The organism is Actinotalea solisilvae (assembly GCF_016464425.1).
In the GTDB taxonomy this organism is placed as follows: domain Bacteria; phylum Actinomycetota; class Actinomycetes; order Actinomycetales; family Cellulomonadaceae; genus Actinotalea; species Actinotalea solisilvae.
In genome coordinates this window covers 1-55,589 of record NZ_JADDKQ010000028.1, presented here as the reverse complement: position 1 = coordinate 55,589, position 55,589 = coordinate 1, and the positions used below count along the sequence as shown (strand labels likewise).

At 75.2% G+C, this 55,589-nt stretch carries 55 protein-coding genes, 1 other RNA gene and 1 pseudogene (1 of these 57 running past the window's edge); 21 read left to right on the top strand and 36 right to left on the bottom strand.

The genetic code is table 11. From position 1 onward, the window contains the following. Both JIG38_RS18630 and JIG38_RS18625 read right to left on the bottom strand, forming a co-directional pair. Positions 1-468, bottom strand: the 5' portion of a protein-coding gene (locus tag JIG38_RS18630) for a putative protein N(5)-glutamine methyltransferase (protein WP_307844524.1). It extends 330 nt beyond the left edge of the window; 468 of the gene's 798 nt are visible here — the first part of the coding sequence; its start codon is at positions 466-468; the stop codon falls past the left edge of the window. Positions 469-638: 170 nt separating this feature from the next. Continuing rightward, entirely contained in the window at positions 639-1,451 is an 813-nt protein-coding gene (locus JIG38_RS18625) for an SRPBCC family protein (protein WP_199422164.1), read from the bottom strand. A gap of 221 nt (positions 1,452-1,672) precedes the next feature. Here JIG38_RS18625 and JIG38_RS18620 point away from each other — a divergent pair, with 221 nt between their 5' ends. From JIG38_RS18620 to JIG38_RS18610, 3 genes are all read left to right on the top strand, one after another. Continuing rightward, entirely contained in the window at positions 1,673-2,923 is a 1,251-nt protein-coding gene (locus JIG38_RS18620; RefSeq protein WP_199422162.1) for an MFS transporter, read from the top strand. Continuing rightward, entirely contained in the window at positions 2,920-3,870 is a 951-nt protein-coding gene (locus JIG38_RS18615; protein WP_199422159.1) for an LLM class flavin-dependent oxidoreductase, read from the top strand. The genes JIG38_RS18620 and JIG38_RS18615 overlap by 4 nt, the downstream gene beginning before the upstream one ends. Positions 3,871-3,975: 105 nt before the next feature. Beyond that, positions 3,976-4,677, top strand: coding sequence for a head GIN domain-containing protein (locus tag JIG38_RS18610; RefSeq protein ID WP_199422157.1), 702 nt, complete (start codon positions 3,976-3,978; stop codon positions 4,675-4,677). 29 nt (positions 4,678-4,706) lie between these two features. Here the strand turns inward: JIG38_RS18610 and JIG38_RS21180 are convergent, their stop codons facing one another. Genes JIG38_RS21180 through JIG38_RS18595 form a run of 3 tightly spaced genes read right to left on the bottom strand, consistent with a single transcriptional unit; the run spans position 4,707 to position 7,721 of the window. Next, positions 4,707-6,239 (bottom strand): SpoIIE family protein phosphatase, encoded by a 1,533-nt coding sequence (locus tag JIG38_RS21180; RefSeq protein ID WP_199422155.1) that lies wholly within the window; start codon positions 6,237-6,239, stop codon positions 4,707-4,709. Next, entirely contained in the window at positions 6,236-7,072 is an 837-nt protein-coding gene (locus JIG38_RS18600) for an alpha/beta fold hydrolase (RefSeq protein ID WP_307844522.1), read from the bottom strand. Before JIG38_RS18600 ends, JIG38_RS21180 begins: the two co-directional genes overlap by 4 nt. Before the next feature lie 10 nt (positions 7,073-7,082). Next, positions 7,083-7,721, bottom strand: coding sequence for a TetR/AcrR family transcriptional regulator (locus JIG38_RS18595; RefSeq protein ID WP_199422151.1), 639 nt, complete (start codon positions 7,719-7,721; stop codon positions 7,083-7,085). A 91-nt stretch (positions 7,722-7,812) separates the two neighbouring features. Here JIG38_RS18595 and JIG38_RS18590 point away from each other — a divergent pair, with 91 nt between their 5' ends. Both JIG38_RS18590 and JIG38_RS18585 read left to right on the top strand, forming a co-directional pair. Further along, a complete protein-coding gene (locus JIG38_RS18590) occupies positions 7,813-9,429 on the top strand; it encodes an MDR family MFS transporter (RefSeq protein ID WP_372419733.1) in 1,617 nt (538 codons plus the stop codon). A gap of 43 nt (positions 9,430-9,472) precedes the next feature. Beyond that, complete coding sequence (locus JIG38_RS18585; protein ID WP_307844520.1) at positions 9,473-11,074, top strand: NYN domain-containing protein; 1,602 nt, start codon at positions 9,473-9,475, stop codon at positions 11,072-11,074. Between the two features lie 60 nt (positions 11,075-11,134). On the opposite strand, the gene JIG38_RS18580 is transcribed toward JIG38_RS18585, so the two are convergent. Continuing rightward, on the bottom strand, positions 11,135-12,142 hold the full coding sequence (locus tag JIG38_RS18580) for an NAD(P)/FAD-dependent oxidoreductase (protein ID WP_233404342.1): 1,008 nt from the start codon (positions 12,140-12,142) through the stop codon (positions 11,135-11,137). 64 nt (positions 12,143-12,206) lie between these two features. On the opposite strand from JIG38_RS18580, the gene JIG38_RS18575 reads away from it, so the two are divergent. Genes JIG38_RS18575 through JIG38_RS18565 form a run of 3 tightly spaced genes read left to right on the top strand, consistent with a single transcriptional unit; the run spans position 12,207 to position 14,463 of the window. Beyond that, a complete protein-coding gene (locus tag JIG38_RS18575; protein ID WP_199422149.1) occupies positions 12,207-12,872 on the top strand; it encodes a helix-turn-helix domain-containing protein in 666 nt (221 codons plus the stop codon). Between the two features lie 59 nt (positions 12,873-12,931). Then, positions 12,932-13,774: an SMP-30/gluconolactonase/LRE family protein gene (locus tag JIG38_RS18570; protein ID WP_199422147.1), complete on the top strand. Its 843-nt coding sequence runs from the start codon at positions 12,932-12,934 to the stop codon at positions 13,772-13,774. Beyond that, a complete protein-coding gene (locus JIG38_RS18565; RefSeq protein WP_199422145.1) occupies positions 13,771-14,463 on the top strand; it encodes a DUF998 domain-containing protein in 693 nt (230 codons plus the stop codon). The genes JIG38_RS18570 and JIG38_RS18565 overlap by 4 nt, the downstream gene beginning before the upstream one ends. On the opposite strand, the gene JIG38_RS18560 is transcribed toward JIG38_RS18565, so the two are convergent. From JIG38_RS18560 to JIG38_RS18500, 13 genes are all read right to left on the bottom strand, one after another. Then, a complete protein-coding gene (locus tag JIG38_RS18560; protein WP_199422143.1) occupies positions 14,435-15,766 on the bottom strand; it encodes a wax ester/triacylglycerol synthase domain-containing protein in 1,332 nt (443 codons plus the stop codon). The genes JIG38_RS18565 and JIG38_RS18560 overlap by 29 nt on opposite strands. 51 nt (positions 15,767-15,817) lie before the next feature. Further along, on the bottom strand, positions 15,818-16,504 hold the full coding sequence (locus JIG38_RS18555; protein ID WP_199422141.1) for a trimeric intracellular cation channel family protein: 687 nt from the start codon (positions 16,502-16,504) through the stop codon (positions 15,818-15,820). A 53-nt stretch (positions 16,505-16,557) separates the two neighbouring features. Next, on the bottom strand, positions 16,558-17,775 hold the full coding sequence (locus JIG38_RS18550) for a M20 metallopeptidase family protein (protein ID WP_199422139.1): 1,218 nt from the start codon (positions 17,773-17,775) through the stop codon (positions 16,558-16,560). Between the two features lie 26 nt (positions 17,776-17,801). Then, entirely contained in the window at positions 17,802-19,037 is a 1,236-nt protein-coding gene (locus tag JIG38_RS18545; protein WP_199422137.1) for an NAD(P)/FAD-dependent oxidoreductase, read from the bottom strand. Between the two features lie 46 nt (positions 19,038-19,083). Beyond that, on the bottom strand, positions 19,084-20,379 hold the full coding sequence (locus JIG38_RS18540) for an MFS transporter (RefSeq protein ID WP_199422135.1): 1,296 nt from the start codon (positions 20,377-20,379) through the stop codon (positions 19,084-19,086). A 9-nt stretch (positions 20,380-20,388) separates the two neighbouring features. Further along, entirely contained in the window at positions 20,389-20,775 is a 387-nt protein-coding gene (locus tag JIG38_RS18535; RefSeq protein WP_199422133.1) for a bleomycin resistance protein, read from the bottom strand. A 57-nt stretch (positions 20,776-20,832) separates the two neighbouring features. Continuing rightward, the gene (locus tag JIG38_RS18530; RefSeq protein ID WP_307844517.1) at positions 20,833-21,609 is read right to left on the bottom strand and encodes a class I SAM-dependent methyltransferase; all 777 of its coding nucleotides are present in this window, start codon (positions 21,607-21,609) and stop codon (positions 20,833-20,835) included. Positions 21,610-21,701: 92 nt separating this feature from the next. After that, the gene (locus JIG38_RS18525) at positions 21,702-22,187 is read right to left on the bottom strand and encodes a GNAT family N-acetyltransferase (protein ID WP_199422131.1); all 486 of its coding nucleotides are present in this window, start codon (positions 22,185-22,187) and stop codon (positions 21,702-21,704) included. Positions 22,188-22,260: 73 nt separating this feature from the next. Next, on the bottom strand, positions 22,261-23,025 hold the full coding sequence (locus JIG38_RS18520; protein WP_199422130.1) for a DUF6796 family protein: 765 nt from the start codon (positions 23,023-23,025) through the stop codon (positions 22,261-22,263). Positions 23,026-23,072: 47 nt separating this feature from the next. Beyond that, positions 23,073-23,405 carry a DUF1905 domain-containing protein gene (locus JIG38_RS18515; RefSeq protein WP_307844516.1) on the bottom strand — a complete coding sequence of 111 codons (333 nt, stop codon included), beginning with the start codon at positions 23,403-23,405 and terminating at the stop codon, positions 23,073-23,075. Then, complete coding sequence (rlmC, locus tag JIG38_RS18510) at positions 23,402-24,553, bottom strand: 23S rRNA (uracil(747)-C(5))-methyltransferase RlmC (RefSeq protein WP_199422128.1); 1,152 nt, start codon at positions 24,551-24,553, stop codon at positions 23,402-23,404. Before rlmC ends, JIG38_RS18515 begins: the two co-directional genes overlap by 4 nt. A gap of 8 nt (positions 24,554-24,561) precedes the next feature. After that, positions 24,562-25,641, bottom strand: coding sequence for a glycosyltransferase family 4 protein (locus tag JIG38_RS18505; protein ID WP_199422126.1), 1,080 nt, complete (start codon positions 25,639-25,641; stop codon positions 24,562-24,564). 124 nt (positions 25,642-25,765) lie between these two features. Continuing rightward, positions 25,766-26,731 (bottom strand): S1C family serine protease, encoded by a 966-nt coding sequence (locus tag JIG38_RS18500; protein WP_199422124.1) that lies wholly within the window; start codon positions 26,729-26,731, stop codon positions 25,766-25,768. Between the two features lie 131 nt (positions 26,732-26,862). Between JIG38_RS18500 and JIG38_RS18495 the strand changes: the two genes are divergently transcribed. Further along, a complete protein-coding gene (locus tag JIG38_RS18495) occupies positions 26,863-27,633 on the top strand; it encodes a PIG-L deacetylase family protein (protein WP_199422122.1) in 771 nt (256 codons plus the stop codon). Positions 27,634-27,639: 6 nt separating this feature from the next. Here JIG38_RS18495 and JIG38_RS18490 read toward each other — a convergent pair whose 3' ends face one another. Genes JIG38_RS18490 through JIG38_RS18480 form a run of 3 tightly spaced genes read right to left on the bottom strand, consistent with a single transcriptional unit; the run spans position 27,640 to position 29,417 of the window. Continuing rightward, positions 27,640-28,290 carry an MBL fold metallo-hydrolase gene (locus JIG38_RS18490; protein ID WP_199422120.1) on the bottom strand — a complete coding sequence of 217 codons (651 nt, stop codon included), beginning with the start codon at positions 28,288-28,290 and terminating at the stop codon, positions 27,640-27,642. Positions 28,291-28,300: 10 nt separating this feature from the next. Beyond that, a complete protein-coding gene (locus JIG38_RS18485; protein ID WP_199422119.1) occupies positions 28,301-28,918 on the bottom strand; it encodes a GNAT family N-acetyltransferase in 618 nt (205 codons plus the stop codon). Between the two features lie 4 nt (positions 28,919-28,922). Continuing rightward, a complete protein-coding gene (locus tag JIG38_RS18480) occupies positions 28,923-29,417 on the bottom strand; it encodes an SRPBCC domain-containing protein (RefSeq protein WP_307844515.1) in 495 nt (164 codons plus the stop codon). A gap of 115 nt (positions 29,418-29,532) precedes the next feature. Between JIG38_RS18480 and JIG38_RS18475 the strand changes: the two genes are divergently transcribed. Continuing rightward, positions 29,533-30,675, top strand: coding sequence for a winged helix DNA-binding domain-containing protein (locus JIG38_RS18475; protein ID WP_307844514.1), 1,143 nt, complete (start codon positions 29,533-29,535; stop codon positions 30,673-30,675). A 45-nt stretch (positions 30,676-30,720) separates the two neighbouring features. Further along, positions 30,721-31,404 carry a 4a-hydroxytetrahydrobiopterin dehydratase gene (locus JIG38_RS18470; protein ID WP_199422116.1) on the top strand — a complete coding sequence of 228 codons (684 nt, stop codon included), beginning with the start codon at positions 30,721-30,723 and terminating at the stop codon, positions 31,402-31,404. A 16-nt stretch (positions 31,405-31,420) separates the two neighbouring features. Here JIG38_RS18470 and JIG38_RS18465 read toward each other — a convergent pair whose 3' ends face one another. Next, positions 31,421-32,023, bottom strand: coding sequence for a DUF1684 domain-containing protein (locus tag JIG38_RS18465; protein ID WP_199422114.1), 603 nt, complete (start codon positions 32,021-32,023; stop codon positions 31,421-31,423). 60 nt (positions 32,024-32,083) lie between these two features. Here JIG38_RS18465 and dinB point away from each other — a divergent pair, with 60 nt between their 5' ends. The 4 genes from dinB to JIG38_RS18445 all read left to right on the top strand — a co-directional run bounded on the left by dinB (position 32,084) and on the right by JIG38_RS18445 (position 36,500). Next, the gene (dinB, locus tag JIG38_RS18460; RefSeq protein ID WP_307844513.1) at positions 32,084-33,301 is read left to right on the top strand and encodes a DNA polymerase IV; all 1,218 of its coding nucleotides are present in this window, start codon (positions 32,084-32,086) and stop codon (positions 33,299-33,301) included. Positions 33,302-33,378: 77 nt separating this feature from the next. Further along, positions 33,379-35,439 carry a putative bifunctional diguanylate cyclase/phosphodiesterase gene (locus JIG38_RS18455; RefSeq protein ID WP_199422110.1) on the top strand — a complete coding sequence of 687 codons (2,061 nt, stop codon included), beginning with the start codon at positions 33,379-33,381 and terminating at the stop codon, positions 35,437-35,439. Positions 35,440-35,528: 89 nt separating this feature from the next. Next, positions 35,529-35,876: an ArsR/SmtB family transcription factor gene (locus JIG38_RS18450; RefSeq protein ID WP_199422108.1), complete on the top strand. Its 348-nt coding sequence runs from the start codon at positions 35,529-35,531 to the stop codon at positions 35,874-35,876. Positions 35,877-35,879: 3 nt separating this feature from the next. After that, positions 35,880-36,500 carry an SRPBCC domain-containing protein gene (locus tag JIG38_RS18445; RefSeq protein WP_199422106.1) on the top strand — a complete coding sequence of 207 codons (621 nt, stop codon included), beginning with the start codon at positions 35,880-35,882 and terminating at the stop codon, positions 36,498-36,500. A gap of 106 nt (positions 36,501-36,606) precedes the next feature. Here JIG38_RS18445 and JIG38_RS18440 read toward each other — a convergent pair whose 3' ends face one another. The 3 genes from JIG38_RS18440 to JIG38_RS18430 form a co-directional block, all read right to left on the bottom strand. Continuing rightward, positions 36,607-36,939, bottom strand: a complete 333-nt coding sequence (locus tag JIG38_RS18440) for a TfoX/Sxy family protein (protein WP_199422104.1) — start codon at positions 36,937-36,939, stop codon at positions 36,607-36,609. Between the two features lie 53 nt (positions 36,940-36,992). Next, positions 36,993-37,505: an FBP domain-containing protein gene (locus tag JIG38_RS18435; protein WP_199422230.1), complete on the bottom strand. Its 513-nt coding sequence runs from the start codon at positions 37,503-37,505 to the stop codon at positions 36,993-36,995. A 406-nt stretch (positions 37,506-37,911) separates the two neighbouring features. Then, a complete protein-coding gene (locus tag JIG38_RS18430; RefSeq protein WP_199424024.1) occupies positions 37,912-39,501 on the bottom strand; it encodes a M28 family metallopeptidase in 1,590 nt (529 codons plus the stop codon). Between the two features lie 218 nt (positions 39,502-39,719). On the opposite strand from JIG38_RS18430, the gene JIG38_RS18425 reads away from it, so the two are divergent. Beyond that, positions 39,720-40,025, top strand: coding sequence for a hypothetical protein (locus tag JIG38_RS18425; RefSeq protein WP_199424023.1), 306 nt, complete (start codon positions 39,720-39,722; stop codon positions 40,023-40,025). Positions 40,026-40,130: 105 nt separating this feature from the next. Here JIG38_RS18425 and JIG38_RS18420 read toward each other — a convergent pair whose 3' ends face one another. The 3 genes from JIG38_RS18420 to JIG38_RS18410 all read right to left on the bottom strand — a co-directional run bounded on the left by JIG38_RS18420 (position 40,131) and on the right by JIG38_RS18410 (position 42,219). Then, positions 40,131-40,748, bottom strand: coding sequence for a maleylpyruvate isomerase N-terminal domain-containing protein (locus tag JIG38_RS18420; RefSeq protein ID WP_199424022.1), 618 nt, complete (start codon positions 40,746-40,748; stop codon positions 40,131-40,133). Between the two features lie 98 nt (positions 40,749-40,846). Next, positions 40,847-41,497 carry a methyltransferase domain-containing protein gene (locus JIG38_RS18415; protein WP_199424021.1) on the bottom strand — a complete coding sequence of 217 codons (651 nt, stop codon included), beginning with the start codon at positions 41,495-41,497 and terminating at the stop codon, positions 40,847-40,849. Positions 41,498-41,556: 59 nt separating this feature from the next. After that, positions 41,557-42,219, bottom strand: coding sequence for a Type 1 glutamine amidotransferase-like domain-containing protein (locus JIG38_RS18410; protein ID WP_199424020.1), 663 nt, complete (start codon positions 42,217-42,219; stop codon positions 41,557-41,559). 514 nt (positions 42,220-42,733) lie between these two features. On the opposite strand from JIG38_RS18410, the gene JIG38_RS18405 reads away from it, so the two are divergent. Then, positions 42,734-43,054: a hypothetical protein gene (locus JIG38_RS18405; protein ID WP_199424019.1), complete on the top strand. Its 321-nt coding sequence runs from the start codon at positions 42,734-42,736 to the stop codon at positions 43,052-43,054. A gap of 240 nt (positions 43,055-43,294) precedes the next feature. Here JIG38_RS18405 and ssrA read toward each other — a convergent pair. The 7 genes from ssrA to prfB form a co-directional block, all read right to left on the bottom strand. Beyond that, positions 43,295-43,662: a transfer-messenger RNA gene (ssrA, locus tag JIG38_RS18400) on the bottom strand. A 177-nt stretch (positions 43,663-43,839) separates the two neighbouring features. Next, positions 43,840-44,772 (bottom strand): GGDEF domain-containing protein, encoded by a 933-nt coding sequence (locus JIG38_RS21175; protein WP_199424018.1) that lies wholly within the window; start codon positions 44,770-44,772, stop codon positions 43,840-43,842. A 152-nt stretch (positions 44,773-44,924) separates the two neighbouring features. Further along, positions 44,925-45,395 (bottom strand): SsrA-binding protein SmpB, encoded by a 471-nt coding sequence (gene smpB / locus JIG38_RS18390; RefSeq protein ID WP_199424017.1) that lies wholly within the window; start codon positions 45,393-45,395, stop codon positions 44,925-44,927. Positions 45,396-45,457: 62 nt separating this feature from the next. Next, positions 45,458-46,801 carry a M23 family metallopeptidase gene (locus JIG38_RS18385; protein WP_199424016.1) on the bottom strand — a complete coding sequence of 448 codons (1,344 nt, stop codon included), beginning with the start codon at positions 46,799-46,801 and terminating at the stop codon, positions 45,458-45,460. Between the two features lie 5 nt (positions 46,802-46,806). Continuing rightward, entirely contained in the window at positions 46,807-47,721 is a 915-nt protein-coding gene (gene ftsX, locus JIG38_RS18380) for a permease-like cell division protein FtsX (protein ID WP_199424015.1), read from the bottom strand. 6 nt (positions 47,722-47,727) lie between these two features. Then, positions 47,728-48,417 (bottom strand): cell division ATP-binding protein FtsE, encoded by a 690-nt coding sequence (gene ftsE / locus JIG38_RS18375; protein ID WP_199424014.1) that lies wholly within the window; start codon positions 48,415-48,417, stop codon positions 47,728-47,730. Positions 48,418-48,697: 280 nt separating this feature from the next. Next, positions 48,698-49,810: a peptide chain release factor 2 gene (gene prfB, locus JIG38_RS18370; RefSeq protein ID WP_199424013.1), complete on the bottom strand. Its 1,113-nt coding sequence runs from the start codon at positions 49,808-49,810 to the stop codon at positions 48,698-48,700. A 139-nt stretch (positions 49,811-49,949) separates the two neighbouring features. Between prfB and JIG38_RS18365 the strand changes: the two genes are divergently transcribed. From JIG38_RS18365 to JIG38_RS18350, 4 genes and pseudogenes are all read left to right on the top strand, one after another. Then, positions 49,950-52,496: a glycoside hydrolase family 2 protein gene (locus JIG38_RS18365; RefSeq protein WP_199424012.1), complete on the top strand. Its 2,547-nt coding sequence runs from the start codon at positions 49,950-49,952 to the stop codon at positions 52,494-52,496. A gap of 190 nt (positions 52,497-52,686) precedes the next feature. Further along, positions 52,687-53,997 carry an ABC transporter substrate-binding protein gene (locus JIG38_RS18360; protein ID WP_199424011.1) on the top strand — a complete coding sequence of 437 codons (1,311 nt, stop codon included), beginning with the start codon at positions 52,687-52,689 and terminating at the stop codon, positions 53,995-53,997. 125 nt (positions 53,998-54,122) lie between these two features. After that, positions 54,123-55,166, top strand: coding sequence for a carbohydrate ABC transporter permease (locus JIG38_RS18355; RefSeq protein ID WP_199424003.1), 1,044 nt, complete (start codon positions 54,123-54,125; stop codon positions 55,164-55,166). Then, a pseudogene (locus tag JIG38_RS18350) lies at positions 55,163-55,589 on the top strand (hypothetical protein); the annotation flags it as partial. The gene JIG38_RS18355 and the pseudogene JIG38_RS18350, both read left to right, overlap by 4 nt.

Here is a 55,589-nt window from a genome sequence, read left to right as displayed (position 1 = left end):
CGCCTCCCAGAGGTCGCCCTGGTGGACGTGGTGCCCGGGGAGGTTGCGCCGTGCGCAGCGCACGGCGGCGTCCTCGAGGTCGGCGGCGTGGACCTCGACCGCGCGGCGCGCCGCGACGGCCGCGCCGAGCGCACCCGTGCCGCAGCAGAGGTCGACGACCAGCGGGGGGCCCGACCCGGGCCGCGCGGCCGTCGGCAGCAATCGGAGCGCCTCACGGACGAGGAGGGCGCTCCGGCGCCGCGGCACGAAGACCCCCGGCTCGACGGCGACGCGCAACCCGTCGAGCTCCGCCCAGCCCAGCACCTGCTCGAGCGGCTCGCCCGCGGCGCGGCGCGCGGTGAGGGCGGGCAGGTCGCCGCCCGCCGCGTCGGCCTCGAGCAGGAGGCGCGCCTCGTCCTCGGCGAAGACGCACCCGGCGGCGCGCAGGATGCGGACCACGTCGGCGGGAGCTGCATGCCGTGGTGCCACCGGGCCTCCAGGGGTGGGACCGGCGGGCGCCGGCGGCCCATCGTCGCGGGCGCGTGCGCGCGGGGTCCAGCCGGATCCCTGCTGTGGGCACGCCCGAGGGGGCGGCGCCTGCGCGCCGCCCCCTCGGGTCCTGCGTCCTGGCGCCGCGAGCGGCGGGCCAGGGTGTGTGCTCAGAGGCGGCCGGAGTCGCCCTGCACCGTGTCGTCGTCGGTCCGGCCGGCGACCGGGTCGGTGGCCAGCGGGTCGACCGGGTCGGTGACCAGCGGGTCCGTGTAGCCGAGCGGCTCCGTGTGGGCGGTCGTCGTCGGCGTGTTCGTGGGCGTCGTCGTGTACGTCACGGGCTCGACCGGGACGACGACGTCGACCGTCTCGTCCGGCGTGTCCGAGCCGCTGCGCGCCTTCGCGGCCGCGACAGCGGCACCCGCGGCGACGGCGGCACCGGCGGCCATGGCCTTGCCGGAGACGCCGGCCTTGCCGGAGTCGCCGTGCGACGTCGCGGACTCCACGCCGGGGGTCCCGACGGCAGCGCCCTCGTTGACCGAGCCGCGCCACGCGCCCGTCGCGTAGCCCTCGGACTCGATGAACGCCTTGAACCGCTCGAGGTCCTTCTCGGCCTGGTTCTCCACGATGTTCAGCTTGTCGCCGACCTTCTCCACCAGGCCCTCGGGCTCGTACTCGAGCGACAGGTGGACCGAGGTCTGGCCGCCGCCGACGTCGGAGAACGTCACCGCGCCGGCGTTCGTGGCGCCCTCGGTGGCCGCCCACGCGACCTTCTGGTCAGGCACCTGCTCCAGGATGCGCGCGTCCCACTGGCGCTTGACCCCGGCGATCTCGGCGACCCAGTGCAGCCGGTCGTCGGTGATCTGCTTGACCTCCTGGACGCCGCCCATGAACTGCGGGAACTCCTCGAACTGGGTCCACTGGTTGTACGCCACGCTGAGCGGCACGTTCACCAGGATGGACTTCTCGACCTTCGTCGTCATGGTCAGCTCCCGTCATCTGCTTGTCGGGGCGTGGGTCGCACGCCTCGTCGGGTGGTTCCCTCCCAGCATGCGTGACCGTTCCGTGACCCGCGCGTCGAGAGGCCCCGGTCACCCGATCGGGGTCGCCCGCCGCACAGCGCGGGAGTCGATCCGGCGGCGCGGGTGCGGCGGGTGGCGGGGCGCTAGCGTGCGAGGCGGTCGGACGGGGGGAGGGGGTGGCGATGACGACGTCGCGCCGCGCGTCGCCGCCCGGCGGGGACGGGCCGGTCGACGCGCCCGAGCGCGTCCCCACGCGCGCCTGGGTCGCCCTGGGGGGCCTCGCGACGTCGACCTTCCTCTACGTCACGACCGAGAACCTGCCGATCGGGCTGCTCCCGCTCGTCGCGGAGGACCTCGGCGTCAGCCGCGCGAGCGTGGGCCTGCTCGTGACCGCCTACGCGCTCGTCGTCGTCCTCGCGTCGGTGCCGCTCACGGGTCTGGTCCGACGCGCGCCGCGGCGCCTCGTCCTCACCGTGCTGCTCGGCGTCCTCGTCGCGTCCAGCGTCGTCTCGGCGCTCGTCGACGGCTACGCCGCGCTCCTCGCCGCGCGCGTCGTCACGGCGCTGAGCCAGGCGCTGTTCTGGTCGGTCGTGACGCCCGTCGCGGCGGGCCTCGTGCCGGCGCACGTGCGCGGCCGCGCGCTCTCGGTGCTGTACAGCGGCGCCTCGACGGGCGTCGTCCTCGGCGTGCCCGTGGGAACGTGGCTGGGTCAGCTGGCCGGGTGGCGCTCGGCGTTCGCCGCGACCGCCGTCGTCGGGCTCGTGGCGCTCGTCGTCGTCGCGGCGGCCCTGCCCGAGCGCCGGCCGGGCGAGGGGGCGGCCGACCGCGGCTCGGCGCCCGACCGCGGTCGCTACGGGGCGCTCGTCGTCGCGACCGCGGTGGGCGTGACGGGCGCGTTCGTCGCGCTCACGTACATCACGCCGTTCCTCCTCGACGTCACCGGGCTGCCGCCGCACGCGCTCGGGCCCGTCCTGCTCGTCCGGGGTCTCGCGGCCCTCGGCGGCGTGGTCGTCGTCGGGGTGCTCGTCGACCGCAACCCGTGGCTCGCGTTCGCGACCGCCGTCGCCGTGCAGGCCGCGGCCCTCGCGGTCCAGCACGTCGGCGGCGCGAGCCCGGTGGTGACGACGGTCTCGCTCGTGCTCTCGGGTGCGGCCCTCAGCGCGCTGGCGACGACGCTGGGGACGCGCGCGCTCGAGGTCGCGCCGGGGAGGTCGGACATGGCGGCGGCCGGGACGTCGACCGCCTTCAACGTCGGGATCATGGCCGGGGCGCTCGTCGGCAGCCGGTTCGTCGAGGACGCGGTCCGCGCGACGGCGCTCGTCGGCGCCCTCCTCAGCGTCGCGGCGCTCGCGGTCGTCCTGGCCGAGCCGCTCGTCTCGTCCCGGCGTCGCGCCCCGGCGCGGGCCACCCCTCCTGAGAGGACGACCCCATGACCGACTACGGCCAGGAGCTGCGCCTCGGTGCGTTCCTCACGCCGAGCGCGGCCGACCCGCGCCGCGTCGTCGCGCTCGCGCAGGCGTCGGAGCGCGCGGGGCTCGACCTCGTGGCGCTCCAGGACCACCCGTACCAGCCGGCGTTCCTCGACACGTGGACGCTGCTCAGCCACCTCGGCGCCCTGACATCGCGGGTCCGCCTCGCGCCCGACGTCGCCAACCTCCCGCTGCGCCCGCCCGCGGTGCTCGCGCGCAGCGTCGCCAGCCTCGACCTGCTCACGGGCGGGCGGGTCGAGCTCGGGCTCGGCGCCGGCGCGTTCTGGGACGCCGTCGTCGCGATGGGCGGCCGCCGGCTCACGCCGGGCGAGGCGGTGCGCGCGACGGAGGAGGCGATCGCCGTCGTGCGGGGGGTGTGGGACGTCGCGGACCGGCGGCCCCTGCGCGTCGAGGGGGAGGTGCACCGCGTCGTCGGCGCCAAGCGCGGTCCGGCGCCCGCGCACGACGTCGAGATCTGGCTCGGCGCCTACGGGCCGCGCATGCTCGCGCTGACGGGACGGCTCGGCGACGGCTGGGTCCCGTCGCTCGGCCGGACGCCCCTCGCGGACCTCGTGGCGGGGCACGCGGTGGTCGACGACGCGGCGCACGCGGCGGGGCGCGACCCCGCGGCGGTGCGGCGCCTGCTCAACGTGGGCGGCCGGTTCGAGGCGCGGTCGGGGGGCCTGCTCGTGGGCCCGCCCGCGCAGTGGGTCGAGCAGCTCGCCGCGCTGGCCCTCGAGCACGGGTTCAGCACCTTCGTGCTCATGGGCGACGACGAGCGCGCGATCGAGCTGCTCGGTCAGGAGGTCGCGCCCGCCCTGCGCGCGCTGGTCGCCGCCGAGCGCGGTCCCGCTGCCGGGACCCGCCCCGGCCCCCGCCCCGTGCGTGACCCCGGGACCGCCTCAGGGTGACGTCAGGGACGAGTGGGGGGAGAGCCCCATGTCGGCGCCCGCGGGCCGGTGGAACGCTGGTCGCAGGCCCGGAGAGCCCGGGCCGCACCCGCTGGCGAGGACGACATGGCACTCCGCACGATCATGGCTTTCGGCACCCTGGCCCTGCTCCTCGCGGGCTGCGGCGCGCTCGCGGACACCGGCCCGCGCACGACGCAGGAGCGCGACGTCGCGGACTTCACCGCCATCGCGCTCGAGACCTCGGGCGACGTCGTGGTCGAGCTCGGGGACACGCCCTCCCTGACGATCACCGCGGGCGAGCGCGTGCTCGACCGGCTGACGTCCGACGTGCGCGACGGCGTCCTGGTGCTCGGCGTGGACCGGCCGGGCTGGGGCAACCACGGCCGGGTCGACTACCACGTGGTCGTGACCGACCTCGAGGCCGTGCACGTGCGCGGCTCGGGCGACGTCGACGCGGAGGCGGCGACCTCCGACGGGCTCGAGGTCGTGGTCGAGGGCTCGGGCGACGTCGAGATCGGCGACGTGGACGTCGACGCGCTCCAGGTGCGCATCGAGGGCTCGGGCGACGTCGAGCTCGCCGGCCGGGCGGCCCGGCAGGCGGTCTCCGTCGCGGGCTCGGGCAACTACCGCGGCGGCGGTGTGACGAGCGACGACGCGACCGTCTCGATCGAGGGGTCCGGCGACGTCGTGGTCGACGTGACGGGGGCGCTCGACGCGACCGTCGCCGGGAGCGGCGTCGTGACCCACACGGGCGGCGCCGAGGTCGAGATGGACGTCCAGGGCTCGGGCGGCGTGCAGGAGGGCTGACCCTCACCGCACGGTCGCCCACGGGCGGCTCAGCGCGGCCGGGCCTCGAGCGCGTGGCCCGGCCGGCCGCCCCCGAACCAGGTGAGGGCGAGGAGGCAGACGTCGTCGAGCTCGCGTCCCGGCTGGGCGAGCGTGTCCGCGACGAGCCGGTTGACCGGTGCGGCGCCGAGGGCGCCGGCGGCGGTCGCGAGGTCGGCGAGGCTCTCGTCGAGCGGGCGGTCGCGGCGCTCGACGAGGCCGTCGGTGTAGAGCAGGAGGCGGTCGCCCGCGCCGAGCCGCGCGTGCCCCTCCGGCCGCCGCCCGCCGCGCTCGGGGACGCCCAGCGGCGTCGAGCGCCCGTGCCACAGGAAGGCCGCCGCGTCCGAGAGATGCAGCGGCGGGAGGTGGCCCGCGCACGCGTACGCGACGTCCCCCGAGGCGAGGTCGACCTCGGCGAACGCGAGCGTGGCCATGAACCCGACCCCCGTGCGCGCGACGAACCGGTCGAGCTGCACGAGCAGGTCCCCGGGCCCGGCGTCGTCGGCCACGGCTCGCACGGCGCTGCGGAGCTGGCCCATCGCGGCGGCGGCCTGGAGCCCGCGCCCGACGACGTCGCCCACGGTCACCGCGAGCACGTCGTCGCGCACGAGGAACACGTCGTACCAGTCCCCGCCGACCTCGAGCGCCTGGACGCCGGGCCGGTAGACGGTCGTCACGGCGTAGCGGTCGTCGTCGGGCACGTCGGTGCTCAGGAGCACGTGCTGGAGCTCGTGCGCGACGGACGCGCTCCGGTCCTGCATCGCGGCGCGCTCGAGCGCGACGGCGGCCTGCCGCCCGATCGCCAGGAGCAGGTCCGGGTCGGGCGGCCAGCCCGACTCGGGCTCGGCCGCGGGCGGGGAGAGCACGAGGGCGCCCGCCGAGCGGTTGGGCGCCGTGAGCGGCACGACGACGCTCCCGTCCGCGCGCACCACGACCTCGTCCCGCGGCGTCCGCCGGGACGGCCGTGCCGGGACCGTGCCCGCCGTGCGGTGCAGCACCGGCGCACCAGGGGTGTCCGCGAGCCACAGCGCGGCGCCGCCCGCGCCCAGGCCCTGGACGGTCGGCCCGAGCAGCGCCCGCGCCGCCGCCTCGACGCCCGCGGCGCGCGAGAGCGCCGCGGTCACCTCCTGGAGCAGCCCGAGCCTGCCCGCGGAGAGCTCGGCGGCGGAGCGGGCGGCGAGCAGCTCGCGCTCGTACCGCGACCGCTCGGCCGCCCCGCTCAGGGCGACCTCGACGACGTCGGCGTGCACGCGCGCCGACAGGAGCACGGGCATGCGGCCGGCCGGCCCGCGGAGCTCGACGGCGACCTCGTCGACACCGCCCTGCATCCGCAGGAGCGGGCCGAGGTGCGTCTCCCAGTAGATGCGTCCGCCCACCGTGAGGTGCCGGCTCAGCCGGTGCCCGACGACGTCCTGCTCCGGCTGGTCGAGCCAGCGCAGGAGCGTGCGGTTGACCTCGAGGACGACCCCGTCGAGGTCCAGGCGCAGCAGCGCGACCGGTGCGCGGTGCCACGCGTCCGTGAGGGCGAGGGGCGGGTCCGTCACCGCGCGGCCGGCGCCCGGGCGCCGACGCGCGGCTCGTCGACGCCGAGGTAGGCGGCCATCGCCGCGACCACCTGGTCGGGTGCGCTGAGGTTGGGGCAGTGCCCGACGGCGTCGAGCACCACGAGCTCGCTGCCGGCCAGGTGCTCGTGGACGTAGCGGCCGACCTCGGGGGGCGCGATGACGTCCTCCCGGGACTGCAGGACCAGGGCGGGCGTGCGGACGCGCGCGAGGTCCGCGCGGTTGTCCGAGAGGAAGGTCGTCCGCGCGAAGCGCCGGGCGATCGTGGGGTCGGTGCGGCAGAAGGAGTTCGTCAGCTCGTCGGCGAGCTCGGGACGCTCGCCGTTCCCCATGATCACCGGGGCGATGAACCGGGACCAGCCGAGGTAGTTGTCGTCCATGGTCTCGAGCAGCTCGGCGATCTCGTCCGCGGAGAAGCCACCGCGGTAACCGTCGTCGTCGACGTAGCGCGGGCTCGGGCCGACGAGCACGAGCCGGTCGACGAGCTCGGGGCGCTCCGCCGCGGCGAGCAGCCCGATCATCGCGCTCACCGAGTGGCCGACGAGGACGACCGGCCCGAGGTCGAGCGCCTCGAGGACCCGCACGACGTCGTCGGCGTAGCCCTCGAGGCGCGAGTACCGGGCAGGGTCGTAGGCCGCGAGGTCGGACGCGCCGGCGCCGACGTGGTCGAAGAGGACCACCTGGTGCGTCGCCTCGAACGCGGGGGCGACGTGGCGCCACATCGACTTGTCGCAGCCGAAGCCGTGCGCGAAGACGAGGGCGGGCGCACCGGGCGTGCCCGTCACGACGACGGCGTTCCGGGTCAGGACGTCCACGGCGACCACCCTATGCGTCGGTCGCCGTCCGTCCAGACCCTGCCCGCGTCGGCTCGGCCAGTCCCGCAGCCAGGTGGTCGAACGCCTCGTCGAGCGTCGTCGCGAGGGGACGCGCGAACCTCGTCGCGCCCGCGTGCCACAGCGCGGTGCGGACCGCGCTCGTCGCCGCGGCGACGACGACGGCGGGGTAGAGGTCGGCCGGTGCGGCGCCGATCCGCTCGGCGAGGGCGACGGTGAGCGCGCGGTCGAGCTCGGCCGAGGCGCCCGCGAGCGCCGCGCGCAGGTGCGGGTTCGCCTCGAGCACCTGCAGGCGCAGCGGCCAGACGGTCGGGTCGATCGTCGCGGCGGCGGCGTACTCCACGAGCACGGCGCGCAGGGCGGCGAGCGGGGGCTCGGCGGCCGGACGGGCCGCGAGGGCGGCGACGAGGGTCCCGGCGAGCTCGGGGTCGTTGCCCACGAGCGCGTCCTCCTTGCCCGCGAAGTAGTTGAAGAAGGTGCGGGGGGAGACGTCGGCCGCGGCGGCGATCTCGTCGGTCGTCACGCCGTCGAGACCCCGCTCGGCCACGAGGCGGAGCGCGGCGAGGCGCAGCGCGCGGCGGGTGGACCGCTTCTTGCGCTCGCGCAGGGTGTCGGTGGCCTCGGGCTCCATGGCCTCAGCGTACCTCGCGGAGGTGCGCAGTGTGCAAAAGTGCACCGTCTGCGAACTTGCACAGACTGCAAACGCGGCTTAGCCTCGTGCGGTGACACCGACCTCCCTCGCCGCCTCGTCGGCACCCGCTGCACCCCCCGCTGGGCCCTTGGGCGCGCCCGTCGCGACAGGCCTCGACCGCGACGCACGCCGCGTCTTCATCGGCCTCATGCTCGGCATGTTCGTGGCGTCCGTGAGTCAGACGATCGTCTCGCCGGCGATGCCGATCATCGTCGCCGAGCTCGGGGGCATGGAGCACTACAGCTGGCTCGCGACCGCGGCGATGCTCGTCTCCGCCGTCGTCGTGCCCGTCGTGGGCAAGCTGTCCGACCTCTACGGGCGCCGGTCGTTCTACCTGGCCGGCCTCGTGGTCTTCCTCAGCGGGTCGATGCTCGCAGGCCTGGCGCAGGACTTCTGGTGGCTGGTCGGGGCGCGCGCGCTCCAGGGCCTGGGGATGGGCGCGCTCATGACCCTGTCCCAGACGATCATCGGCGACATCATCCCGCCGCGGCAGCGCGGCAAGTACCAGGGCCTCATGGGCGCCGTCTTCGGCGTGACGTCCATCGCCGGGCCGCTGCTCGGCGGCTGGATCACCGACGCGTGGGGCTGGCGCTGGCTGTTCTTCGCCGCGCTGCCCGTGGGCGTCGTCGCGCTCGTCGTCATCGTGCGCTTCCTGCACCTGCCGCACGCCCAGCGCCGCGCGACGATCGACGTCGCCGGCATCCTCACGCTGTCGGGCGCGCTCGTCGCCATCCTGCTCGCGACGTCGTGGGGCGGCACCACCTACCCGTGGGGCTCGGTCCAGGTCGTCGGGCTCTTCGTGGCCGGGGCGGCCCTGCTCGCCGCGTTCGTGCCGATCGAGCTGCGCGCCGAGGAGCCCGTGCTGCCGCTGCGCCTGTTCCGCAGCTCGGTGTTCACGTTCGCCAACATCGCGTCCTTCTTCGTCGCGACGGGCATGTTCGGCGCCATCTTCTACATCCCGGTCTACGCGCAGGGCGTGCTCGGCGTGGACGCGACGAGCTCGGGGCTCATCATCATCCCGATGAGCGCCGCGATGATCGGCGTCGGCATCGTCGTCGGCCTGCTCATCACGCGCTGGGGACGGTACAAGCCCTTCGTCGTCGGTGGCACCGCCCTCATGGTCGTGGGCTTCGTGCTCCTCACGCGCGTGCACTACGGGTCGTCGTCGCTCCAGCTCACGCTCGCCATGGTCGTCGTGGGAGCCGGGCTCGGCGCCGCGATGCAGACGTACACGCTCGTGGTGCAGAACGCCGTCGAGCGCCGCGACCTCGGCGTCGCGACCGCAGCGAACCAGTTCTTCCGCAGCGCGGGCGGCACGGTCGGCATCGCGGTGCTCGGCACGATCATGAGCAGCCGCATCGCGACGGCCATCCCGGCGCACCTGCCGGCCGGGGCGGCGGAGGCCATGCCCGCGGACGGCATCGACGCGGGCGCGGTCCTCGACCCGTCGGCGCTGGCGCAGCTGCCCGACGCGATCGCCGTGGCGGTGCGCCAGGGTCTCGCCGACGCGCTGCACGACGTGTTCGTCGCCGCGCTGCCGCTGGCGGTCGTCGCCGTCGTCGCGTCGGCGCTCATCAAGGCGGTCCCGCTGCGCCAGACGCTGCACCGGGACGCACCGGCGGCCCCCGCGGACGCGGCCCGGGCCTGAGAGCATCCCGGCAGGCGGGCGCCGTCCGCGAGAGGATGCCGGGGTGACCACGGACATCGGGTACCCCGAGACCGCTCGACGCCTGCGCTGCGCGCTGTTCGTCGACTTCGACAACGTCTACCTCGGCCTGCGCCGGCTCGACCCGGCCGCGGCCGAGGAGTTCGCGGGCTCGCCGGGCCGGTGGCTGTCCGCGCTCGAGTCCGGCAGCGACGCCGACGGCGACTTCAGCCGCCGGTTCCTCATCCGGTCGTGCTACCTCAACCCGTCGGCGTTCTCGCAGTTCCGGCCCAACTTCACGCGCGCCGGGTTCAGCGTCGTCGACTGCCCGTCGCTGACCCAGCAGGGCAAGAGCAGCGCCGACATCAACCTCGTGCTCGACGCGGTCGACGCGCTCGCGGCGTCGACGCACTACGACGAGTTCGTCATCCTCTCGGCCGACGCCGACTTCACCCCGCTCGCGCTCCGCTGCCGCGCGGCCGACCGGCGCGTCACGATCATCACCGCCGGACCGGCCGCGAGCGCCTACCGTGCGGTCGCGGACACCGTCGTCACGGCCGACGAGCTGGCCGAGCTGGTCCGCGACCCGGACGCCGACGCCGCCGGGGACGAGATCGCCACCACCGCGCCCTCGAACGGCGGGCGCTCGCGTCGTGCGGCCACCACGGGCGGGGCGACGGCCGACCCGGCCGCGGCCCCGGCCGAGAAGGCGCCGTCGCGGCGTCGGCGCGGTGGTGCGACCGCAGCGGCGAAGAAGGCCGCAGCCGCGCCCGCAGCGGACGTGCTGCCGGACCCGCTGGCGGACGCCGCGTCGGACCCGACGTCGGAGGTGGCGTCGGACGCGGCGCCGGACGGCGCCGCCGGGGACGCCGGGTCGGGTGCAGGCATCGCGGACGACGCCACGCCCGCGGCACCCACGAAGGCGCCGCGCCGTCGAGCGTCGCGCGCGACCGGGGCAGGGTCCCGGGGCGCGGCCGAGGCCGTCGCGGAGCCGATCGCGGAGCGGGTCGCCGAGTCGCCCGCGCGCCGGGCGGTCCTGCGGCAGGTGCGGTCGGCGGACCGCCCCCTGCGGGGCGGCCTCGTCGCCCGCGCGGCGCAGAACGCCGAGCCCGGCATCGCCGCCGGCGGCTGGGAGGGCGCCGGGGCGTTCTTCCCGTGGATCGCGCGCGAGGTGCCCGAGGTGGCGGCGTCGCCCGAGCCCGCGCCCGGCTTCGTGTGGGACCCGGAGCGCTTCAGCGAGGCGGACCTGCCCGGCGCGTCCGTCGCGCTGCCGCCGCTCCAGCGGCAGGTCGTGGACGTGACCGACATCCCCAACCTGCCCACCGACCGCTACCGCGTGCTGCTCACGGCGCTCGCGGACGACCTCGCGGACCAGCCCTTCGACCGTCCGGAGACCGCGCGCCGGGTGCGGGACGCGTGCCAGGCGGCGGGCCAGCCGATCGGCCGCAGCTCGGTCAACACGGTCATCGCGGGCGTGCTCTACGCGGGCCTGGACCTCAGCGCGACGCCGACGGCCGCACAGATCGCCGAGACGTGGGCGGACAACGTCATCGGCCTGTGCCGCGGCGCCCGCATGGTGCTCAGCCCGGCCGACGTCGCCGCGATCCGCGCCTGGGTCGGCGGAGGACTGGTCGCACCGCGCACGTGACCGGCCGCCCGGGCGCGGGCCAGGCCGGCGTGCGCCCGGGCGGACCGGCGCCGCCGACGCTCAGCCCTGGGCGACCGCCGCTGCCGCGGACGCCCGCCGCGCGGCGACCGCGTGCCGGGTCTCCTCCGCGAGCAGGTCGAACGTGATCGCGGCGCCCGCGGTGAGGCCTGCTGCGGCGGACGTGATGACCTGGGCGCGCGGGTCGGCCACGTTGCCCGCGACCCAGACCCCGTCGACCTCGGTCGCGCCGTCCGCCCCGGCGGTGACGAACCGACCGACCGCCTCGCCCTCGACCACGAGGTCCTGCGTCGGCACGCCGAGCTGGTCCAGCAGCGCCGACCGGGCCATGGCGCGCGCCGCGACCACGACCGCCTCGCACGCCACCACCGACCCGTCGCGCAGGCGGAGGCCGACGAGGCGACCGTCGTCCTCCACCACCGCCACCGCCTCGCCGGGGACCAGCGTCACGCCGCGCGCCTCGAGCTCCTCGACGCGGTCCTGCGCGACGGGCCCGATGACGGTGAGGTCCGACGTCCAGTGCGACCACAGGAGCGCCTGGTGCGCCGTGAGGGGCCCGGAGGAGACGACGGCCACCGGCCGGTCGCGCACCTCCCAGCCGTGGCAGAACGGGCAGTGGAGCACGGAGCTGCCCCAGTGGTCCGCGAGCCCCTCGACGTCGGGCAGCTCGTCGGCGAGCCCGGTCGTCACGAGCAGGCGCCGCGCCGCGACGCGGGACCCGTCCGAGAGCGTGAGCGCGAAGCGGGCCGCGCGGTCGCCCCCCGGCGCCACGGCCTCGACCGCCGTCGCGGTCGCGTCGCGGAACGCCGCTCCGTACCCCGCGGCCTCGGCGCGCCCGATCGCGACCAGCTCGGCGGGCGGCGTGCCGTCGCGGGTGAGGAAGTTGTGCACGTGCCCGGCCCGCGCGTTGCGCGGGGTCGCGTCGTCCACCACCAGGACCGACCGCCGTGCGCGTGCCAGGCACAGCGCCCCGCTCAGGCCCGCCGCCCCGCCACCGACCACCACCACGTCGTACGTCTCGTCCATCGTCGTCTCCTCGTCGTCGCTCATGACGGGACGACACCACCGCCCTGCCGAGTTGACAAGCGTCCTTGCCAGAGCGGCAAATGAGTCCATGGCCTCGCACCCCGACCACGCCGCCGCCGGCCGCCGCGCCGGCACCGACCCGGACGCCTCGACCGGCACGCTCGAGGACGTCCTCCGCGGCGTCGGGCCCCGCCTCAAGGACCTGCGGCAGCGCCGCGACGTGACGCTCGCCGAGCTCTCGTCCGCGACCGGGATCTCGGTGAGCACCCTGTCCCGACTCGAGTCCGGCCTGCGGCGGCCGACGCTCGAGCTCCTGCTGCCGCTCGCGCGCGAGCACGGCGTCCAGCTCGACGAGCTGGTCGACGCCCCGGTGACGGGCGACCCGCGCGTGCACGCGCGGCCGTTCGTCCGGGCGGGCCGCACGTTCGTCCCGCTCACACGCCGCCCCGGCGGCCAGCGGGCCTACAAGATGATCGTCCCGCCCTCGACCGACGAACCGAGGCTCCGCACGCACGAGGGCCACGAGTGGCTCTACGTCCTCTCCGGCCGCATCCGGCTCCTGCTCGGCGACCACGACCTCGTCCTCCGCGACGGCGAGGTGGCCGAGTTCGACACGCGGCTGCCGCACTGGATCGGCAACCCCGGCCCCCGTGACGCCGAGGTGCTGACGCTCTTCGGTCCGCAGGGCGAGCGCATGCACGTGCGGGCGCGCAGCGGCTCGTCCGACCAGGGCGACGAGCCGGCCACGACCTGACGGGCAGCAACCGCCTCGACGTCGTGCAGCACGTCGCCCGACCGGGCACGATCAAGGCCATGAGCCGACTCGAGCAGGTCACCGACGCCGTCGCCTACCACGGGGAGGGACCGGTCTGGTCGCCGTCCTGGGGCGGGCTGCGGTTCGTCGACATGCTCGCGGGCGACGTCTGCACCGTGCACGACGACGGCTCGGTCACGCGCCTGCACGTGGGCGACGTCGCCGCGTTCGTCCGGCCACGGCGCGACGGCGGCTGGGTCGTCGGCCTCGAGCGCGGGCTCGGGCTCGCGGACGGCCCGGACGACGTGCCGCGCGTCCTGCCGCCGATGTGGACCGACCCCGGCCTGCGCATGAACGAGGCCGGCTGCGACCCGGCGGGCAACCTCTACGTCGGCTCCATGCGGTACGACCGCGCGGAGGGCGGCGCGAGCCTGCAGCGCGTCGCCCCGGACGGCAGCACGAGCGTGGTGCTCCCGCACGTCACCATCTCCAACGGCATCGACTTCTCGCCCGACGGCACGCGCGCGTACTACGACGACACGCAGACCGGCACGACCGACGTCTTCGACGTCGTCGACGGCGAGCTGACGAACCGCCGCGTCTTCGCGAGCGGCGACGACGGCCGCCCCGACGGCCTCACGGTCGACTCGGCCGGCAACGTCTGGGTCGCGCTCAACGCGGTCGGCCGCGTGCGCTGCTACTCGCCGGACGCGGAGATCCTCGACGAGGTCGACCTGCCCGTCCGGCTCGTCACCGCGTGCGCCCTCGGCGGCCCGGACCTGCGCGACCTCTACGTGACGACGTCGCGCGAGGACCTCGACGACCCCGAGCCCGAGGCGGGCGCCGTGTTCCGCCTGCGCGTGCCGGTGCCGGGCCGCCCCGTGCTGCCCTACGGGGGATGACCGCGCCCAGGGGGACGACCGCGCGCGACGACGTCGCCTCGTGGGTGCTCGCGCCCGCGCTCGCCGCCCCGGTCGCGATGATCGGCGGCTGGACGCTCGCCGAGGCGCTCCAGGACGGCTTCGACCCGGTCCTCGAGACGATCAGCGCGCTCGCCGCCACGGACGCGGCGCAGCCGTGGGTGATGACCGTCGGCCTCGCGGCGACGGGAATCGCCCACGTGCTCACGGCGGCCGGGCTGCGGGCCGTGCCGCTGCCCGCGCGCGTGCTGCACGCGGTCGGCGGGCTCGCGACGCTCGCGGTCGCGGCGCTCCCGGTCGACGTCGCGTCGCACGCGCACGGCGTGGCCGCCGGGATCGGGTTCGGCGCGCTCGCCCTGTGGCCCGCGCTCGCGTGGCGCCGGGCAGCGAGGGCTCGGCCGCCGGTGCTGCGCCCGGCCGTGGGCGTCGGTGCGGCCACCGTGCTCACGGCGCTCCTGGTGCTCTTCGTCCTCGAGCTGCAGGGGCTCACGCCCGACGGCGGCGCCGCGACCGGCCTCACGGAGCGGCTCGTGGCGGGAGCGCAGGCGCTGTGGCCGCTCGTCGTCGTGGTCGCGCTGCGTCGCGCGCGCGGCCGGGCAGCGGCCGGACCGCCCGCGGGCGCGACGTCGGACGTGGCGGGGGCTACCGCACCGCGCTCGCCGCGCCCGTGAGAGCACCGAGCTCGGCGTCGAGGTGGTCGGCCAGGCGCGCCAGCTCGGGCACGACGTCGGGGTCGGTGACGACCGTGACCCCGAGGCGGCCCGCGTAGGAGAGCGCCGCGAACGCGACGCCGACGTTTCCCGCGGTGACGGTCAGGGGCGTCACCCCTGTCACGGTCCGGCCGGCGAGCCGCAGCGGCACCGCCGGGCCGGCGACGTTGGTGAGGAACGTGCTGACCAGGCGCTGCCGCTCGACGAACGGGCGGAACAGCCCCACGGCCGCGAGAGCGCGGAAGAGCGGGGCGACGAGCGCCGTCGACGCCCCGCGCGCGGCGCCCCGGCGGGCGCGCGTGTCGCGCGCGACGGCAGCGAGGCGCGCGACCGGGGTACCGGCCAGGTCCACGCGGACCGGCATGACGCCGACGAGGTTGCCCATCGCCCCCGACGCGTCGTCCCGGCGCGCCGCCACGGGGACGGACACGACGAGCGCCGGCACGGCCTCGCCGCGGTCCGCGAGGAGGCGACCGAGGGCCCCGGTGGTCGCCACCAGGAGCGCGTCGTTGACCGTGGCCCCCGCGGCGCGTGCCGCCCGCCGGACCGCCGCGAGGTCGACGTCCACCGTCGCGGCGCGGCGACGCGGCCCCGTGCGCGCGTTGAGCGAGCACGCGGGCGCGCGCCCGGTGCCGCCGAGCAGCTCGGCCCGCGCCGACCGCAGACGCGCGGGCGCGCGGGCGAGCGACCGGAGCCGCGCGCGGTGCGCGGCGAGGACGTCGAGGAGCAGGTCGCGGCGTGTCGGCGGCGGGTCGCCGCGCCGCCCGGGAGGAGGTGTGGCCGCGCGCGCGTCGGGCGGGCCCGCGGGGTCCGCGAGCGCAGCGAGCAGGCCGAGGCCCGCGACGCCGTCGGCGAGCACGTGGTGCAGCGCCACGACGACGCCCGCGGGGCGCCCGTCGACCTCGAGCACGAGCGCGCGCCACGGCGGCCGGTCCCACGGCAGCGGGGTCGTCACCGCGTCGACCGCGGCGTCGAGCAGGCCGTCGACGCCCGCCAGGCGCCGGACCCCCACGGGCGGCGCGCCGGCGGGTGCATCCACCCAGTAGGGCCGGCCGAGGCCCGGCGGCGGGGTCGCGACGACCTGGCCCAGCCGCGGGACGGAGGCGGCGCGCGCGGAGAGCGCCACGACGACGTCGGCGGTCGTGGACGCCCCCGGCCCGAGGCGCAGCAGGGCGCCGACGTTCATCGGGACGGGCCCGACGTCGGTGACGAGCTGCACGACGTCGCCCGGCCCGAGGCGCTCCACGGGGCGCGGCTGCCTCATCCCTCGAGCGTCGCACCGGCCGGCGGCGCGGCGCGTGAGACCTGGGTCCCGTCAGGCGGCCGGCGGCGGCGGACCGTGCCGCGGCCGCCGCGCGCGCAGGCGCACCGCGTCGGCGTCGGGCAGGGTCCACGACCGCCACCGCGCGAGGATGCTCACGCCGGAGCCGACGACGATCGCCGCGAGCATCCCGAGCGTCTCGAGGCCCGCGCGGTGCAGCGCGATCGTCACGAGGCACGCGAACACCGCGGACGTCGCGTAGAGGGTGTTGCCGCCGAAGACCGCGGGCACGCGGCCCACGACGACGTCGCGGATCATCCCGCCGCCGACGGCGGTCGTCACGCCGAGGAGCACCGCCGGCAGGGCGCCGAGGCCGGCCGCGAGCGCCTTGGTCGCGCCCGTCGCCGCCCAGCACCCCAGCACGACGGCGTCCCCCACGAGGTAGGTCCGGTTCCACCACCGGCCCTCGAGGTGCACGACGAACGCGACGACCGCGCCCGCGAGCGCCGTCGTGAGGTAGAGCGGGTCCGTGAGCGCGACGGGCGGGCCGGCCTGGAGCAGGGTGTCGCGCAGCATGCCGCCGCCGAGCGCCGAGACGATCGCGAGGATCGCGAACCCCACGAGGTCGAACCGGCGCTGGCGCGCGATCGTCCCGCCGAGCACGCCGTTGAGGAACACGCCCACGAGGTCGATGGCGCGCACGAAGCCGGGGACCAGGTCACCGAGCTCCGCGACGTCCACGGCGACAGGCTACGGGCGGCCGGGCGGGCGACGACGCACGCCCGGCCGGACGCTCAGCCCTCCGCGAGGCGGTCCAGCGCGAGCGCGGCGAGCAGGGCGGCCGAGACGGGCAGGGCGTCGTCGTCGAAGCGGGCCTGGGCGGCGTGGTTGTAGGGCGCGGTGGCGGGGTCGACGCCCGCCGGCGTCGCGCCGACGAACACGTACGCCCCCGGCACCTGCTCGAGCACGTAGGAGAAGTCCTCCGCGCCCGAGACGGGACGCGGCGCGGGCAGCCACGCGTCGGGGCCGATCACGGTGCGCGTGAGCCGCGCGGCGCGCTCGAGCTCGTCGGCGTCGTTGACCGTGACGGGGTAGCCGCGCACGTAGTCGACCTCGGCGGTCAGCCCGTGCGCGGCGGCGACGTGCTCGACGACGCGCGTGAGGCGCTCGGGGACGACCGCGTGGTGCTCGGGGGAGAACGTGCGGATGGTCGCGTCGAGCTCGGCGGTCTCAGGGATGACGTTGTCGATGGTGCCCGCGGCGAGGCGGCCCACCGAGACGACCACGGGGTCGTGCGCGTCGAACTGCCGCGTCACGGCGGTCTGGAGCGCGAGGACGATCTCCGCGGCCGCCGTGACGGGGTCGGCCGCGAGGTGCGGCGTCGAGCCGTGGCCGCCGCGCCCGTGGACGCGCACGTACATCTGGTCGGCGGCCGCCATCGCCGTCCCGGGGCGCCCGGTGACCGCACCCGTGGGCACCAGCGAGGAGATGACGTGCACCCCGTACGCGGCGACGACCCGCTCGCCCGCGGCGTCGAGCACACCCTCGTCGATCATGACCCGTGCGCCGTGCTGGCCCTCCTCGCCCGGCTGGAACATGAGGACGACCGCCCCCGCGATGTCCTCGCGGCGGGAGGCGAGCAGCCGCGCGGCGCCCACGAGGCCCGCGACGTGCAGGTCGTGGCCGCACGCGTGCATGAGGCCCTCGTGCTCGCTCGTGAACGCCTCGCCCGAGTCCTCGGTGACGGGCAGCGCGTCCATGTCGCCGCGGAGCAGGACGGCGGGTCCGGGCCGCGCCCCGCGCAGCACCGCCGTGACCGAGCTGAGCCCGGTGCCCGTCGTCACCTCGAGGCCGAGCCCCTCGAGCGCCTCGAGCAGGCGGGCCTGCGTGAGCGGCAGGTCGAGGCCGAGCTCGGGGATGCGGTGCAGGTCGTGACGCAGCGCGGCGAGCTCGGGTGCGAGCGCGCGCGCCTCGGCGAGGAGGGACGAGGTGAGGTCGGTCGGCTCGGTCACGTGCCGACGCTAGCGCGCCGCGCGGGTCACGCGGGGCCGAGCCGGCGGTGCACCGCCCGCGCGGCCCGCCGCCCCGAGACGAGCGCGCCCTGCTGCGACGCCGTGTCGACGTGGTCGCCGCAGACGAACAGCCCACCGCCGAGCGCGACGGCGTGCCGGACGTGCAGGGGCGGGGGCTGCGCGGGGAGCGCGTCGGGCACGGCCGTGCGCGCGACCTCGCGCCAGCCGGACGTGCCCACGCCGAAGATCTCGCCCGCGTGCCGGCGGACGTCCCCAGACGCGGGCTCGGGGTGGCGCGGTCCCAGCAGGCACGTCGCCTGGACGAGGTGCTGCCCCGGCGGCGCGTACGACGGCGCCGCCGCGGTCATCACGGCCGCGTTGACGACGGGGCCCGCGCGGCGTCCGTCGACCGCGGTCGCGCCGAGGTCCGACGGCGCCTCGTCGGTCGCGAACCAGTGCGTCACCAGGCCCTTCATCCGCGGCGCGGGCAGCCCGGCGAGCTCCGCCGCCGTGCGCGGGTCCGTCGCCACGACGACGGCGCGCGCCGTGCGGTCGCCGGCCGTCGTGCGCACCCGGTGCCCGCCCGACGTCGGCTCCACGCGCTCCACCCGGACGTCCGTCGCGACGTCGAGCCCCTGGGCGAGCTGCCGCGGCACGGCGCCCATGCCCGCGGCCGGGACCCCCGGGGTGCCCAGGGCGAAGGACCGCAGGACCAGCCGGGTGAACGTCGTCGACGTGCTGCCGTCGTCCTCGGCGATGACGCCCGCGAGGAACGGCTCGAGGACCTCGTGCCGCAGCGCGCCGTCGGCCCCGTACCCGCGCAGGGTCGCGCCGCGCGCGGCGTCGGCCCGGCCGAGCAGCGCCCGCACGGGGCCGAGCGCCGGCGCGGCCCACGCGGCGAGCGCGAGCAGCTCGCGCACGTCGGTGTAGCCGCTGCGCAGCGTCGCGAGCAGGTGCGCGGGCTCGCGACGCGGGTCCGCGAGCACCGCGAGCCGGTCCGCGCGGCGCACGAGCACGCCCGCGAACATCGCCCGGAGGTCGAGCGCGTCGACGTCGACGAGTCGCCGCACCGCGGGGTACGCGGGGTTGAGCACCTGGAAGCCGCGGTCGACCGTGAAGCCGTCGACGCGCTCGCTGCGCACGCGGCCCCCGACGTCGTCCGCGGCCTCGAGGACCTGCACCGCGTAGCCACGGTCCCGCAGCGCCCGGGCGCACGCGAGCCCGGCGAGACCCGCTCCGAGGACGAGCACGTCGGTGTCCATCGCTCGACGGTAGGGCGCGTCGGCCCGCTCGGCGCGCGCAGCCCAGCTAGTCGGGCAGCACCGCGCCGGGCGCGGTCTCGGCGGCCGGGCCGGGCGTCGTCTCCTCGGGGAGGTCCGCGGGGTCGGGGAGCGTGGTGAGGAACCGGAACCACCCGAGCGCGGCGACCGCCGCCGCGCCCCCGCCGACGAGCATGGGCGTCGTGAGGTCGACGCGACCGAGCAGCCCGCCGAGGACGGCGCCGAGCGGCATCGTGCCCCACAGGAGCGTGCGCCACGTGCCGTGGACGCGCCCGAGCATCGCGCTCGGGATGAGGGCCTGCCGCAGCGACATGACGAGGACGTTCCACACGGTGATCGCGCCCGCGCTGACCGCGAGCCCGGCGGCCGCTACGACGACGACCGGCACGGCGCCGACCGCGACGAGCGCGAGGCACGCGACGAGGTTGGCGACGGCCATGACGGTGCCCGCGCCGAGCGCGTCCCTGGCCCGCCCGACGACGACGGTGCCGAGGAGCCCACCGACGGCGCCCGCGAGCATGAACGTCCCGAACCACGCCTCGGGCACGGCGAGCCGGTCGAGCACGAAGAGGACCCACGTGGCCTGGCCCGCCGAGTAGCACAGGCCCGTGAACGTGCTGAGGAACCACAGGGTCCGCAGCTGCCGGTGGCCGAGGATGAAGTGCAGGCCGTCGGCGAGCTGACGGTGCCAGGGCACCTGCGGCGCGTCGGCCGCGGCCTCGCGGTGGGTGCCCGCGGCCGCCGTCGGGAGGAGGAACGCGAGCACGGCGCCGACGGCGAACAGGGCCGTGTTGAGGCCGAGCGGGACCAGCACCGCGGCCGCGAGCAGCCAGGACGTCAGCGGTCCCGCGACGAAGTTCTGGAGCACCTGCTCGCCGGCCTCGATCCGCGAGTTGGCGCGGTGCAGGTCGGGCCGCGCGACGACGCTCGGGACGACGGCGCGGATGGCGCCGTCGTAGACCGTCTCGAACGCGCCGTAGACGAAGACGACGGCGTAGAGCCACCAGATGGTCAGTGTGTCGGTCGCGACGAGGACGACGAGGCCGAGGGCGAGGACCGTGCGGACGGCGCTCGCGAGGGCGAGGGCGTGCCGCCGGTCGATGCGGTCGACGAGGATGCCGGCGGGGATCGCGAAGAGCAGCCACGGGAGCAGCGCGGCCGCCGCGATGCCGGCGACCAGCAGCGGGTCGTCGGTGAGCCGGGCGGCGAGCAGCGGAGCCGCGACGCGCGCGATGCCGTCGGCGAGGCTCGACGCGAGGTTCGCGGTGAAGAGGTTGGTGAACGCGGGGCCCAGGCGGCCCCGGCGGTCGACGGCGTCGGGCACCGGCACAGCCTAGGTGGGAGCCCCGGGGCGCAGCGGCGAGCCCACCCGCACGAGGTTGCCGCTCGGGTCGACCACCGCGAGCTCGCGCATGCCGTAGTCGGTGTCGACGGGCGGGACGAGCCGGCTGCCGGTGGCCGGGTCCGGGGTCACGCGGCTTTCCCACGCGGCGTGCACGGCGTCGGCGTCGTCGACGTAGACGAAGCACATGGCCGCGGTGGTGAGCGGGTCGACGTCGGGCATCGCCGTGAAGTGGAGCATCACGTCGCCGCGGCCGACGATGAGGTAGTCCCACTCCTCGGGCGGCGCGCCGCGGTTCTCGAAGCCGAGCCGCTCGTAGAACGCGAGCGTCTCGCGCAGGTCGCGGCTCGGCAGGATCGGGACGGCGTGCTCGGCCATCCGGCCACGGTAGGGCCCCGCGCCCCGGGGTGTCAGCGGGCTGTCCGGGCCCGGGCGTCAGGCGGGCGGGGCGTCGAGGCGGGCGACGAGGTAGCGGGTGCGTCCGGTGGCGAACGCCTCGAAGCCGCGGGAGCCCTCCATCGCCGCGAACCGCCGCATGAGCGGGTGCGCGACGCGGGGGAGCCAGGTCGCGAGGAGGCGCGCCTTGCGGGCGTCGTCGGCCCGGAGCGCCGCGACGACCTGTGGCGTGACGTCGTCGTGCGCCGTGAGGGACAGCCCGCTCGCGCGCAGCGCGTCGAGGGTGGGGCCGACGGCGTCGGCGGGGCGGAAGTCGGCCCAGCAGAACGTCCCGCCGGGCCGCAGGACGCGGCGGACCTCGGCCATGAAGGCGGGCACGGACCCGTAGCAGTGCGAGGACTCGACGTTGAGCACGACGTCGAACGACGCGTCCGGGAACGGCATGGCCTCCGCGTCCCCGCGCACGAAGTCCAGGCCGGGCGCACGCCGGTGCCGTGCGCTCAGCGCGACGGCCGCGGCGGAGAAGTCGAGGCCGACCGTGCGGCGCGGCCGGTGGCGGCGCGCGACCCACTGCGCCCCGCCGCCACGGCCTGAGCCGACCTCGAGCACGTCCCGGCCCGTGAGGTCGGCGCCGGCGAGCGTGCGCTCGTACAGGCCGATGGAGAGCCGGTCCGGCTCGTCGGCGGGATCGAGGGCCAGCGGCGGCTCGCCGTCGGCCGGGGCGTAGCCGTAGTTCATGAACGCCCACTCGGGCCGGCGCACCTGGGTCGCGAGCACCTCGTACGCCGCCCGCCAGCCCAGCCGTCGTCGGTCCACCCGCGTCACGCTAGCCCGCGAGGCGCCCGTCGGCCGACGCCGACCCGCGAGGGCGCGGCTCGGTGGCCGCGGACCCGCACGCCCTGGGTCGTTCACCCCAGGTGGCGTCGACGCCAGACCACGGCGCTGCCCGGCGGCTCGCCCGGCGGGGCGGGCTGCGTCCGGACCACCGCGAAGCCCTCGCGTTCGTAGAACGTCGCGGCCCGGGTGTTCCCGGCGAAGTGCTCGACGTCGACGCTGCGCGCACCGGGCGGGAGCGCGGCGACGGCCTGGCGGAGCAGCTCCACCCCGTGCGACCGGCCCCGGTGCTCCGGGGCGAGGTACAGCTTCCAGATCACCTGGGCGCCGTCGAGCTCACCGGTCTCGCACACGCCCACGACGTCGCGACGCGTCGCGGCGACGTGCACCCGGCCGGCCGCGACGGCGGGCGCCATGCGCTCGCGCGACCACCAGGCCAGCTGCGCCCGTGCCGCGTGCTCCCCGAGGATCGGCGTGTAGTGCAGCGGGACCACGGCCTCGGCGAACGCGAGGATCGCATCCAGGTCGTCGAGCTCGGCCCTCCGGACGTCCACCACCACGACCCACACGGTAAGGGCGACGACCGCCCGTCGGCACGTGCGCGTGCGTCGAGCCGGGTTCGCCAGATCGACCTCAGGGGACCGTCGGTCCCGCCGCGCGTCGATCGCGCCGACGCCGACCCGACGCGGCGGTGACGGCGAAGTACGTCACCAGGCCGATGTTGATGGACGCAGGACGGGCGAACCCGCCGACCGGAGCCGGGAGAGCGCCGAAGCCCAGCAACGTCGCCATCACCGGCGGCAGGGGCGTCACGACCGACTGCCACGCGACGGCGGAGTCGCGGCGGCGCAGCGCGGCCACCGTCAGACTGGCGCTGTAGGCGGCGAGCGCGCCCAACGTCGCAGCGGTGCTGATCGCCAGCAGCGGGGTGACGGAGCGTGGCGCACGGCGGACGTCGTCGGCGGACCCGAGGGCCTCGTCCATCGCCTTCTTGTACGCCAGGATCACCGTGGCGCAGCACTGGTGGGTGAGGACGCCCGCGACCGCGAACACGGTCGCCGACACCTCGGCGATCCGACGCTCACGTCCGGCGGGGAGCGTTCGGCTGAGGCCCCGCAGAGCTCGCCACTGCAGCAGGCCTATGCCGACGTAGCCGGCGAGCGTCCCGGTATGGATGCGACGCACAGGGAGGGCGGCCCCGTTCCACAAGGACCGCCACGTGCCGTCGGCGTCGATGTGCGGAGGGACGCGACCGGCGGCGCGGTCGAAGTCCCGGCCGGAGCTGGGCCGGCCGAGGATGAGGACGTCCCCGACCGCGGACAGGAGGGCGCCGGCCACGCCGACCAGGGCGAGGCCACGGCGGCCGGCGGGTCGCTGGGCGGCAGTCGGTCTGACCACGACGGCATGCTAGCCGCGACGGCACCGCGGTCGAGGCGGCGGTCCTCTCAGAGGTCGACCAGCGTCAGCGTCACGTGCGCGGTGTCTCCCGCCTCGACGCCCTCGGCCTTGCGGACGGCCTTCTTCACGGGGAGCACGTAGGTCCCGGACGAGCTGCTGGGGAAGATCGACGTCCGCCACGTCGTCGTCCCGACGAGCACCTCGACGCGCACCGAGCCGAAGCCGCGCTCGACGGGGCCGGCGACGTCGGCGATCTCGTCGGCCACGTCCGTCGGCAGGCTCACGAAGGTCCAGCTGTCGGCCTGGCGCGCCGACCAGAGCCACAGCGGCGCGTCGAACTCGAAGGTCACGGTGGGGCCGCCCGGGGCCTGGTCGCTCACGCCGCCACGGTAGAGCCCGCCGCCGACACGCGGCGCAGCAGGACCACGACCTCGTAGTGCGTCGTCTGGGGGAACATGTCGAGCACGCGCCCGCGCACGGGCACGAGCGACGGCATGGCGCGCAGGTCGCGCGCGAGGGACTCGGCGTTGCAGCTCGAGTAGAGGACGTGCTGCACGGTCGACGCCTCGAGCCAGCCCGCCAGGTCCGCACCGATGCCGCGCCGCGGCGGGTTGACGACGACGAGGCCGGGGCCGTCGGGGTGCGCGAGCGCGAACGCCGTGGCGTCCGCGGCCTCGAACCGGACGCCCGCGAGCCCGGCCTCCGCGCGGCTCTGCTCGGCGCTCGCGACCGCCTCGACGCTCGTCTCGATGCCGACGACGTCGCGCCCGGGAGCCGCGCAGTGCAGCGCGAAGCCCCCGACGCCGCAGTACAGGTCCCACAGCGTCCGGGGCGCGAGCTCGTCGACCCACTCCCGCGCCTGCCGGTACACGGCGCGCGCGACGGTCGTGTTGGTCTGGAAGAAGCTCTGCGGCCGCAGGTGCAGGACGACGTCGTCCAGCCGCATGGGCAGGGACTCCTGCGCCGTCAGCGGGATCTCGCGGTCGCCCTCGAGCACCGCCTTGTGCTCGGGCTGGACGTTGAGCGACGCCACGCGGAGCGCGGGCACCTCGGCCAGCAGGGCCGGCAGGTGCTTGCGCAGCCGGGCGAGCGGCTCGGTGGACCGGCAGACGAACCGCACCATGAGCTCGCCGTCGGGCGACTCGGTGACGAGCAGGTACTTGAGCTCGCCGCGGCGCGACGCGACGTCGTAGGGCGCGAGGCGCGCCGTGGTCACGAACGCGGCCAGCCGGGGGAGCGCGGCGCGGATCGCGGGCGTGTGCAGCCCGCAGCGACGCAGGTCGACGACGTGTCCGGTCGCGTCGAGGATGCCGACCGCCGGCGCGTCCGCGGTCCCGCCGACGACCATCTTGGCCTTGTTCCGGAACCCCGACTCGGGGCTGCGCACGGGCGGCAGCCACGCGAGCGCCGGGTGCTCGGCGAGCAGGTGCCGGCAGTGCGCCTCCTTGCCCGCGAGCTGCTCCTCGTACGGCTGCCCCATGAGGGCGCACGAGCGGCAGACGGTCGCGTCGAAGTAGTCGCACCGCATGGGCGGGCTCAGCCCCGGACGGCCTCGCGCAGCAGCACGCGGACCGGCCGGCGCGACGTGTGCGCGGTCCAGTGGTCGTAGAGGTCGACCATGCGCTCGGCGATCGCCTCGCCCGCGTACCGGCCGACGGCGGCCTCCGCGCGGCGTGCCGCCGACCGCCGGAGCGCCGGGTCGTCCCGCAGGGCGGCGAGGTGGGCGACGAAGCCGTCGACGTCGGGCGCGCCGAGGAAGGCCTGGTCGGACCCGAAGACGCCCGTGAACACGGGCAGGTCGCGCATCACGAGCGGCAGCCCGGCGAACGCGGCCTCGACCGGCGCCATGCCGAAGGTCTCGTGCCGGGACGGGAAGAAGAACGCGTCGGACGCCCAGCAGTGCCGCGCGACCTCCTCGCGCGTCTTCTGGCCGGCGAAGAGGACGTTGGGCGGGGCCTCGGCGACGACGCGGCGCATGCGCGCGCGGCCGTCCGAGAGCGCGCCGAAGAGGCAGTCGCCGAGCCAGATGAAGCGCACGTCGGGCATGCGCCGAGCGCACTCGACGAACTCCTCGACGCCCTTGCGCGGCTGGAGCTGGCCCACGCTCAGCACGGCGAAGTCGTCCGCGGCCAGGCCGAGGTCGGCGCGCGCCGACGCCCTGCCCTCGGCGGTCGGGCGGAACGTCTGGGTGACCACGGCGTTCGGCACGACGACGACGGGCGTGCTCACGCCCATGTCGCGGACCTCGGCCGCCGCGGCGTCGCTCACGGCGATGACGACGTCGGCGACGTCGTAGAGCTTGCGCAGGTACGCGGTGAAGACGCCGCCGTAGAGCCGCACCCCGTTGAGGCTGCCGCGCAGCGAGCCGGGCGTCACGTGCGCGGAGACGACGCGCAGCCCGCGGTGGCGCAGCATCCGCCCGAGGCTCGAGGGCCCGACGGTGTGGACGTGCAGCACCCCGTCGCGCCAGTCCTCGTTGACGCCCACGTGGTGGCCGAGCCGTCGCTGCGCTGCGACGAGGTCCGTGAACGCGGTGTGCACCCCGTGGCCCTGCACGGAGTGGACGCTCTCGGAGTAGTGGTTGATGCGGGCCGACTCGGTCGGTCGTGTGGTCACGGGAGGTGAGCCTAGGAGATCGGGACCGGGATCCGGGTCCTACGTGCGGGTGACGCGTCGGGCGCGCCGGTCCACCCCGCGCACGACGTGCCCGCACGGACCGCGTGCGGGCACGTCGCGCCGGTCAGGCGTCCGTGAGCTCGCGCGGCTCGGCGACGACGTCGACGAGCGCGCCGTTGCGCCACACCGTGACCTCGAGCCGCCGCCCGATCGCGCCCTCGACCATGAGCCGCTGGACCGCGGTGCTCGTCGCGACGGAGCCGCCGTCGACCGCGACGACGACGTCGCCGCGGCGCAGCCCCGCCAGCGCGGCCGGGCTCCCGGGCACGACGGCGGAGACGCGCAGGCCGTGCCGGCGCCCCAGGCGCGCGGCGAGGTCGGGCGGGAGCGGCGCCTGCGCGCCGACGATGCCCAGCCAGGCGCGCCGCACGCGCCCGTGCGTCATGAGCGTGTCGACGATCTCCTGCGTCGTCGCGTTCACGGGCACCGCGAGGCCCACCCCGATGCCCGCGACGGCGGTGTTGACCCCGACCATCCGGCCGGTGCTGTCCGCGAGCACGCCGCCGCTGTTGCCGGGGTTGAGGGCCGCGTCGGTCTGGATCACCTCGTCGACGACGCGTCCGGCGCGCGTGGGGAGCGACCGCCCCAGTGCGGAGACGATGCCGGCCGTGACGCTGCCCGCGAGGCCGAGCGGGTTGCCGAGCGCGACGACGAGCTGCCCGACGCGCAGGCGTGCCGCGTCGCCGAGCTCGACCGGCGGGGGGACGTCGTCGCGCGCGAGCAGGACGGCGAGGTCGCTCAGCGCGTCCCGGCCGACGACGTCGGCCCGCGTCTCGGTGCCGTCGCCGAACGTCGCGGTGGCGTGGTCCGCGCCCTCGACGACGTGCGCGCTCGTGAGCAGGTAGCCGTCGGTCGTCACGACGCTCGCGCTGCCGCTGCCGGCGCCCAGCGGGGTCCGGACGAGCAGGCTCGCGACCGCCGGGAGGACGCGCTCGGCGACGCGGACGACGGCCGAGGAGTAGGCGTCGAGCGCGTCGCGGTCGCGACCGGCCGGCTCGTCGCGCTCGGCGTGGTCGGGGGAGAGGCTCATCGCCCCATGAGAACCCCGCCGCGGGCGTCCCGACCCCGGCGTTCACCCAGGGCGCACCGCGGCGGCCTCGCTACGCTCGCGTCACGGGCACCGGCGCCCGCGCGGCACCCCCGCCCGCTCTGGAGGACCTCATGGCGCAACGACCCGGCGAGACCCTGCCCCGGCTGCCCGACGACGCCTTCCGCCGCGTCCTGTGCGTCGTCGCCCACCCCGACGACGTCGAGTACGGCGCCTCGGCCGCGGTCGCCGTGTGGACGTCGCGCGGCGTCGACGTCTCCTACCTCCTGCTCACGCGCGGCGAGGCCGGGATGGACGGGACGGAGCCCGAGGACGCGGCCCGGCTGCGCCACGGCGAGCAGCTGGCCGCGGGCCGCGAGGTCGGCGTCACCGACATCGAGATCCTCGCGCACCCGGACGGGATGCTCGTCTACTCGCTCGACCTGCGGCGGGACATCGCGCGCGCGATCCGGCGCACGCGCCCCGACGCCGTCGTGGTCACCGCGTGGGACGTCGAGTTCGTCGCGGGGCTCAACCAGGCCGACCACCGCGTCGCGGGCCTCGCGGCGCTCGACGCGGTGCGCGACGCGGGCAACCGCTGGGTGTTCCGCGAGCTGCTCGACGAGGGGCTCGAGCCGTGGTCGCCCCGGTGGGTCCTCTCGTCCGGCGACACCCGGCCGACGCACGGCGTCGACGTCACGGGCGAGCCGGTGCAGGCGGCGGTGCGGTCGCTCGAGGCGCACGGCGCCTACCTCGCGTCGATCGAGGGCCACCCGCCGGCGCGCGTGCTCGTCGAGGGCGTCACGGGCATGCAGGGACGCCTGCTCGGCACGGCCAACGGCGTCGTCTTCCGCGTGTGGGACCTCCAGGCGCGCCCGCCCCTCGGGGAGGGCGACGAGGGCTGACGCGCGTCAGGGGAGCGGCACCACGGTCCCCGGCGGCACGCGCACGAACGGCACGCCTGTCCCCGGGCCCTTGTCACCGAGGAAGTTCGTCACCATCGCCTGGCCGACGCCGTCGCTCACGCCTGCGTCGTGGATCGCGATCGCCCGGTCGGGGTGGACGGCGCGGATCCAGTCGACGAGGTCGGCCATGCGCGTCCACGGGCCGAAGACGGGGACGAGCAGGACGTCGACGGGCACGTCGGGGACCGTGAGCGCGTCGCCCGGGTGGAACACCGACGTGCCGCCGGCGGTGACGAGGAACCCGACGTTGGCGGGCGCGGTGACCTCGGGGTGGATGGGGGCGTGGTGCTCGCCGAGCACCCGCACGTCGAAGCCCGCGGTCGTGAAGGAGTCGCCCGGCCCGACGACGTGCACCTGGTCGGGCACGCCGAGCGCGTCGGCGACCTGCGCGGTGGTGCGGAGCTCGAGCACCGGGTCGTCCGCGAGCGCGGCGCGCACCGCGTCGACGTCGAGGTGGTCGACGTGGCCGTGGGTCACGAGCAGGCCGTGCGCGCCGGTGAGCACGTCCTGGGAGCCGAAGCTCCCGGGGTCGACGACGAGGCGGCGGCCGTCGTGCTCGAGGGCGACGCAGGAGTGGACGTGCTTGACCAGGCGCATGGGGGCATCCTCACGCGACCGGCGAGGTCCCGCCAGGGATCGAGGTCCCGCGTGCCGCGGCCCACTCCTCGCGGGTCAGCGCGTACTCGACGTCGCCCTGGTCGTCGCCGGGGATCGGGTACGGCCAGTCCGCGTGGAACGTGCGCACGCGCCGCAGGCCGGCCTTCTCCAGGACGCGGCGCGACGCGACGTGGACCACCATCGTCTCCGCGACGACGCGCCGGGCGCCCATCCGCTCGAAGGCGGCGTCGACCAGCGCGCGCGAGCCCTCGGTCGCGAGGCCGCGACCCCAGGCGCTGCGCCGGAGCCGGTAGCCGAGCTCGGGCTCGTCGGCCGGGTGCCCCTCGCCGGGCCGCAGGTGGAACCAGCCGACGAACTCGCCCGTGGCGCGCTCGACGGCCTTCCAGAACCCGTAGCCGGCCGCGAACCGCTCGGGGTAGGCGAGGAACGCGGGCAGCACCTCGTGCACCACCTCCGCGCGGCTCGTCGGGAGGCCGCCGGTGATGAAGTGCGTGACCGCCGGGTCCGCGTCGAGCTCGACGAGCAGGTCGACGTCGTCGGCCGTGAAGTCGACGAGGTCGAGCCGCTCCGTGTGCAGGTCGCGCGGGCCCGGGGCGTCGGGCGTCATCGCGTCAGCCCGCCGTGCCGCGCCGGCGCTCGCGCTCGGCGACGGTCCGCAGGCCGTCGAGCATCGACGACCAGTTCGCCGCCGAGTGCTCGGCCTCCTCCGCGCTCGCGTTGTTGTCCTGCTCGAGCCGGACGACGCACGCGTCCGCGCCGTCGTCCTCGAGCGTCCAGGTGAGGGTGTGGTAGCTCTCGGGCACGTCCGGCTGCCCGCTCATCGGGCTGTAGTGCGTGACGACGAGGCGCCGCCCCGGCTCGACCTCGAGCACCTCGCCGTGGTCCTCGAAGGGCGTGCCCTCCCACTCTCCGCGCCACGCGATCGGGCTCCCGACCTGCCAGTCGGTGACCGTCTCGGCGCCGAACATGATCTCGGGCCGGGACCCCGGCGCCGTCAGCACGCGCCACACGTCGTCGCGCGTCGCCGCGACCCTGGTCTCGACCGTCGCCACGTGCCCGACCACGACGTCCTCCGCTCCCGGCCGCGTGCGCAGCGGCCCGGTCACCTCGAGCGTGCCACCGCGTCCCGACGGCGTCGAGGTGCGGCTGCGCGCGGCGGGCGGCGCCGGGCCTGGTCGGCATCGGGTCCGTCGGGCACAGTGGCGCCGTGGGCGGGTGCGCGTGAGGCTGGACGACGACGAGCTCAACCGCGCGACGCTCGCGCGCCAGCTGCTGCTCGACCGCGCGCGCCTCCCCGTGCCCGACGCGGTGCGTCGCGTGCTCGCCCTCCAGGCGCAGCACCCCGCGTCGCCGTACCTCGCGCTGTGGAACCGCGTCGCGGACCTCGACCCGGCCGCGGTGGACGCGGCCTTCGCCGACGGCACGCTCGTCAAGGCGACCCTCCTGCGGGTCACGCTCCACGCCGTCCACCGCGACGACCACGCGATGCTGCACGCCGCGCTGCTGCCGACCCTGCGGGACGCGCGCCTCGCGCACGCGCGCTCCCTGCGGAGCGGGCTCACCGCCGAGCAGGCGGACGCCCTCGTGCCCGGCCTGCTCGCGCACGCCGCCCGGCCCCGCCCGATGGCTGACCTCGTCGCGTGGGTCGAGGCGGCGGTCGGCCCGCCCGAGGACGTGTGGTGGGCGCTGCGGCGCTACGCGCCGCTGCGGCACGCGCCCAGCGGCGGGCCCTGGTCGTTCGGCGCCCGGCCCGCGTTCGTCGCGTCCGGGCTGCCGGCGGCACCCGCGGACGCCGGCGCCGTCGCGGCCGCCCTGGCGACCCTCGTGGTCCGCTGCCTCGAGGCCTTCGGCCCGGCGTCGGTCGCCGACGTCGCACGCTTCACGCTCGTGCCGCGGCCCCGGGTCCGGGACGCGGTGACCGCGCTCGGGGACGCCCTCGTCCGGCTCGAGGGACCGGACGGCGCGGTGCTCCACGACGTCCCCGACGGGCTCCGCCCGCCGGCCGGGACGCCCGCGCCGCCACGCCTCATGGCGATGTGGGACAGCACGCTGCTCGCGTTCGACCGACCGCGCGTCGTCCCGCCCGCGTACCGGGCGGCGGTGGTGCGGACCAACGGCGACGTGCTGCCGACCCTGCTCGTCGACGGCCGGGTCGCCGGGGTGTGGCGGTCCGTCGACGGCGGCGTCGAGGCGACGTCCTTCCACCCGCTGCCCGACGACGCGTGGGAGGGCCTCGCCGCGGAGGCGCGCGGGCTCGTCGCGCTCCTCGCGGGGCGCGAGGCGCGGCCCTACGGACGGTACGACCACTGGTGGGCCAAGCCCGGGTGGCCCGACGAGGGCGAGGTGCGGCTGCTGCCGGGCTGAGCCGGGTGCCTTCCCGGCGTCGTCGGCCGGGTCTACCGTCGGGCCATGACGGACACGATCAGCCCGCGGGCCTTCCACGCGTCCGACGGCGTCGAGGACTGGCGCGTGCTCGGCGAGGGCGCGTGCGCGTTCTTCCGCACCGGCTCCTTCGCGGCCGGCGCCGGCCTCGTGCAGGCCATCAGCGAGATCACCGGCCTCGACGACGACCACCCGGACGTCGACGTCCGGTCCGACGGCGTCGTCGTCCGGCTGGTGCACGCGTCGTCCGACCACTTCGGCCTCGTGCCCCGGCACGTCGAGCTGGCCCGGCAGATCTCCGCCGTCGCGCGCGAGCTCGACGCACCGGCCGAGCCCGGCCGGCTGCACACCGTCCAGCTCTCGGTCGACGCGATGGTCATCCCCAAGGTCCTGCCGTTCTGGCGCGCCGTGCTCGGGTACGTCGCGCGCGCGGACAGCCCGGAGGAGGACGCCGTCGACCCGCTGGGCCGGGGCGCGCCGCTGTGGTTCCAGCAGATGGGCGACCCGCGCCCGCAGCGCAACCGGCTCCACGTCGACGTCTGGGTGCCGCACGACGAGGCCGACGCGCGCGTGGCGGCCGCGCTCGCCGCGGGCGGCCACCTCGTGACCGACGCGCACGCGCCGTCGTGGTGGACGCTCGCGGACTCCGAGGACAACGAGGTCGACGTCTGCACCTGGCAGCCCTCGCTCCAGGGACGCGCGGACGCCTGACGCGTGCCTGCGCCCGCTACGGCAGCGGGACCTCGACGTACTGCTCGCCCGCGACGACGGGCACCTCCAGCCGGTTCCCGGGCCCCGCGAGCGGGCACGCCCACGCCGGGTCGTAGGCGCACGACGGCTGGTAGGCGAAGTTGAGGTCGACGACGAGCGCGTCCCGGTCGCCGCCGAGGTCGGCACCCTTGACCGTGTCCAGCAGGTAGCGGCCGCCGCCGTAGGACCCGGGCGCCGGGTCCCGCACGGGCAGGAAGAGGCCGCCGCCGTACGAACCGAGCCACCAGACGTCGAGCGAGCCGACCCCGAGGTGCACGCGCCCGACGAGCTCGAACGGCACGACGCCGTCGGTGCCCGTGGTGACGTCCCACCGCCGCGGCTCGACGTCGCGGTCGACCGGGACGACGAAGCGCAGGGCAGGGTCGTAGGGCGCGACCACAGGACCGGGCCACGCGTCGCGGAACACCGGGGCGACGGGCGACGCGGGGTGCGTCCGCAGCAGCGCGGCGCGGCCCTCCACCCAGGCGCCGTGCGCGTCCGCGGGCGACGCGGTCGCCCGCACCTCGCGGTAGAGCGCCGTCACGCGCCGGCGCCAGTCGACCACGTCGAAGGAGTCCATCCGCCGACGCTATCCCGCCCCCCCGCGGGCGTGTCGGTGGTCGGGCGGAGCATGGCCGCCGTGACCGACCCGCCGGGACCCGCGCGCCGCGCGACGATCCTGCACGCCGACCTCGACGCGTTCTACGCGGCCGTCGAGCAGCGCGACGACCCGCGGCTGCGCCACCGGCCGGTCGCCGTCGGCGGAGGCGTCGTGCTCGCGGCGTCGTACGAGGCGAAGTGGCGCGGAGTCCGGACCGCCATGAGCGGCCGTGAGGCGCGCGCGCTCTGCCCGGGGCTCGTCGTCGTGCCGCCGCGGTTCGGGGCGTACCTCGAGGCCAGCCGCGCGGTGTTCGACCTCTTCCACCGGACGACGCCGCAGGTCCAGGGCGTGTCGATCGACGAGGCGTTCCTCGACGTCGGGGGCCTGCACCGGATCGACGTGCCGCCGGCCGCGATCGCCGCCCGCCTGCGCGCCCAGGTCCGGGACGAGGTCGGGCTGCCCATCACCGTCGGCGTCGCCCGCACGCCGTTCCTCGCCAAGGTGGCGAGCCGCGTGGCGAAGCCGGACGGGCTCATGGTGGTCCCGCCCGACGACGAGGAGGCGTTCCTCCACCCGCTGCCCGTCGAGCTGCTGTGGGGCGTGGGGGAGGTGACCGCGCGCAGGCTGCACGGCTACGGCCTGGTGACCGCGGGCGACGTCGCCGCGCTGCCGCAGCAGGTGCTCGTCGGGCTGCTCGGGCCGGCGGCCGGGCACCACCTCTTCGCGGTGGTCCACGGGCGCACGCCCGAGCGCGTCGTCACGGGGCGTGCGCGCGGCTCGATCGGCGCGCAGCGCGCGATCGGCCGGGGTCCCCACGACGACGCCTTCGTCCGCGCGGCGCTGCTGGGCCTCGTCGACCGCGTCGGGCGCCGGCTGCGCGCGGCGCACCGCACGGCCCGGACCGTCGTCCTGCGCCTGCGGTTCGCGGACTACACCCGCGCGACGCGGTCACGGTCGTTCGCGCACGGCACGGCGTCGTCCGAGGAGCTCGCGGCGACGGCCGCGCACCTGCTGGACGAGGCGTCGGCGCTCGTCCGCGACCGCGGGCTGACCCTCGTCGGCGTCGCGCTCACCAACCTCGCGAGCGACGCCGTCGTGCAACCCACGCTCGACCTCGCGGCCGCGGGCCGTGGCGGGCTGGACGCCGCCGTGGACGCCGTCGCGGACCGGTTCGGCACCCGCGCGGTGACGCGTGCGAGCCTCCTGCGGCCCGGTGAGGGCATCGCCGCACCCCTCCTGCCGGACGACCTGGCGTGATCGCGGGATGGCGGCAGGACCGGGCCGCCGTCATCCTCGTGGTGTCCGGTGACCCGTGACCGACGCGAGGGAGGCACGTGCACGAGGAGGCAGCACGTCGGGCGGGCCCCGCCCTGTTCGAGCACTGCGTCGACGCGGTGCTCATCACGTCGCCGGACGGCCGCACGCACGCGGCGAACCCCGCCGCCTGCCGCCTCCTCGGCTGGACGGAGGAGGAGATCTGCGCGCTCGGGCGCGGCGGGCTCGCCGACCTGTCCGACCCCCGGTGGCGCGAGGCGATCGAGGCACGCTCGCGCGACGGCTCCTGGCGCGGCCTGCTCCGCATGCACCGCGCGGACGGCTCGACCTTCGAGGCGGACCTCTCCACCGCCGTCTTCACCGATGCCGACGGTGCGGAGCGGGCCTACGCGCTGTTCCGCGACGTCTCGGCGCAGGCGGGCCTCATCGAGCAGGCGGCGACGGTGGTCGAGGTCGTCGAGTCGATCTCCGAGGCGTTCCTCGCGGTCGACGCGGAGTGGCGTCTGCGGTACATGAACACCCCGGCCCAGGAGGCGCTGCGCACCCGGTGGTCGGACGCGCGCGGCAAGGACATCTGGGAGCTCTACGCGCCGTCGCGGGGGACCGAGATCGAGCGGCGCCTCCGCCGCGTCATGCGCACCCGTGAGGCCGACGTGTTCGAGGGGTTCGACCCGCACTTCCGTCTGCACGTCGAGGTGCGCGCGAGCCCGCTCCGCGGCGGCGGGCTGAGCATCTCGTTCCACGACATCTCGACGCGCCACGAGGCCGCGCAGGAGCGGGAGCGCCTCCTGACGTCGGAACGGGAGGCGCGGTCCGCGGCGGAGGCGGCCCAGGACGAGCTCCGCCACCGCGCGAGCCACGACGAGCTGACCTCCCTGCTCAACCGCACGGGGCTGCTCGAGCGCTTCCGCGAGGCCGTCCAGCGCACGGGCGCCGCGACGACGTCGGTCGTCTTCGCCGACCTCGACCGGTTCAAGCTGGTCAACGACAGCCTCGGGCACGCGACGGGGGACCTCGTGCTCGCCGAGGTCGCCGGCCGCCTCGCGGCGCTCACGCCACCCGGCGCGCTGCTCGCCCGCTTCGGCGGGGACGAGTTCGTCAGCGTGCTGTTCGACGCCACGACCGCCGAGGTCGACGCCTTCGCCGCGTCGGTGCTGCGCGCCGCCAGCGATCCCGTGCAGCTCGGCCACCGCTCGCTGCACGTCGGGGCGAGCGCGGGCATCAGCCGGGTCAGCGGCCCGCCGGACCTCGGCGCGCTGCTGCGCGAGTCCGACGCCGCGCTCTACCGGGCGAAGGACGCCGGCCGTGAGCGCGCCGCGTGGTTCGACGAGAGCGTGCACACCGGCCTCCTCCACCGGGTCGAGACCGAGCGGGGCCTGCGGGCCGCGATCGCGGACGCCCAGCTCGCCCTGCACTTCCAGCCCGCCTTCGACGTCACCTCGGGCGAGGCGGAGCACGTCGAGGCGCTCGTACGGTGGCGGCACCCGTCGCGCGGGACGGTCCTGCCCGGCGAGTTCATCGGCGTCGCCGAGGAGTCGGGCCTCATCGAGCCCCTCGGGCGCTGGGTGGTCGAGGAGGCGACGCGCCAGCTCGCACGCTGGCAGGACGTGCCCGACCTGCGGGTATGGGTCAACGTGTCCCCGCGTCAGCTCGCCTCCCCGTCGTTCGCGGACGGTCTCGGCGAGACCCTGGCCGCGGCCGGGGTGCCCGCGCACCGTCTCGGGATGGAGGTCACCGAGTCCGCGTTCGCCGACGACGCCGACCTCGCGGCCCAGGTGCGCGAGGTCCGGGCGCTCGGCGTGCACGTGGCGATCGACGACTTCGGCACCGGCTACAGCTCGCTCGCGCGGCTCACGCAGGCGCCCGTCGACGTCATCAAGGTGGACCGGTCCTTCGTGCACGGCGCGCAGGAGCCCCACGGCTACGCCGTGCTCCAGGGCATCGTGCAGCTCGCCCACTCGCTCGGCGCCGCAGTCATCGCGGAGGGCGTGGAGACGAAGCACCAGCTCGAGCAGGTCGTGCGCGCCGGGTGCGACTGGGCGTCCGGGTACCTCCTGGCGCGGCCCAGCGACCCGGGCGACGTCACGTGGCGCGTCCCGGGCGACGTGCGGGTTCCCTGAGGGCGGCCGGCGCTGATCGGCGACCGCGCTCGCGCGGGACGCGGGCCTAAGCGTGGACTTATATAAGGCGTTGGTGATAGAAAGTGTCCGTGCACGCGTTCGACGTCCTCAGTGACCCGGTCCGCCGCCGCATCCTCGAGCTGCTCCGTGAGGAGCGGTCCGCCGGGGAGGTGGCGGCGGCGATCGGCGCGGAGTTCGGGATCAGCCAGCCGGCCGTGTCGCAGCACCTGCGCGTGCTGCGCGAGAACGGGTTCGCCCGCGTGCGGGCGGAGGGCACCCGTCGCCTCTACGTCGTCGAGGCCGCGTCGCTGCGGGACGTCGACCGCTGGCTCGAGCCGTTCCGCCAGTTCTGGGACCAGCGCCTCGACGCCCTGGGCACGGAGATCGCGCGCGGACGCCGGGAGCGGCGTCGCACGTCCACCACCGAGGAGGAGTGAGAGATGTTCGACATGCTCGAGGAGATCGCCGCCATCCACCGCGCGGTCGCGGTCGACAGCACGGCCGACGTCGTCTCCGTGACGGTCGCGCGCACGTACGACGCCGACGCCGACGACGTCTGGGACGCGCTCACCAGCCCGGAGCGCCTGCCGCGCTGGTTCTACCCCGTGACCGGCGACCTCGTCGTCGGCGGGTCGTTCCAGCTCGAGGGCAACGCGGGCGGCGACGTCCTCGCGTGCGAGCGGCCGACCCTCCTGCGCGTGACCTTCGGGGGTCCGCAGAGCGTGGTCGAGGTCCGCCTCGCCGAGACGCCGGCGGCGACGACGGTCGAGCTGACGCACACGGTTCCCCTCGCGATGGCGGGCAGCGGCGCCGGCGCACTGTTCGTCGGTCCCGGCTGGGACGGCGCGCTCGTCGCCCTCGCCCGGCACCTGCGCGGCGAGCTCACGGGCGACCCGCTCGCGGCCGCGGACGCCCCCGAGATGATCCGGTTCAACCGGGAGTCCGTCGACCGCTGGACCGCCGTGGTCGAGCGCTCGGGGACGGCGGGCGACGCCGAGGTCGCGGGTGCGCGCGAGATGGCGCTGGCCCAGTACACGACGGTCCCGACCGCGGAGGGCTGACCGCCCCCGGGGACGGCGGCGGGCTCCGGGCGGGCTCGGACGGGCTCGGGCGGGCTCGGACGGTCTCGGCCTGCTCGGGCCGGCTCGGGCGACGGGCGGGCCCGGCCTACGACCCGGCGACCGACCGCGCCGTGGCGACGCCCTCCGCGACGCACCGCCGCAGGGCGTCGTCGTCCGCGACCACCTCCGCGGGCACGTGCAGCCAGCCGGCCATGGCGCGGCCGCGCATGACGAAGGGCTCGACCCGCGGGTCGTCGGCGATCGACCCCGGCTCGTCCGGGCGGACCCGCAGGAGCATCCCACCGCGGCCGCTCGCGCTCACCGCGAGGCTGCCGTCCACGAGGAAGGCGAGCCCGCCGAACATGCGCTTCTCGACCACGCCCGGCTCGCCCTCGACGGCGTCACGGATCCGGTCGGCGAGCTCGACGTCGTAGGCCATGCGGGCATCCTGCCGCCGGCGACCCCGGAGGACCAGGGGTCGCCGGCGTGGGGTCACCGCGTGCTCAGCACCTGGCTGACGAACCGGGCCGACCGCTCCCGCAGCTCGCCGATGCGCCTCTGGACGATCGCCTCACGCGCCGCGGCGTCGGCGTGCGTGCCGGCCTCGGCCCGCGTGGGTGTGCGGCGGACGTTCTGCGAGCACGTGAACTCGGTGCACACGAGGGTGCCGATGGTGTCGCCGCGCCGCCCGACGGCGCCCCCGCGGCGCGCCACGTAGAGGCTCACGTCGTCGGTCGCGACCACGTCGGTGCACCACGCGCACACGCCCTTGCGGCGCACGCGGCTGCTGCCGCGGTCGGCGGCGCGCAGCAGGACGCCGGCGGGGCCGTCGTCGAGCGCGACGACGACGTACGCCGACAGGGGCGCCTTGCGGTCCCGCCACCCCAGGTAGTCGAGGCGCTCCCAGGGGAGCGCGGCCAGGTCGGGGAGGGTCGCCTGGCTCGCCTCACGCCGGCTGGCGTTGGCGAAGCACGCGCGGATCTGCTTCTCGGTCAAGGGGTCCATGGGTTCTCGGCTCTCGCAGCGTCACGGTCGCCCGTCCCCGCGCGCCGCGGCCGTCGAGGCGCGGCGAGCACGCTCCGCGGCGACGGCGCGGCGCGCGCGGGCCGGGGGGGGGGGGGGGGGGGGGGGGGCGCGCCCGCCGGCCCGAGCCCGGTCGCGACCGTCGGCGCGGTGGGGCGAGGACTCAGGGGTGCGGGACGCGGGAGCGGCGGTCGCCTGAGCAGGCCACGGCGGCCACCCCGCAACCCGCGGTGACGTCCCGCATCGCTCGCTCCTCGTCCGGACCCCGACCGCGGTCAGCGCGGTCGACGCGACGATCGTACGCGAAGGGCTCGCCCGCACGGCGTCGCACGGGGCAGGCCGAGGGCCCGGGACCGTGCGGTCCCGGGCCCTCGGTCGTCGGTGTGCGTCAGGACTCGCCGTCGTGCGCGTGGCCGCCGTCGCTGCCGACCGTGCCCTCGGGACCGGCCGGCGCGGGGATCGTGAACCGCCCCGGCACCTTCTTGCCCACGACCCCGTTGACCGTCTCGGTCGAGTACGCGTAGGTGAGGACCGCCGTCGCGATGGCGTCGGAGTTCACGTCGAGAGCCTCGAGCGAGAGGTTGTCGATCGTGTCGCACGCGAGGTGGTAGCACGGGTCGAACTGCTCGCCCGGGGTGCCGCCCCAGATCTCCGCCTGCTCCTCGGTCTTGACCACCTCGGCGCCCGTGAACAGCCCGCCCGCGGGGATGCCGGCCAGGATGAACGCCTGGTAGTCGCTGCGCCCGCTGAACTCGGCGTCGTCGTAGGGGATGCCCATCTTCGTGTAGTAGCCCTCGAAGAGGTCCTCGATCTGGACCGACCCCTCGGGCACGACGACGGGCGCCGGGAAGCCGGACTGGTCGCCGTCGTAGACCATGAAGATGTAGTTGGGCGACGCGACCATGTCGAAGTTCAGGTAGAGCGCGATCTCGTCGAGACCCGCCTGGTCGAGCCCGGCGACGTACGCGCGCGAGCCGAGCAGCCCGCTCTCCTCGGCGCCCCACCACGCGAAGCGCAGCGTGTTCTGCGGCGTGAGCGTGCCGAGCTGCTCGGCGATCTCGATGAGGGCGGACGAGCCGCTGCCGTTGTCGTTGATGCCCGGTCCCCGCTGGACCGAGTCGAGGTGGGCCCCGGCCATGACGACGTTGTCCGGGTTGCGGCCCGGGAGCTCGGCGATGACGTTGACCTGCGGGCGCTGCTCGGGCGGGTCGACCTTGACCCGCGCCGTCGAGCCGGCGGCCGCGAGGGCGACGCCGTCGGCGAACGACGCGCCCACGACGGGGATCGAGGCCGGCGTCTGGTTCTCGCCGAGCAGCGTCCCGGTGATGAGGCCCGAGCGGTCGGGCGTGTTGCCCTGGTTGAAGATGATCACGGCCTCGGCGCCCGCCTCCTGGGCGTTGATCGCCTTGATCCCGAACTCGCACGTCCCGCGCTGGATGAGCGCGATGTCGGCGGGGCCGCTGAAGTCCAGGCCGACGAAGTCGGCGTCCTCGCAGCCGCTGGTCACCGGCGCGTACGGGGGCGTGAGCACGACGTCGACCGGCACGACCTGCCCGGTGACCTCGCCGTAGCCGGTGGCCGTGAACACGCCGGTCTCGTAGGTCGCCGAGACGGGCGTGACCTGCTCGAGCTCGGCCGGGGCGACGAAGGTGAAGTCGAACTCGTCGAGCTCCACGGTCCAGCCCGCGGCCTCGAGGCGCTCGACGACGTACTCGACGCTCGCGGTGTAGCCCGTGGTGCCGGCTGCGCGGTTGCCGCCGTTCGCGTCGGCGATGGCCTGGAAGGCCTGCTGGTGCTCGAGCACGCCCTCGACGCGCACGCACTCGAGGAGCTTCTGGTAGGTGTTGTTGGTGCGGGTGTCGCACGCGCTGGTCGAGGGCGCGGCCGCTGCCGGTCCGGCCGCGACGGTCGCGGCGGCGACGAGAGCGGAGGTGGCGAGCGCGATCGGCGCGCGCCTCCTGTCCTGCGTGGGGAGCATCGTCGGTCCCTTCGATCGGGGCGCCCAGGTGTCGCCCGATCTCTCGGACGATAGGTCAGACGCCGCCTCCCGTACACCCATTCGGGTGAACGGACGGCCTCACCGGGGCAGCGACCGGAGCGATCGTGGCCACCGCGCATCCGTCGCGGCGCCTGCCGGCGTAGTGCCTGTGAGGTCCGGGACCGCCCGGACCCGGACCCGCACCCTCGGAGGTCACCATGTCCAGGAAGCTCGCCACCGCCCTCGCCACCTCGGCCGTCCTCGTCGGCTCCGTCCTCGTCGCGGCGCCGGCCACCGCGGCCCCCGCCGACGCCGGGGCCGCGTGCGTCCAGGCAGGCCTGGGGACGCTCAAGGACCTCGGCCTGCTGCAGGCCGCGGCGCAGAAGACCGTCGACTACTCGACCCTCGCCGACCCGGTGGACGGGCCGATCTTCGCCGAGCTGCCCGAGGGCAGCTACCTCTCGCTCGGCCAGGTGGTGAAGCTCCACCGGACGAGCCCCGAGCTCTTCGCCTGGTGCGGCTGAGCCTCACGCGGTGAGGCCGGCGTGCGGGGGTGGCGCGGTCGACCGGGGACGGTCGGCGGCGTCATGCGAGGGGAACCCGCGCGCCGGCCGCAGCCCGAGCACGGCTCACAGGACCGTGAAGCCGTCGGGCAGCCCGCGCCGCCCGGTGGCGGCGAGCAGCAGCGGGCCCGCGAGGTCGGGGGCTCCCGCGGCGAGGTCCGCGACCAGGCGCAGGGCCTGCGCCGCCGGGCGGGCGGGCGGCTCGGCGGGCTCGCCGAGCGCTGCCGCGAGGTCGAGCGTGTGGACCACGAGCTCGAACGTGCGCGTGGGCACGTAGTCGGCCAGGCGCATGCCCCCGGCGACCGTGGTGACGAGCTCGGTCCCGTCCGTCCGGTCGAGCAGCGGCAGCACACGCGCCGCGATGGTCGCGACGGCGGCCGCCGGGTCCGCCCCGAGGGCCGCGCCGGCGTCCCGCCCCCGCTGGGCGACGTCGGGCCCGGCCGCGATCGCGCGCGTCGCGCGGTAGTACTCGACGGTCGTCGGGACGTCGACGCTTGCGGCCGGCGTGGCGAGGTACGCCTCGATCGTGAGCAGCGACCGGCTCGTGTGGCCGACGAGCGCGCGGACGTCCCACTCGCCGAGCCCGGGATGCGACCAGCGGTCGCCCACGAGCGCTGCGGTCGCGACGAACCACGCCGCCGCCTCGGCGACGACGCCGCGTGCCTCGGTCCAGGTGGGGCCCATGGCGTGACTATGGCAGCCCGGGTGCCGGCGGTCGACGTCGGCCCGTGTGCGGCGCGGCCCCGTGCACCGGAACGGCGCGACGTGTGCCCGCAGCGGCCTCAGCCGTCGCGGCGCTCGGCGAGCGCCGCGCGCCAGGCGAGGTCCCGGTGGATCCGCTCGGGCGCCAGGCCGGCCGCCGCGAGCACCGCGAACATGACCTCGGGCGGGTGCGCGAACGCGCGGTACTCGCGTCCCACGAGGCGCTGACGCGCCGCGTCCAGCGCGACGACGCCGCGCGTGAGCAGGGTGCGCGGCGGGTAGGAGAAGACGAGCAGGCGCCGGGCGCGCGACGCCGCCGCGCCCAGCAGACGCCGGTAGTCCGGGTAGCAGCAGACGACGCGGTGCAGGACGACGACGTCCGCGTCGTCCGCCGCGTCCGCGTCGACGGCCAGGTCCGCGATGCGGCGCGTCACGCGGCCCGTGAGGCCGGCCTCCGCGACCAGCCGCGCGGCCTCCGCGTCGTAGGCGGGCGAGAGCTCGAGGTTGGTCGCGGTCGCCGCGCCGCGCCGCAGGAGCTCGAGGTGGATCGCACCGACCCCGCCGCCGATCTCGAGCACGCTCGCGCCCTCGATGCCGCGCCGCTCGAGCGCCGACACCATCGCCTCGGCGGACCGGCTCAGGCCCTGCGAGCGATAGGCGGCCGCGCTGCGTCGCGCGAACCGGTCGTCGAACTCCCGGTCGCACCCGCGGGGGTCGCAGCAGTCGGCCACGGGGGCATCCTCCTCCTGGGCCGGGCGCTGCGTCGCCCCAACTCGGGGCGATCCGCGGGCTACGGCTCGAACCTGCGCCAGCGGCCCTCGGAGACGACCTCGACGGTGCCGTCGACGACCTGGATCGCCGTCTGCTCGTCGATGGCGTAGGACGGGACGTCGAGGCCGGCGGCCCAGCGCTCGGCGTGCGCCATGGTGTTGCTCGGGAAGGCGTCGAGGTGGGGGAAGATCGCGAAGTCGACGACGCCCAGCGTGCGGTCGTCCGGCGCGCCGGCCCACTCGACGAAGAGGTCGCCGATGCGTGGCGTCATGACCATGCTGCCCGCGCTCACCCCCACCCAGACCGTGTGGGCCAGCGACGGCAGCAGGTCGGCCAGCCCCGACTCGCGCACCCAGTGGCTCAGGAACGTCGCGTCACCGCCGTCGACGAGCAGCACGTCGGCCTCACGCACCCAGGGCACCCAGCGCTCCGCGCCGATGCTCGGCAGCGCCGTGAGCTCGAGCACGCCGAGCGACGCCCAGCCCAGCCCCGTGAGGTGCTCGAACCCCGGCGCTGCGGAGACGAGACCCGCCACGCTCGCCGGACCGCACATCGGGTGGCCCCACTGGGCCGTCGGCACGCACAGCGCGCGCGACTCGGCGACGGGCGTGCCGAGCAGCCGCTCGAGCGCGGCGTGGATGCTCGGGTTGGTGACGCCGCCGGACGTGAGCAGGAGCTTCACGAGTGCCTCCTCGTGGGTTCGTGGGACGAGGGGTGCAGACCCGGGCGGGGACGAGAAGTCATCGCCACGACGAGTCGGGGATCTCACCTGCGGTCAGGTCGATGTCCGCCGGCCCTCGCTCCGTGGCCATGCGGCGTCGCCTCAGGGGGACCGCGTGCCGAGTGACGGAACCAGCCACCAGGCCTGCGACTCATCAGTACGTTGACGCTGCCGGCACTGCCGCCGCCAACGACCAGCGTCCCGGGGGAAAGGTGCATCGCACTCGCGCTCGCCGCATCACCGGGCCGACCGCCAGGCCCGCGCACACGCTGCGTCTGCTGACGCCGGGCACCCTCACCCCCGGTACGACCGGGCCACAGGCGACCGCGCTCGTCGGTACCACCCGCGTCGCCCCCGCCGCCCTGGTCGAGGTCAGGACACCGGGCACCGTCCGTGTCGACGGGCCTGCCGAGCTCGCGGCGACCATCGCGGCCGGGCGGGTCGCGGCGACCGGTGCGATCACGGTCAGGTCCCGATGAGCGCCGGAGAGGGCCACGTGGACCCACGGCGGCCCAGGTACGGGCCCCTGGTTGCTGCGTGCCTGCTGAGCCTGCTGGTCGCAGGCCTCGCAGCCTTCATCGGGCACCTGGCGGGTGGCTCGTTCGCGGGCAAGGACCCGGAGCCGGCTGCCGCGTGGATCGGCTGGGGCATCGCCGGCATCGCCCTGGGGGCACCCGTCGCCGGCCTTCCGAAGCTCGGGTTCGCGGTGCGTCGGCCTGTCGCGTTCGCGGCGGGCACCGTCGTGGCCCTCGCGGTCACGGTCGCGGGCGCGTCCTACTCCACCCTGGTGCCGTGAGTCGCCGCCTCGCGACGTCGCACTGACCCAGGGCACGGCGAACGCCCGTCCCGGAGCCCCTGGGGGCCTTCGTCGTGGTGCTGGGGTCAGGTCCCGGCACCGGCGTGGAGCTGGTGCGAGGACCTCTGGTCCGACCGAGCACGGAGCCAGTCGTCCGAGCGCAGCGAGGCCCGCCCCCAGCAGGGGAACGGGCCTCGTGGCAATCACCAAGGACGTCGTCGCGATCGCGACGACCTCCGTGTGTGGAGGTGGCGGGAATCGAACCCGCGTCCGATGGCAGTGAAACAGGTCTTCTCCGGGCGCAGTCTGCTGATGATTTTCTCAGCCCCAGCGATCACGCAGACGAGTCGCTGACGGGCTCAGCCGTCTGAGAGTCCCCGCAGCGCCGACGGCGAACGCTGCGAGCAGTGGCTCTCTAGATGACGCCAGACACTGAGTCGAGAGCTACCTCAGGCTGACGGACTTCAGGACTCGCTCAGGCGGCGAGTGCGAAGTCGGTGCGCTTGGAATCGGCACCTATGGGTTTGCAGGGAGCGTTAATGAGATAACCCTGCATCCTCAGCCCGCTTCTCCTGGAACGACGACCATCGTCGAAACCGATCACCCCCTGTGCAGTTGTCAACTACCCGGCCCGGGACGAGGTCCGCGGATCGAGCAGGTCCAGCGTACGGCACAACGCGCCCGCCGTCGCCGGCATTCCCCGAGGTCAGCCGTGCGGGGGCCGGTTCTGGAACGACGCCGGCGCCGCGGGCGCCGGATCCGTTCCAGGACCGGGTCCTCGCGTGCTAGGCGGTCGCCTTGGCGCGGTAGAGGTCGTGGTCAGCGGCGCGGAACCAGTCGTCGAAGTCCTCGCCGCGCCAGGTCGCGACGCCTGCCGACCACGCGCACAGGTCCGACCGCAGGCGCTCGAGGACCGGGGCGGCGTCGGCGGCGTCGGTGCGGGGGAGCAGGAGCATGAACTCGTCGCCGCCGTACCGTCCGACGACGTCGTCGGCCCGCAGGGCCCGGCGCCAGCTGCGCGCGAGGCCGGACAGGACGGCGTCCCCGGCCGCGTGCCCGTGGACGTCGTTGATGAGCTTGAAGTCGTCGAGGTCGACGACGGCCAGCGTGAGCGGGCGGCCCGAGCGCGCCGCGCGCGCCATCTCGAGCTCCGCGGCGACCCGGAACGCACGCCGCGACAGCGCGCCCGTGAGCTCGTCGGTCGTCGCCTCGAGGCGCAGGTCGACGATGCGTCCGTTGAGCACGAGCGCCATGCTCGCGATGGTGGCCATGAGGAAGAACCACGTCTGCGGGGCCGACGTCGCACCGGACGCCCACAGCCCGACGCCCAGGCCGGCACCGATCCCCGTGAGGTGGCGAAGCAGCAGACGGCGACGGTGGAACGCCGCCGAGAAGATGCCGATCCACAGGAACGAGATCGCGGTGACGATGGTCCCGTTCGGCGTCGTCGAGGCACCCACGCACAGCGAGACCAGCGCCGTCGCGGTGCCGAGCACGGTGTGCAGGTGCCACGCCCGCGCGCGGGCGTCTGCACGGTGGAGCGCGAGCGCGAGGCCGAGCGCGACGACGCACAGGACCGCGCCGAGCGTGCGAGGCGCCGTCGGGCTGAAGGGCACGAGCGCGGTCACGCCGACGACGGCGCCCGCGAGCAGGCACGCCCGGGCGAGCACGCGTGCCTCGTCCCGGCGGGTCAACCGCCCCTGACTACGTGCTCCCACGTCCGCTCCTCGCGGGCCGCCCCCGCGGCCCTCACCGGTTTCATCGGCGTCCTCGACGGCGGCGTGAGCGCCGGACGTCACCGTCTCGACGGGCGGGCACCCGCTCCGAGCGCGGCCCGCGGGACAGAGGCCGCCGGCCAGCGGGTGAGGGGTCAGGCGTTCTTGCGCAGGCTCATCGCCGCCTGGGCCTCGCGGTTCTCCTGCCGCTCGCGCAGCGCGTGGCGCTTGTCGTACTCCTTCTTGCCTCGCGCGAGCGCGATCTCGACCTTGGCCCGGCCGTCGACGAAGTAGAGGGCGAGCGGGACGATCGTGCGGCCCTTCGCCTGGCTCTCGCGCTCGAGCTCCTCGATCTGGCGCCGGTGCAGGAGCAGCTTGCGCTTGCGCCGGGGCGCGTGGTTGGTCCAGGTGCCCTCGGTGTACTCCGGGATGTGGACGCCCTCGAGCCACGCCTCGCCGCGGTCGATGCTCGCGAAGCCGTCGACGAGGGACGCCCGGCCCGCGCGGAGCGCCTTGACCTCGGTGCCCGTGAGCACGAGACCCGCCTCGAACGTGTCGTCGATGTGGTAGTCGTGCCGCGCCTTCTTGTTCGACGCGACGAGCTTGCGTCCCGTCTCCTTGGCCATGCCACCAGGCTAGGGGATGGGTGCGACAGCGGTCGCCCGAGTTCCCGGCGACCGGAGCCGGGTCAGCCGCTGATCATCGGGCGGGGGTCGACCGTGCTGCCGTCCACGTACACCTCGTAGTGCAGGTGGCACGCGGCCGACGTCCCGGTGTTGCCGGCGTAGCCGATGAGCTGGCCCTGCGACACGGACTGCCCGGCGGAGACCGCGAAGCTGGTCATGTGGTTGTAGCTCGCCATGAGCGACGAGCCGTTCCAGTACCCGTGGTTGAGCATGACCTGGTTGCCGAAGCCGCTGCGCGCACGCGCCCACTCGACCGTCCCGCTCGCGGCCGCGTAGAGCGGGGTCCCGCAGTAGGTGCGGATGTCCGTGCCGGCGTGCAGGCGCCAGTAGTGCAGGATCGGGTGGAACCGCATGCCGTAGTCCGAGGTCACGACCATCGGGCTGACCGAGCTCGGGTTGATGAACGGGCGCGCGGCGGTCGACCCCTGGGACGGCGCCGGACGGCCCGCGGCGGCAGCGGCCGCCGCCTCCTCGCGACGCCTCTGCTCCTGCGCCGCGACGATCGCCTGGAGGTCCGCCTCGAGCTGGGCCTGCTGCGCGGCGAGCTGCTGCTCCTGCTGGAGCATCGTCGCCTTGGCCGCCTCGATCTCCGCCGCCTTGGCCGTGGCCTGCGCCTGGAGCTGCTCGAGCTCGAGCTTTCGTGCCTCGGCGGCCGCGCGCGCCGCCTCGGCCTCGACGACCTTGGCGTCGGCCTCGGCCTTGAGGGCCGTGATCTCCTCGCGCACCGCGGTGAGCCGCACCTGTCGGTTGCGGTTGACGCCGTTGATCTGCTCGAGGTCGCGCAGCGCCTGGGTCTGGGTGCGCAGCGCCGTCGACGCGAGCGCCGACTGCTCGACGAACTCCTCGCTGCTCGTGGCGTCGAGCACGGCCGAGAGCGAGGACTGCGTCATGTCGCCCTTGTAGGCGTTGCGCGCCATCTGACCGATCGCCACGCGGGTCTGGTCGGCGCGCTCGGTGTCGGTCGCGATCTGCGTCGTGATCGTCGCCTCCTCCGCCTCGGCGACGACGAGGCGCTCGGCGATGATCGCCGCCTCGCGCTGGAGCCGCGCGAGCGTCTCCTCCGCGACGGCGAGCTGCTGCTCGGCGACGGGGATCTGCGCCTGGATGCCCTGGAGCTCGGCGTACGCCTGCACCAGCGCGGCGTCCGTGTGCTCGAGCTCGGTCTGCAGCGCCTCCATCGCGGCGTCGACGGCGGCCTGGTTCGCCTCGTTCTGCGCGCGCTGGTCGTCGTACTCGTCGGCCGACGCCGGCACGGTCGTCAGCGCGAGCGCGGCGACGAGCAGCATCGCCCAGGGCGCACGCAGGCGTCGGGCGAGGCGACGGGGGAGGGAGGTCCGGCTCGGCATGGGCGTCACACCTTCGTGTATCGGCTCAGGGTGACGACGCTTGACACCGCGGCGAGCCCGATCGCGACGACGAGCAGCACGGGCGCGAGCGTCCAGACCGCGTCGGTGCCGATGTACTGGACGAACTGCACCTCGCCCGCGAGCCAGTCCTCGACGAGGTACCGCACCCCGAACCACAGGCCGGCGACGGAGAGCGCCGCCCCGATCGTCGCCGCGATCGCGCCCTCGAGCATGAACGGCAGCTGGATGAAGAGGTTGGACGCGCCGACGAGGCGCATGATCCCCGTCTCGCGGCGCCGGCTCATCGCGGACAGCCGGATCGTCGTCGTGATGAGCAGCACCGCGGCGAGGAGCATGACGGCGGCGAGCCCGGCCGCGACGAGGCTGGACCGGTTGAGCACGAGGATGAGCGGCTCGATCACCTGCCGCTGGTCGCGGACCTCCTCGACGCCTGCCACGCCCGTGAAGGCGTCGGAGACCACCTGGTACTGCTCGGGGTCGACCAGCGCGACGCGGAACGACGCCTGGAGCTGGTCGGCGGTGACGCCCTGCGCCCACCACTCGTCCGCGAAGCGCTCCTGGAACGCGACGTACGCGTCGTCCTTGCTCTCGTAGTAGACCTGCTCGACGTAGGGCGCGAGCGACTCGGACTCGAGCTGGTCGCGCAGCACCTCCGTCTGCTCGGGCGTGATCTCGCCGCCCGCGCACGTGGGGGAGTCGGAGTCGCTCGGGCACAGGAAGATCGAGACCTCGACCTTGTCGTACCAGTCGTCCTTCATCTGGTCGATCTGCAGCTGGAGCAGGCCGGCCGCGCCGACGAAGGTGAGCGACACGAAGGTCACGAGGACGACCGAGATCGTCATCGAGAGGTTGCGGCGCAGGCCGAGGCCGATCTCGGACAGGATGAACTGGAGTCGCATGGTTCCTCAGCGGGTCGATCCGTAGACGCCGCGCGACTGGTCGCGGACGAGCTGCCCGTCGTCCAGCTCGATGACGCGCTTGCGCATCTGGTCGACGATCTCGTCGTCGTGGGTGGCCATGACGACCGTGGTGCCGGTGCGGTTGATCCGGTCGAGCAGGCGCATGATCCCGACCGACGTCGTCGGGTCGAGGTTCCCGGTGGGCTCGTCGCACAGGAGGATCGAGGGCCGGTTGACGAAGGCCCGCGCGATCGCGACGCGCTGCTGCTCGCCGCCCGAGAGCTCGTGCGGGCGGCGCTTCTCCTTGCCGCCCAGACCGACGAGCTCGAGCGTGTCCGGCACGGTCGTCATGATGTGGTGGCGCGGCTTGCCGATCACCTGGAGCGCGAACGCGACGTTCTCGAAGACCGTCTTGTTGGGCAGCAGGCGGAAGTCCTGGAAGACCGCGCCGATCTGCCGCCGCAGGTGCGGGACCTTCCAGGTCGACAGCGTCGAGAGGTCGCGCCCGGCGACGTAGACCGTGCCGGCCGTCGGGCGCTCCTCGCGCAGCACGAGCCGCAGGAAGGTCGACTTCCCCGAGCCGGACGCGCCGACGAGGAAGACGAACTCCCCGCGCTCGACCTCGAGGTCGACGGCGTCGAGCGCCGGGCGGGCGCCGCGCGCGTAGACCTTGGTGACGTTCTCGAATCGGATCACAACGTGGAGCCAGTCGTCGGGGGCGGGGGCCGTGGCGGTCGTCGCCGCGACCGCACCGTTTCGAGCGTAAGCAGGCACGACGACGCCTCCGGGCGGGACACGCCGCCGTCACCCGACCTGTGAACGCGCCCCAGGCGTCGTCGTGCGCCGTACCCCCACATACCGGGCACCCCCCGGGCCCGGATGCTCGGTTCCGAGCGTCCGTGCAGCCGGAGGTGTCCTGGACGTGCCGATGTGCACGGACGCTCGCGTTCGAGCGTCCGTACCCGGGGGCCGGGGGTCAGGAGTCGGCGCCCCCGCGGCGGCGCCAGCGGATGCCGGCCTCGATGAAGTCGTCGATGTCGCCGTCGAACACGGCCGACGGGTTGCCGACCTCGTGCTCCGTCCGCAGGTCCTTGACCATCTGGTACGGCTGGAGGACGTAGGAGCGCATCTGGTCGCCCCAGCTCGCCTTGATGTCGCCCGCGAGCTCCTTCTGCGTGGCCTTCTCCTCGGCCTGGCGCAGCAGGAGCAGCCGCGACTGCAGGACGCGCAGGGCGGCGGCGCGGTTCTGGATCTGGCTCTTCTCGTTCTGCATCGACACGACCGTGCCGGTCGGCAGGTGGGTGAGGCGCACGGCGGAGTCGGTCGTGTTGACCGACTGGCCGCCGGGGCCCGACGAGCGGAACACGTCGACCTTGAGCTCGTTCTCGGGGATGTCGATGTGGTCGGTCTGCTCGATGAGCGGGACGACCTCGACCGCGGCGAACGACGTCTGACGGCGGCCCTGGTTGTCGAACGGCGAGATGCGCACGAGGCGGTGCGTCCCCGCCTCGACCGAGAGGTTGCCGAAGGCGTACGGCACCTTGACCTCGAAGGTCGCCGACTTCAGGCCCGCCTCCTCCGCGTAGGACGTGTCGAGCACGGCGGTCGGGTAGCCGTGGCGCTCGGCCCAGCGCAGGTACATGCGCAGGAGCATCTCGGCGAAGTCGGCCGCGTCGACGCCGCCCGCGCCCGCGCGGATGGTCACCACGGCCTCGCGGGAGTCGTACTCGCCGTTGAGGAGCGTGCGGACCTCGAGCGCGCCGAGGTCCTTGCGCAGCGTGACGAGCTCCGCGTCGGCGTCGGCGAGCGTGTCGGCGTCGTCCTCCTCCTGCGCCATCTCCACGAGCGTCTCGAGGTCCTCGAGGCGCTGCTCGAAGCCCGCGATGCGGTCGAGCTCGGACTGCGCGTGCGAGAGCGCGGACGTCACCTTCTGGGCGGCCTCCGCGTCGTCCCACAGGTCCGGGGCCGAGGCCTTCTCGGAGAGGTCGGCGATGCGGGCCCGCAGGGCCTCGGGGTCGCTCACGGCGCTGATGGTGCCGAGGGTCGCGCGCAGCGCGGCGATCTCGGAGGGGAAGTCGGTGGCTGCCACGACCGTCCAGGCTATCCGAGCCCGCGGGCCCCGCGCTCCGCGGCCTCTTGCCAGCGGGGTACGGGACGCACCTAGGATCTTCGGCAGGCGAACAAAGTCCCGGCGCGCCCGCCACCCCCTTGAGTCGAAGACGAGCGAGATGACCGCCTCCACCCACGTCCCCGGGACCGTCGTGCCCGCCGCCGAGCCGCTCCACGACGGCTGGTGGCTCCAGGCGGTCGACGGACCGTTCCCCGACGCGCTCCGCGACCGCGCCGTGCCGGCCACGGTGCCGGGCAGCGCGCACACCGACCTGCTCGCGGCGGGCCTCATCCCCGACCCGTACCTCGACCGCAACGAGGAGGCGCTCGTCTGGGCGCACCGCACCCACTGGCGCTGGACGACGGCGTTCGCCGCGCGTGCCGCCGCCGACGGCGAGCGCGTCGACCTCGTGCTCCAGGGGCTCGACACGGTCGCGACGGTGGACCTCAACGGCACCGTCGTCGCGCGCACCGCGAACATGCACCGCTCGTACCGCGTCGACGTGCGGGACCTCCTCGCCGACGGGGAGAACGCGCTCACCGTCGACGTCCGGCCAGCGATCGAGCACGCCGAGGAGCTGGAGCGGACGCTCGGCCGGCGCGCCCACGTCTACGACCACCCGTTCAACATGGTCCGCAAGATGGCCTGCTCGTTCGGCTGGGACTGGGGGCCCGACCTCCAGACGGCGGGCATCTGGCGCCCGGTCGCCCTCGAGCGCTGGCGCGTGGCCAGGCTCGCCCAGGTCCGCCCGCTCGTCACGGTCGACGACGTCGCCGGGGACCGGCCCACGGGCCGCGTCGCGGTGCACGTCGAGGTCGAGCGCTCCGGGCTCGGCGACGACGACGTCGACCTCACCCTGCGCGCCGAGGTGGCCGGACGCTCCGCCGAGGTCGTCGTGCCCGCGGGCGCCCACGCCGCGGTCGTGGAGGTCGAGGTGCCCGACGTCGCGCTGTGGTGGCCGCGGGGCTACGGCCAGCAGCCGCTGCACGACCTCGCCGTGACGCTCGCGCGACCGGGCGGGGAGACGCTCGGCCTGGTCGAGCGCCGGATCGGGTTCCGCACCGTCGAGGTGGACCGCACCCCCGACGAGCACGGCACGCCCTTCACGATCGTCGTCAACGGTCGACCTGTCTTCGCCAAGGGCGCGAACTGGATCCCGGACGACCACCTCCTCACGCGCGTCGACCGGGACCGGTACGCGCGGCGCCTCAGGCAGGCCGTGGACGCGAACCTCAACCTCCTGCGGATCTGGGGCGGCGGCATCTACGAGAGCCACGACCTCTACGAGCTGTGCGACGAGGCCGGCGTCCTCGTGTGGCAGGACTTCCTCTTCGCGTGCGCGTCGTACCCCGAGGAGGAGCCGCTGCGCAGCGAGGTCGAGGCCGAGGCCCGGGAGAACGTCGTGCGCCTCATGGGCCACCCGTCGCTCGTCCTGTGGAACGGCGCGAACGAGAACGTGTGGGGCTACTGGGACTGGGACTGGTCCGAGCAGCTCGCGGACACCACGTGGGGCCTGGGCTACTACACGGCGCTGCTGCCCGGGATCGTCGCCGAGCTCGACCCGACGCGGCCGTACTCGATGAACAGCCCGTACTCGCCGGGCTCCGACGTCAGCGGCACGCACCCCAACGACCCGGACCACGGCACGCACCACGAGTGGGAGTGCTGGAACCGCCGGGACTACGTGCACTACCGCGACGACGTGCCGCGGTTCTGCTCCGAGTTCGGCTGGCAGGGGCCCGCCACGTGGGCGACGCTCACGCGCGCGGTGCCGGCCGACGCGCTCGCGCAGGACTCGCCGGCCTTCCTGCTCCACCAGAAGGCCGAGGACGGCAACGGCAAGCTCGAGCGGGGGCTCGCGCCGCACCTGCCCACGCCCCAGGCGTTCGAGGACTGGCACTGGGCGACGTCGCTCAACCAGGCACGCGCCGTCCGCTTCGCCCTCGAGCACTACCGGTCGTGGTGGCCGCGCACCGCCGGCGCCGTCGTGTGGCAGCTCAACGACTGCTGGCCGGTGACGTCGTGGGCCGCCGTCGACGGCGACGAGCGCCCCAAGCCGCTCTGGTACGCGCTGCGCGCGGCCTACGCCGACCGTCTCCTCACGGTGCAGCCGCGCGACGGACGCCTCGTCGCCGTCGCGGTCAACGACACGGACCAGGCGTGGTCCGGGCCGGTGCTCGCCGAGCGCATGGATCTGGCCGGGAATGTCCGTGCAAGCGCTTCCATGGAGATGGCGGTCGGTCCTCGGTCCGTCGCGCTCCTGGACCTGACGGACGACGTGCTGGCCGTCGCGGACGCGACGCGGGAGGTGCTGGTGGTCCGTTCAGGTGACGGCGCAGCGGGTGAAGTCCGCACGGTGCACGTGTGGGCGGAGGACGTGGAGCTCGCGTACGAGCCCGCGGCGCTCGAGGCCGCGGTCGCCGCCGTGGACGGGGGATTCGTCGTCACGGTGACCGCGCGGACGCTCGTCCGCGACCTCGCTCTCCTGGTCGACAAGGTCGACCCGCGTGGGAGCGTGGATGATCAGCTCATCACGCTGCTACCTGGGGAGACACGGCTCCTGACCGTCCGGAGCGCCCTCGGCGGAGACGGAAGGCGACTCGTGTCACCTGAGGTCCTGCGGAGCGCGAACTCGCTGGTCACAGACTCGCGCACGTCACTCTGAGGACACGTTCGCCGTGCGCCGTCGTCCCCGGGGCCGGTCTGTCGCGCCCCGCACGAGGGGGACTTACTTCGCCTTCCGATCGTAACCAAGTCGTGACCGGGCCCTGCTGTCGGACCGATTGTGACGCGGACTACATTGTGGGAACGCTCCAACGTGGGAGCGCATCCACAGCCACCAAAGGGGATATGGCATGAAGTGGTCTCGATCCCGGCCCGCGAGCTTCCTCGCGGTCGGCGCAGCATCTGCACTCCTCCTCACCGCCTGCAGCACCGGCGGCGGGACCGAGCCCGGCGAGGGCGAGGACGGCGGCGACGGCTCCGAGTCCGTCGACCTCTCCATCCACTTCTGGGGCGACATGGGCTTCACCCAGCTCGCCGAGCAGTACGAGGAGGAGAACCCGGGCGTGACCATCACGCTCGTCGAGGGCGAGTTCAACGCCCAGCACGAGGCGCTGCAGCAGCAGCTCATCGCCGGCTCGGGTGCCGCCGACATCGTCGCCATCGACGAGGGCTTCATCGTCCAGTTCCGTGAGCAGGCCGACAAGTTCGTCAACCTCATGGACCTCGGCGCCGCGGACTACGAGGAGCGCTACCTGCCCTGGAAGTGGAACCAGTCGCTCTCGCCCGACGGCGCGACCCAGATCGGCCTCGGCACCGACGTCGGCGGCCAGGCGCTGTGCTACCGCCACGACCTGTTCGAGGCCGCGGGCCTGCCGTCGGACCGCGAGTCGGTCTCGGCGCTGTGGGACGACGAGGGCTGGGAGGGCTTCATCGCCGCCGGCGAGCAGTACGTCGCCGGCTCGGGCGGCAAGAAGTTCATCGACAACGCCACCCAGGTCTTCAACCCCATCCTGGCGCAGCAGGAGAACAGCTTCTTCAACGACAAGGAGGAGCTGACGCTCGAGCCCGGGCCCAAGGCGGCCTTCGAGCTCACGGGCGAGATCATCGACGCCGGGCTGTCGGCGAACATCGCCGCGTGGTCGGACGAGTGGAACGCGGGCTTCGCCAACGACGCGTTCGCCGTGCTCGCCTGCCCGGCGTGGATGACCGGCCACATCCGCAACCAGGCGCCCGACAAGGCGGGCCTCTGGGACATCGCCGCCATCCCCGGCGGCGGCGGCAACTGGGGCGGCTCGTTCCTCACGATCCCCGCGCAGTCGGAGCACCAGGAGGAGGCGTGGAAGCTCCTCAGCTGGCTGGTCGAGCCCGAGCAGCAGATCGCCGTCTTCAACACCGTCGGCAACCTGCCGTCGCAGCCGGCGCTCTACGAGGACCCGGCCATCCAGGCCAAGCAGGACGAGTTCTTCAACAACGCGCCGACCGGTCAGATCTTCTCCACGACCGCGCTCGAGCTCGAGCCGCAGTACCTGGGCAAGCGCAACGGCCCCGTCCGGGTCGCCGTCGAGAACGTCCTGAACGACATCCAGGCGGGCAACCTCTCCACGGGTGCCGAGGCCTGGGACCGCGCGGTCGCCGAGGCCGAGGCCGCCGCACAGGGCTGAGCCGCTCCGCGCAGCTCGTCGCGTCGCTGACGCGCAGCGTGCCGGGCGGCCCACCGCGGGCCGCCCCTGCCCTGACACCTGACCCGCAGCAGCCGGTGCCACGACCGGTCCGTCCAGGAGGTTCCATGTCCGCCACCAGTGGCGTGAGGGCGACGGCCGTCGCCCCGCGCACCGGGAGCGAGAGCAGCAGCAGCAGGCCCACCCCGCCGCACCGCGAGATCAGCGGGTGGCACCGGTTCTGGGGCCGGTTCGACCACAAGGTCGTGCCCTACGTGCTCATCTCGCCCTTCTTCATCCTCTTCGCCGTCTTCGGCCTCTTCCCGCTGCTCTACAACGGCGTGGTCGCCTTCCGGAACTGGAGCCTCATCGACCCGGCCAACGACGGCTGGGCGGGCTTCGCGAACTTCGAGCGCCTCCTGGGTGACGAGAAGTTCTGGAACGCGCTGGGCAACACGTTCGGCATCTTCGTCCTGTCGACGGTCCCGCAGCTGTTCCTCGCGCTCGTCATCGCCGCGCTGCTCAACCGCAAGCTGCGTGCGCAGACCGTCTTCCGTGTCGGCATCCTCCTGCCGTACGTGACGCCGATCGTCGCCTCGACGCTCGTGTTCGCCTCGATCTTCGCCAAGGACAACGGCCTCGCGAACTGGTTCCTGGGTCTCATCGGCGTCCAGAGCGAGCTCGGCGGCGGTCAGGTCATCGAGGGCGTCGACTGGCGCTCCACCAAGCTCACGTCCTGGACCGCGATCGCGATCATGGTCAACTGGAAGTGGGTCGGCTACAACGCGCTGCTCTACCTGTCGGCGATGCAGTCGATCCCCAAGGACGTCTACGAGGCGGCCGCGCTCGACGGCGCCAGCGCCTGGAAGCAGCTGTGGCGCATCACGGTCCCGATGATCCGCCCGATGGTGCTCTTCACGGTCGTGCTGTCGACGATCGGCGGGCTCCAGCTCTTCGCCGAGCCCATGCTCTTCGAGCAGAACGCCCAGGCCGGCACCGGCGGCACGAGCGGCCAGTGGCAGACCGTCGCCCAGCTCATCTACTACACCGGCTGGAAGCAGCTGAACCTCGGCTACGCCGCGGCGATGTCCTGGGGCCTGTTCCTCATCATCGTCGTCATCGCCGGCTTCAACGCCTTCCTGACGAACCGCCTGGGAGGTGGCAAGCGATGACCAGCACCGGACCGTCCACCCTCGGCGTCCGCACGGTCGGGGCAGTCGGCCCGACGACGACCGCGGGCACGCCGCGCCGGAAGGCCGCCCTCCTCGGCCGCTCGCCGCAGGACACGGCCGCGAGCGCGTGGAACTACGTGTTCCTCGTCGTCGCGATCCTCGCGTCGGCGTTCCCGATCTACTGGATGTTCGTCGTCGCCACCGGCACGGACGCGGACCTGTCGCGGCCCGCCTACGAGGGGCTCATCCCGGGCGGCAACTTCATGCACAACGTCGGCGTCGTGCTCGGGAACGTCGCCGAGCAGGGCCGGTCGTACGAGAACGCGCGGTTCGCCGACTCGTTCGTCAACAGCGTGCTCGTCACGGCGATCGTCACGGCCGCGATGCTCTTCTTCTGCTCGCTCGCCGGCTTCGCGTTCGCCA

Coding starts and splice junctions, on each gene's coding strand:
- JIG38_RS18625 (WP_199422164.1), bottom strand. CDS start 1,451: ATGACGACGAAGGTCGAGAAGTCCATCCTGGTGAACGTGCCGCTCAGC.
- JIG38_RS18620 (WP_199422162.1), top strand. CDS start 1,673: ATGACGACGTCGCGCCGCGCGTCGCCGCCCGGCGGGGACGGGCCGGTC.
- JIG38_RS18615 (WP_199422159.1), top strand. CDS start 2,920: ATGACCGACTACGGCCAGGAGCTGCGCCTCGGTGCGTTCCTCACGCCG.
- JIG38_RS18610 (WP_199422157.1), top strand. CDS start 3,976: ATGGCACTCCGCACGATCATGGCTTTCGGCACCCTGGCCCTGCTCCTC.
- JIG38_RS18595 (WP_199422151.1), bottom strand. CDS start 7,721: ATGGAGCCCGAGGCCACCGACACCCTGCGCGAGCGCAAGAAGCGGTCC.
- JIG38_RS18580 (WP_233404342.1), bottom strand. CDS start 12,142: ATGAGCGACGACGAGGAGACGACGATGGACGAGACGTACGACGTGGTG.
- JIG38_RS18575 (WP_199422149.1), top strand. CDS start 12,207: ATGGCCTCGCACCCCGACCACGCCGCCGCCGGCCGCCGCGCCGGCACC.
- JIG38_RS18570 (WP_199422147.1), top strand. CDS start 12,932: ATGAGCCGACTCGAGCAGGTCACCGACGCCGTCGCCTACCACGGGGAG.
- JIG38_RS18565 (WP_199422145.1), top strand. CDS start 13,771: ATGACCGCGCCCAGGGGGACGACCGCGCGCGACGACGTCGCCTCGTGG.
- JIG38_RS18560 (WP_199422143.1), bottom strand. CDS start 15,766: ATGAGGCAGCCGCGCCCCGTGGAGCGCCTCGGGCCGGGCGACGTCGTG.
- JIG38_RS18545 (WP_199422137.1), bottom strand. CDS start 19,037: ATGGACACCGACGTGCTCGTCCTCGGAGCGGGTCTCGCCGGGCTCGCG.
- JIG38_RS18535 (WP_199422133.1), bottom strand. CDS start 20,775: ATGGCCGAGCACGCCGTCCCGATCCTGCCGAGCCGCGACCTGCGCGAG.
- rlmC (WP_199422128.1), bottom strand. CDS start 24,553: ATGCGGTGCGACTACTTCGACGCGACCGTCTGCCGCTCGTGCGCCCTC.
- JIG38_RS18500 (WP_199422124.1), bottom strand. CDS start 26,731: ATGAGCCTCTCCCCCGACCACGCCGAGCGCGACGAGCCGGCCGGTCGC.
- JIG38_RS18495 (WP_199422122.1), top strand. CDS start 26,863: ATGGCGCAACGACCCGGCGAGACCCTGCCCCGGCTGCCCGACGACGCC.
- JIG38_RS18490 (WP_199422120.1), bottom strand. CDS start 28,290: ATGCGCCTGGTCAAGCACGTCCACTCCTGCGTCGCCCTCGAGCACGAC.
- JIG38_RS18485 (WP_199422119.1), bottom strand. CDS start 28,918: ATGACGCCCGACGCCCCGGGCCCGCGCGACCTGCACACGGAGCGGCTC.
- JIG38_RS18470 (WP_199422116.1), top strand. CDS start 30,721: ATGACGGACACGATCAGCCCGCGGGCCTTCCACGCGTCCGACGGCGTC.
- JIG38_RS18465 (WP_199422114.1), bottom strand. CDS start 32,023: ATGGACTCCTTCGACGTGGTCGACTGGCGCCGGCGCGTGACGGCGCTC.
- JIG38_RS18445 (WP_199422106.1), top strand. CDS start 35,880: ATGTTCGACATGCTCGAGGAGATCGCCGCCATCCACCGCGCGGTCGCG.
- JIG38_RS18440 (WP_199422104.1), bottom strand. CDS start 36,939: ATGGCCTACGACGTCGAGCTCGCCGACCGGATCCGTGACGCCGTCGAG.
- JIG38_RS18435 (WP_199422230.1), bottom strand. CDS start 37,505: ATGGACCCCTTGACCGAGAAGCAGATCCGCGCGTGCTTCGCCAACGCC.
- JIG38_RS18430 (WP_199424024.1), bottom strand. CDS start 39,501: ATGCTCCCCACGCAGGACAGGAGGCGCGCGCCGATCGCGCTCGCCACC.
- JIG38_RS18425 (WP_199424023.1), top strand. CDS start 39,720: ATGTCCAGGAAGCTCGCCACCGCCCTCGCCACCTCGGCCGTCCTCGTC.
- JIG38_RS18420 (WP_199424022.1), bottom strand. CDS start 40,748: ATGGGCCCCACCTGGACCGAGGCACGCGGCGTCGTCGCCGAGGCGGCG.
- JIG38_RS18405 (WP_199424019.1), top strand. CDS start 42,734: ATGAGCGCCGGAGAGGGCCACGTGGACCCACGGCGGCCCAGGTACGGG.
- smpB (WP_199424017.1), bottom strand. CDS start 45,395: ATGGCCAAGGAGACGGGACGCAAGCTCGTCGCGTCGAACAAGAAGGCG.
- JIG38_RS18385 (WP_199424016.1), bottom strand. CDS start 46,801: ATGCCGAGCCGGACCTCCCTCCCCCGTCGCCTCGCCCGACGCCTGCGT.
- ftsX (WP_199424015.1), bottom strand. CDS start 47,721: ATGCGACTCCAGTTCATCCTGTCCGAGATCGGCCTCGGCCTGCGCCGC.
- JIG38_RS18365 (WP_199424012.1), top strand. CDS start 49,950: ATGACCGCCTCCACCCACGTCCCCGGGACCGTCGTGCCCGCCGCCGAG.
- JIG38_RS18360 (WP_199424011.1), top strand. CDS start 52,687: ATGAAGTGGTCTCGATCCCGGCCCGCGAGCTTCCTCGCGGTCGGCGCA.
- JIG38_RS18355 (WP_199424003.1), top strand. CDS start 54,123: ATGTCCGCCACCAGTGGCGTGAGGGCGACGGCCGTCGCCCCGCGCACC.